The following is a 57457-nucleotide window of genomic DNA, read 5'->3' on the forward strand; positions in this document are numbered from 1 at the left end:
ACCCACTCTTTTTCTCTGGAAATACTTACTGATTGTTTACGGATCACTGGCAAAGTGAAAAAAATTTGACGGAGAACCCGATGACAACCACCCCAGTGTTACCTGCCCCCCGCTCAGCGCCGACCTTGCCTGACTACATACAAAACGATGCGAAACTGCGTGAGGCCGCGCAGCAACTTGAGGTATCGTTTTTGGCAGAAATGCTAAAGTCCACTGGGCTTGGCACCCAAGTCAGCGCGTTCGGAGGCGGTGCTGGAGAGGAACACTTTGGATCGTTCCTGCGCGAATCTCAGGCGAATGAGATGGTGAAATCAGGGGGAATCGGCCTTGCCGAGGCTCTATTCGAGGCAATGAAAGCAAAATGGCATGCATGACTCTGTTGTCACATCACTTTTTACGACACTTGAGGCGGAACGTTCCGCGCTCCTATCAGGAAAATTCCACCTGCTCCTTGCGCTCGAAGAAACAAAATCAGCGCAGTTTCAAGACCTCGAAAACCGGAAGCCCACGACAGAAAACCTGCAAGCGATTCGCCTCGGGCTCACTGAAAATCAGCGTTTGTTTGCTGCTGCAATTGCTGGGATTAAATCTGCGCGAAACCGCATTGACGCGCTGCAGAACGTGCGTACAGGGCTGCATGTCTATGATGAATTCGGGGCAATGGCGATCGTTGCAGTGCAACAACCTGCAATCGAAAAGAAGGCTTAAATTGGATCAAATTTTCAGCTTTTGAACAACTGGCGTTAACGCATTGTTTATAGAAGTTTGGTCACTTAGCGACACCGCCAAAACGGCTAACTGCCCACCCAATACGGCGCAGCAAATATCGTCAGAATGACGTTTCATTCCGTGGAATATCCGCGGTTTCCTGAACAAACCCGGCGCAAAAGCGCCCATCAAATAGGACCATGAAACATGGCTACTTTCCACGCCCCGCCGTGGTGGCCACCACCACCAACAACCTTTTTGCGTTTAATAATCACCGGAGCATTTGAATTTGCACCCATTTCGCCACCTCATAGTTCACCCAATACCATCGATAGCGGTAGGGGTATGAAGGCAGGTTTAACGATTGGCTTTATGACAAATTGAGCGGGTTTAGTGATCAGCGACCTCTTGTTCGAACAGAACACTGCCTTTGGGGACAAACGGCGCACCAAGATGCGTATCTATCTCAGCACGAATGGCATCTAACGCATCCCGCGCGGCCAAAAACGCACGTGTCAGCGCAACAAAGGGGACACCAAATTCGCCACGTTCATCGCAGGCGCGCAAATCCTCTTCAAGCGCTTGCAGATCTCGCCGCGCCGCATAGAGCCGCCCCCAGATACGCCCAAGTTCGTCATCGCGCGGCAATATCCGGTCGGCCAAGCGATCAAGCAGCGCTTTTTGCCTTGCGGTCACAGAGTGGTGCTGTTCATGCGCCCCAGTTTCTAGGCGCAATTGCAGCACCACGATCCGATCAAGCAGATCGGCGGCCGCCAAAGGGACAAGTATATCGTTCATGCCAAACTTTCTCATTCGCCTCAACGCTACGGTGAAAACCTTTCCGGAATGTGTTCAAAAGCCCGCTCAATGGCCAAAGCCCACCGGTGAAACCAACCTTGGATGCGAATAAAAGTCAAAAGAGGCACCGTACGGTGCCCCAATTAAACCGCTTGATCGCGCGCGTGGTCTGTGTCTGAACACACGGCGCGGTCCAAAACGCGCTGTAGTGCTGCGCCGCGCGCAAAGTCAGGGCTTACCTGCGTTTGGGATCGGATTGCATCAATAAAACGGGTGTAATTGGACGCAACTGCGCGCAATGACACATCAGTCCAAGCTGCAGTGAGCATGTCGCCACCGATGCAGGACCGCAATGTGCTAATCTCATTTTCGAACTGCACCTCAAGCCCGCCATCGGTCCCAAACAAGCGCAACCGCAGGTCGTTGATATGACCGCTGGCAAACCGGCTGGCGTGGATCACGCCGATTGCGCCGTTTTCAAGCGCGACTTGCATTGTCATACTGTCGTTGGCATCAAGCGGGTACGCGCCAATCTGATTGCTCGCAGCCTTTTCAAATGTCTTGAGCCGACAGGACACGCGCGCCGTATCTGACCCGGCGGCAAATGTCGCGAAATCCAAAATATGTACACCAACATCACCCAAGACGCCCATCGACCCGTGCTGCATGGACAGCCGCCAGAGCCATTGGTCCTCGACCCGCCAGTCGCCCCATGCGGGTTGGGTCAGCCAGCTTTGTAGATAAGAGGCCTCAAAATGACGCACAGCCCCGATTTTACCCGCTGCGACCATTTCTGCCGCCTGCATCAGCGCGGGCACATTACGGTAGGTGAGATTGACCATATTCACCACGCCGGCAGCCTGTGCCGCGCGCGCCATTTCTTCGGCATCACCGGCGTTTACCGCTAGCGGTTTCTCGCAAAGTACATGTTTTCCTGCGGCAAGGAACGGCATGGTCGTGACGTGGTGAATGGCATCGGGCGTGACGTTTGACACCGCATCAAATTCACTCCATGCGAGCGCCTCTTGGATATCATCAAACGCATGGGTAATCCCATGTTTAGCGTTAAATGCATGCAGGTTTTGCGCATTCGGATCAACACCCGCGACGACCTCTACCCCATCCATCGCGGCATAGCTTTCGGCATGCTGGTTCGCCATGCCACCAGTGCCAATGATCAATACACGGATCACTTGAAACCCTCTTCGCCGTCTTGATGCAAACGCGGTCCGCGTTCGGTGATCGGTTCCAGCGCTTGATCAACAGGCACGTTGGGGGCGTCATTCACTTGGGCAATGCGCGGGGCCGGATTATGTGCCCAGCGCACGGCATTGTGCAAAACGCGCTGCACATTTGGGTCGTGATAGGTGGGGTAGGTTTCATGCCCCGGACGGAAATAGAAAACATTCCCCGCGCCACGCTTGTAGGTCAGCCCCGAACGGAACACCTCGCCGCCTTGGAACCAACTGATAAACACGGTTTCAAGCGGTTCAGGCACGCCAAAAGGTTCGCCGTACATTTCTTCGTTCTCAAGCTCGAAATGATCGGGTAGCCCCGCTGCAATCGGATGATTGCGCGAGGTCACCCATAGCCGTTCACGTTCGCCCGCCTCACGCCACGTCAGGTTGCAGGGCGTGCCCATAAGGCGTTTAAAAATCTTGGCAAAATGCGCGGAATGCAACAAAATAAGCCCCATACCCGCATTCACATGGTCAGCGACACGTTCGACAACCTCGTCAGACACATCACCATGCGCGGCGTGGCCCCACCAAAGCAACACATCCGTTTGGCCAAGCCTTTCTTCGTGCAGCCCATGTTCAGGGTCTTGTAGCGTCGCGGTTTCAGCCTGAACCCCATCGCCGTTTAGCGCGGCAGCAATCGCACTGTGCATCCCGTCGGGATAGATGTCGGACACCACTTTATTGGTTTTCTCATGGACGTTCTCGCCCCATACTACCACACGAATTGTCATCGGCGTCTCCTCCTCTCAAAGCGCTTTGGGAGACGTTGCGCCAGAGATACGCTGAACGCAAGATGCCGTACGCGGATGGGGTGCAATTTCACCAGTCCACCGTTATAGCTGAGCGCACACATCGGGGCAGTGGTTATGTCAAAGCAAATGATTCCAGCGTGGGTAGATGGCGGTCTTACTCCCGTTGAAAAGCTAGAGGTCCACCAAAAGGGCCTGAAACATAAGGCCGTCAGCGTCTTTTTGATGCAAGGCGAGCGTGTGCTCATCCAGCAGCGCGCGCTAGAGAAATACCATACACCGGGGATGTGGGCGAACACCTGCTGCACCCATCCGCTGTGGAATGAGACCGACGACCACTGCGCCACGCGCCGCTTAGCACAAGAGCTAGGCATCACCGGTATTCCCCTGACCTACCGCGACACGATTGAATACCGCGCCGACGTTGGCGATGCGTTGATTGAACATGAGGTTGTCGCTATTTTCACAGGTCAGACGCCCGCGGGTCTGACGTTCACCCCCAACCCAGAGGAGGTCATGGGGACGCGGTGGGTTAGTTTTGATGATCTTGCGACGGATATGGCCCGCACCCCTGAAAACTATACTCCGTGGCTGCACATCTATCTTCGTGACCACGCTGCGACGATTTTGGGCGGCGAGCGCTAAGGGGTTTTCGTCCAGCCCAATCCGGTGTTTATGGGCTATATAAGAAGGAATGCATCATGTCGCTTTGGGTTTTTGGATACGGATCATTGCTCTGGAATCCCGGTTTTGTCCCGGCACAAACGGTCAAAGCCTGCTTACACGACTATCACCGCAGCTTTTGCATGCTTTCAATCCACCATCGTGGGTCCGAAGAAGAACCGGGGCTTGTGCTTGCGCTTGACGCGGCACCGGGCGGGCGCTGCACAGGGGTAGCGTTTCAGGTTAAACCCGATGAGGAAGACAAGGTTTTGGGCGAATTGCGCGCACGCGAGCTCGTGTCCTCAGCTTATTTTGAGCAGCACGTCGATTTACGCACAGATAACGGTGAAACGATCCGCGCCTTGGCCTATGTCATCGACCCCGACCACGAACAGTATTGCCAATTCGCACTTGAAAAACAGGCGCAAATGATTGCGACAGCCGTCGGTGGACGCGGGCCAAATACTGAATACCTCTACAATACCGCCGCCCATTTAGACCAAATGAATATCCGCGACACCGAAATGGCTTGGCTTGTCGCTCGCGTGCGTGCCTTGACGGCAACATGAATTCACCGCCATTATATTTTATATACGCCGCAACCAGCCGATAATGGTATGAGGCGATAGGGTAATTCAGGAATAAGGACTCCCATCTTGTCTGACAAACGGGAAGCCAAAGCGCCGCCGCAATTTTCACAGCCAATTCGGCAGATCATTTTCATGCTCGTCGTTCTTGGACTGGTTGGGGCTGGGTTTTACCTTGGGCTTAGCCAGCTGATGGCGATCTACAATTCCAACCCCTATTTGAACGCCGTGATCCTGACAGTGTTTGCGCTTGGGGTTTTGTCCTGCGTCAATCAGGTGTTTCAACTGATGAAATCAGTCGGCTGGATCGAACATTTCGCCAAGGAGACGGGCGGACACAACTTTACGAAAGCGCCGTCATTGCTTGCGCCTTTGGCGACATTGCTGCGGTCGCGTGGGGCGCGCACGCAAGTATCATCCAGCTCAGGACGCTCTATCCTTGATTCCGTCGCGCAGCGGATAGACGAAGACCGTGAAATCACCCGCTATATCGGGAATGTACTGATCTTTCTTGGTCTTTTGGGGACATTCTATGGGCTAGCGACAACCGTTCCAGCCTTGGTCGATACCATCAGGTCACTTAATCCCGGAGAAGGCGAAAGCGGCGCTGACATTTTTAACCGTCTGCAAGCCGGGCTTGAGGCACAATTAGGCGGCATGGGCACCGCATTTTCCAGCTCCCTTTTAGGTCTTGCTGGATCATTGATTGTCGGGTTGCTTGAACTGTTTGCTGGCCACGGACAAAACCGGTTTTATCGCGAACTCGAAGAATGGCTATCGACCATCACCCGCGTCGGTATCGACGGTGAAGAAGGCGGCGGTATTGGTGGGCTCGATGCATTTGCTGATCAACTGAGCGAATTGATGGACACAATGCAAATGACCATCGGTCAGAACGACGCGGATCGCGAACAAACTGATCAACGCTTTGCCAAGCTTGCTGCCGCAGTTGAACAGCTTGCACACATCACGACGGCCAGCAGCAATAACAACGTCTTTGAACGGATCGCAGAAGGCCAAGAAAAGCTGATCAAAAAACTTGATGATAGCGGCATGGAGGGCATCGACGCCGAAAGCCGCATGCGTCTGCGGTCGATCGACGTGCAAATGTTGCGCATCCTCGAAGAAATGTCCGCTGGACGCCAAGAAGCGATCGGCGATCTACGTATGGATCTGGCCAATCTGGCCAGTGCGATCCGGGAACGGGGCTAACCCATGGCGCTGAGCCGCAGAAAATCCAACCGTTTCCAAAACGCCATCTGGCCGGGCTTTGTTGACGCGATGACTGGGCTCTTGCTGGTGTTGATGTTCGTACTGACCATTTTCATGGTGATCCAATTTGTGCTGCGCCAAACGATTACCGGCCAAGAAAGCGAACTTGAAGCGCTCAACATTGAGGTCGCGGCGCTGGCCAGCACCCTTGGGCTCGCGCAAGATCGCAACACTGCATTGTCAGCCGATCTTGATGCCGCCAACGCTGAAGCCACCCGACAAGCCAATCGGATTGTATCGCTTTTAGCCGACCGGGACGCACAGGACGCGGCTTTAGCGCAAGCGCAAACCGACATCACAGCGTTCGAAGCGCAAGTTGCGGGGCTGTTATCGGACCGAGAGGCCGCGCTTGTAAATATTACCGCGCTCGAGGCTGAGAAATCACAACTATTGACCGATCAGGCCGCGTTAATATCACAACAAGAGGCACTGAACCTCGCGTTGGCCCAAGCCCGCGAAGAAATCGACAGTGGTACCGAAGCAGCGCGCCTTGCCGCCGCGCGCCGCGAAGCACTTGAATCAATGGTTGCTGATCTGGAATCCGTGGCATCAGAACAGGCAGCGGAACTATCAGATCTAGAAATCGCACAGCTAGCCGATGCCGCCGCCGCTCAGGCTCTGCGCGAACGGCTCGCCAACGCCGACACCGAATTGACGGCGATGACACTGAACCTAGAACAACAACGCCGCGAAGCCGAAGAAACGCTGACGTTACTGGCCGCTGCCCGCGCCGCGCAATCTGAATTGGACGCGCTACGCAATCAAGCGGCAGGGGAAAACGACGCGTTGCAACGCGAATTGGCCGAAGCACGCGCCGCATTGGCTCAGGTGCAAGGCGATCAGGATGTGCAAACGTCAGAGGCCGCACGCCAAGCCGAGCTTCTTGCCATGGCAAACGACGCCCTTGCCGCTGAAGAAGCGCTTTCCGCAGAAAGCCAGCGCCAAGTCGCATTGATGAACGAACAGATCGCAGAAATGCGTGCGCAAGTCGCCAACTTGCAAAGCCTGCTCAACCTTGCGGAAGAATCCGACCGCGAGGCGCAGGTCCAGATCGAAACGCTTGGGTCACAGCTAAATACCGCGTTGGCGCGTGTCGTCTCCGAAGAACGCCAGCGCCGCGCCCTCGAAGAGGCCGAACGCGTCCGGCTTGAAGCCGAAGCAGCGCGGCTCGCTGAAGAGGCCGAGCGTCTGCAGGCCGAAGCGCAGAACCTCGAACAGTTTAAATCCGATTTCTTTGGCGAACTGCGCCAAATCCTTGAAGGGCAAGACCGCGTGCGGATCGAAGGCGACCGGTTTGTGTTTTCTTCTGAAGTTCTTTTTGAACCCGGCAGTGCGCGGCTATCTGCGCTGGGCGAGGCTGAAATCGCAAATATCGCGGGCATCTTGCGTAGCATCGCCGATGATATTCCCGCTGGCATTGATTGGGTCATCCGCGTTGACGGGCATACCGACAACATCCCCGTGAGCGGCGGTGGTCGCTACCGTGACAATTGGGAACTCAGCCAAGCACGCGCACTTTCTGTGGTGCGCTTTATGTCAGAGGATTTGGATATCGACCCGCGCCGATTGGCGGCCAATGGGTTTGGTGAGTTCCAGCCCATCAACCCCGAAGACACGCCCGAAGCACGCGCGCAGAACCGGCGGATTGAGCTCAAGCTTACTGAACGTTAAAGCGACACAAGCCCTTGCATAGCAAGGGTATTTGATGCTTGGATTGCGCAGTCCATTTGCGCAGGGCAAGCATCATGACAGACCTATCAACCGATACCCTATCTTCAGTTCAACGACTGCATAGTAGTCCCGACTGGCTATATCTGCTGCGCGAGATTGACGCGCTTTACCGGTTTGGCTCCGACGGCGGCAGTGGCCCCATTCGTAGCCACCGCAAACGTGTCCGCGATCGGCTTTCAGCGGCCATGACGCAGAACCCTGAATTACGTCACCGCTCTGCGTTAACAAAGCCAGTGACAGCCCATTTCCCACGCGCATTGGATTTAGGGGAACGCAGCACGATGCAGGGGCTTGCCCGCGCGTTGCGTGAAGTCAAAGACGCGCTGACGTGGGAATACGGCTATGAAAAAGTCACAAAATCCCTGAGCCAAAAATACGCATACTGCGAAATCCTTGGGCCCCAAGGCCCTGTGCAATGCGATACGCTTATTTTGGGGTTCGTCTTATTCGCGCCCAACACGACTTATCCACAGCACAGCCATCAAGACATCGAAGAAAGCTATGTGTCGGTGGCTGGCGCTTGGTCAGAAAACAATAGTGCGGTCTATGCGCCGGGGTCGCTCATTTACAATCGCGCGGGCGACGAGCACCGCATTACCACAGGCGACCGCGATCCATGCCTATTAGCCTACGCCTGGGTTGGCCCTGCAGAACGTCTTGCAGCTCCGCAAATGAAGCTTACAGCCCCGCGCAAGGCAAAGTAGGTGCCAAAGAAAATGCCCGCCAAATTGGCGGGCATGTCTTAGGTTATTCGGCCGTCAGCAGCGGAGGTTTATCGCCACCATCGGTGAGCTTACCCTGTTCAGGTGCTTCGTAGCGCAGCACAAGCTCGCCTTTTTTCACGCCAACTTTCACGATCCCGCCTTTGACCAGTTTGCCAAACAACAATTCTTCGGCCAGCGGTTTTTTGATGTGCTCTTGGATCACACGGCCAAGTGGTCGTGCGCCCATTTTGGCGTCATAACCTTTGTCCGCCAGCCATTCTGCAGCCGCTGGTGACAGTTCAATATGCACATTGCGATCGATCAATTGTGCCTCGAGCTGGAGCACGAATTTTTCGACGACCTGCATGATCACAGGTTTTGGCAACGCGCCAAAGCTGATGATTGCGTCCAAACGGTTACGGAATTCAGGCGTAAACGCCCGTTCAATCGCGGCTGTGTCTTCGCCTTCGCGCGATTCACGACCAAAGCCCAGCGCGTTTTTCGACATTTCAGCAGCGCCCGCATTGGAGGTCATGATCAAGATCACATTACGGAAATCAGTCGTGCGCCCGTTGTGATCCGTCAGTTTCCCGTGGTCCATAACCTGCAGCAAGATATTATAAACATCTGGGTGCGCTTTTTCCATTTCATCTAGCAAAAGCACACAATGCGGATTTTGATCCACGCCGTCAGTCAGCATGCCACCTTGGTCAAACCCAACATAGCCCGGAGGCGCACCAATCAGACGCGATACGGCGTGTTTTTCCATATATTCGGACATATCAAACCGCAGCAATTCAACACCCAGCGTGTCAGCCAATTGTTTCGCAACCTCGGTTTTACCGACGCCTGTTGGCCCTGCAAACAGATAGTTGCCGATGGGTTTTTCAGGTTCACGCAGACCGGCGCGCGCCAGTTTGATCGCGGATGACAAAGCCTCAATCGCCGTATCTTGGCCAAAGACCACGCGTTTCAGTGATTTCTCAAGGTCTTTAAGAACCTCTGCATCATCCTTCGATACATTTTTGGCTGGGATACGCGCGATTTTCGCGATGACGGCCTCAATATCCTTGGCGCCGATGGTTTTGCGGCGTTTCGATTCAGACAGCAAATGCTGGGCCGCGCCCGCCTCGTCGATCACATCAATCGCTTTGTCGGGCAACTTGCGGTCGTTGATATAGCGCGCAGAAAGCTCCACCGCGGTTTTGATCGCATCTGCCGTATATTTAATGCTGTGGTGTTCTTCGAAATAAGGTTTGAGCCCCTGCAAGATTTTCACCGCATCTGGCACCGATGGTTCGGTCACATCAATCTTTTGGAACCGACGTGCAAGCGCGCGGTCTTTCTCAAAATGCTGACGGAATTCTTTATAAGTCGTCGATCCCATGCAGCGCAATTTCCCGCCCTGCAAAGCAGGTTTCAACAGATTCGACGCATCCATCGCACCACCTGACGTCGCACCAGCGCCGATGATCGTGTGGATTTCATCAATAAAGAGCACCGCATCAGGGTGATCTTCAAGTTCCGTCATCACGGCCTTAAGCCGCTCTTCGAAATCGCCGCGGTAACGTGTGCCCGCCAAAAGCGCGCCCATATCAAGTGAATAGATCGTGGCTTCGGCCAAGACGTCTGGCACTTCTTTATTCACGATCTTATGCGCAAGACCTTCAGCAATTGCCGTTTTCCCAACGCCGGGATCGCCCACAAGCAGCGGGTTATTTTTGCGACGGCGGCAGAGCACTTGAATGCAGCGTTCCACCTCGTGATTGCGACCAATCAACGGATCAACGTCCCCTTTAGTCGATTTGGCATTTAGATCGACGCAGTATTTTGCCAGCGCACTCTCTTTTGCCTCGCCTTCGCCCGCCGAGATGGTTTCACCTTCGTCAGGGGACCCCGATACCGGGCGTTGTTCGCCAAATGCAGGGTCTTTGGCCACTCCATGCGCGATGAAATTCACCGCGTCATAGCGGGTCATTTCCTGTTCCTGAAGAAAATAGGCGGCGTTGCTTTCGCGTTCCGCAAAGATCGCGACCAGCACATTTGCACCAGTCACTTCGCTGCGGCCGGATGACTGCACATGGATTGCCGCGCGTTGGATAACGCGTTGGAATGCGGCTGTTGGCACCGCTTCGGAGCCTTCCACATCGGTGATCAGCGTCGATAGATCATCATCAATGAAATCTTCTAAATCTTTGCGCAAATCATCAAGGTTCACCGAACACGCGCGCATCACGCGCGCCGCGTCGGGTTCATCAATCAACGAGAGCAAAAGATGCTCTAGCGTGGCAAGTTCATGCTTGCGATCATTGGCAAGGGCCAAGGCCCCATGAATGGCTTGCTCGAGTGTCGTTGAAAATGATGGCACGTGTGTGCTCCTTCATATCGGGGTCAGCGGGTGCCGTGGCACCAACCAACGTGGCCTCTTATCCTTAAGGTTTGGTTTTATGACGGAACCTTCAAGGACTTTTTTTAAATTTGGCTTCACAAAACGCGTGAAACCTCATTTTTTATGCGATTTTCAGCAGGTACGCTTTCGATCACCGGTCAAAACTTGTCTTTTTGCGCGCGAATATAGGCAAAAACATCCGCGTCGCTTGCAGAATCCATCCCCAAAACAGCCCTAAGCGCCGGGTCATCAGCGCGCAAAAACGGGTTTGTCCGCTTTTCATCGCCTAATAGGGACGGAACTGTAGACTCTTTTGCCGCACGCGCAGCAGTAATTTGCATCCCTCTTGAGATAAGCGCCGTGTTCTCAGGATCAAGGGCCAGCGCAAATCGCGCGTTCGCTTCGGTGTATTCGTGTCCCGAACATACAAGCGTATCATCAGGCAGCGCGCGCAGTTTTTGCAAGCTGTCCCACATTTGCGCGGGTGTTCCTTCGAACAGCCGCCCACAGCCAAGCGCCATCAAACTATCGGCGGTAAACGCATAGCCCGGCTCAGCCAGATATATCGCGATATGCCCCAGCGTATGCCCTGACACATCAAACACTTGCGCCTTTGTGCCGCAAAGGGTCAGATCATCGCCCTCGGCAATCGCGAGATCCAAAGCGGGCAGCCTATGCACGTCCGCCTTGGCTCCAATCACGCGCGCTGTCCCGCGCAAAGCATCAACGCCATCGATATGGTCAGGGTGGTGATGGGTCAGCACGATATCGGTCAACACCCAACCGCGCGCATCCAATGCGGCTTGAATCGGGGCAGCCTCTGGCGCGTCGATCAGCGCGGTCTCGTTTGTTTGGCTATTGTGGACAATAAACGCGTAATTATCTGAAAGGCACGGCACAGTGACCAATTCCAGCCCGGTTGACATGTTTCTCATAGCAATGTGCCTTTCTGTTGGTATGGTTCACCGTAATCTTTGCCCAAGGAACTACAACCGCAATGCATCTCGATGTCTTGAATTTGCGCCAATTCTACTACCGCAGCGCGCTTGGGCGGGCCGCGCAAAAGGTGATCCGCGATGAGTTGACGCAAATCTGGCCCGAAGCACAGGGCCAAATGGTGGTTGGGTTTGGCTTTGCCGTTCCGCTCTTACGCCCATTCCTGAAAGACGCGCGCCGGGTGATCGGGTTAATGCCAGGACCGCAAGGTGTGATGCCATGGCCACCGGGCGAAAAAAACCAAAGCGTGCTGTGCGAAGATACGCAATGGCCGATTGAAACGGGTCACGTCGATAAACTGGTGATGATGCATGGGTTGGATACCACGGAACAGCCAACCGCCCTGCTGGAAGAAGCATTTCGTGTGCTAGGGCCCGGTGGCAAAGCCGTATTCGTCGTGCCTAATCGCGCCGGGCTTTGGTCGCGGTCTGACAAAACGCCGTTTGGCTATGGGCGGCCCTATTCACTTGGTCAGCTCGAGGCGCAGTTGCGACAGCATCAGTTTGTTATGGAGCGCTCGCTCTCAACCCTGTACCAACCCCCATCAAGCGGCCGCATCTGGCGCAAATCAGCTGGACTGATTGAGCGTGCCGGTCACGCAATGCCGCTGATCGCAGCTGGCGGGGTTTTGATGATAGAGGTCAGCAAACAAAAGGCAGCTTCTCCGCCAAGCGGGTTGACCGCAACCGTGCGTCGCCCGTTAAGAGTTCTTGAAGGCATCACAAAACCTGCACCAAAGCCGGAAACAGCCCGCAAACCAGCCTAATCCAGTGCTTGCATGCGGCTGCGTTTTCGGGTCATGCACATGGGATGGATCAATTCGAAATCTTTATGACCGGCACGCCAGGGCTAGAACCTGCGCTACACGCCGAGGCCATCGCAAACGGCTTTGCCGATGCCAAACTTGTTCAGGGGGGCGTGACCATCGTGGGCGGCTGGCCGGATGTCTGGCGCGCCAATCTGAAAATGCGCGGTGCCACGCGTGTTCTGGCGCGGGTGGGATCGTTCATGGCGTTTCACCTTGCACAGCTGGATAAGCGCGCGCGCAAATTCCCTTGGGGCAATTTATTAGACCCTAAACTGCCTGTTAGGGTCGAAGTTTCGACAAGTCGTAAGTCAAAGATTTACCATGCCGGCGCCGCGACACAACGGATTGAAACAGCATTGCGCGAAAGCCATGCAATGACCATCAGCGCAGATGCGACCATCGTGATTAAGGCCCGGATCGACGACAACCGGGTGACGATCAGCGTCGATACCTCGGGTGAAAGCCTGCACAAACGTGGCCACAAAGAAGCGGTGAACAAAGCACCTATGCGTGAAACGCTCGCGGCATTGTTTTTGCGTGAATGTGGGTATGACGGGACGATGCCCGTGTTAGACCCCATGTGCGGGTCCGGCACCTTCTTAATTGAAGCCGCTGAAATCGCGCGTGGGCTTGATCCGGGGCGCACCCGCAGTTTCGCGTTTGAACAATTGGCTAGTTTTGACCCAGACCAATGGGCGCAGATGCGCGCGCAATCCCCGACAGAGACAGAGCAGCGGTTTTTCGGCAGTGATCGCGATGCAGGCGCTATTCGAATGAGCCAAGCAAATGCAAAACGCGCCGGTGTGGATGAACTGATCACCTTTCAAAACCACCCCGTCACGGATTTACAGCGCCCTGATGGGCCGCCCGGATTGATCATCTGCAACCCGCCTTACGGCGGACGGATTGGCAACCCGAAATTACTATTCGGGCTTTATGGGAGTCTTGGGAAGACATTGAAAGAACGCTTTGCGGGCTGGCGCGTTGGGATTGTCACCAGCGATGCGGGTTTAGCCAAGGCAACAGCCCTGCCCTTTAAACCCAAAGGGCCACCCGTCCCGCATGGCGGGCTTAAGGTTTGGCTGTTCCAAACTGGTCCACTTTAGCGCTGCGCTTGTAGCGTAATGATCGGGCCGCCCGCGGCCTGCGCATCTTCAGCATCATGGGTCACCATCAGCACCGGCAAAGACCGCGCTTTGGCGCGTGCAAAGACCAATGCGCGCACCTGTGCACGCAAGGCGGCATCAAGTCGCGAAAAGGGTTCATCCAACAACAACGCACAGGGCTCTGATAGCAGCATACGCATCAAGGCAACGCGCGCCTTTTGACCACCAGACAGCGTGGCCGGGTCACGGCTCTCAAACCCTGCAAGATCGACCTCGGTCAAAGCCTCAGCAATCTTATCACGCCGCGCGGTCTTGGTACCACCGGACGCAAGCCCAAATGCCAAATTCGCGCCTACAGATAGGTGTGGAAAAAGAAGATCATCTTGGAACAAGATGCCAACCCGGCGCTTATGCGCGGGTAAATCCGTGATATTATGACCGTCTAACATCACGGTCCCTTGCGCAGAAAAATCCGCAGGCAAGGTTCCTGTGATAAACGCAAGCAAGGTTGACTTCCCAACACCCGACGGCCCCATAACGGATAGGACCGCACCCGGTGCAATGTCATGTGACACCGATAACAACCGCCCTTTCTGGCTAGAAATTTCGATATTCCGCAGGAATAGACCCTTATCCATCGCGTAATCCCTTCCTGTTGCGCCACAACATCGCCGGGATCGCAAGCGCCAACGCAAAAGGCAGTAATGCCGCCCCGGTTTGCATTAGTCCATAAACCCCAATCGCCCGACGATCCGCCCCTGACGCCAGCGCGACAGCTTCGGTTGTGAGCGTCGTGACCCGGCCACCGCCAATCAACAATGTTGGTAGATATTGCCCAACTGAAACGGCTAACCCGACCGCGAGCGCTGTTAAGATCGGGCGCAACAGCATCGGCAAACGTACCCGCCACAACACCGCATCCGGGCTTGCGCCAAGCGCCGCAGCAACAGTGCCCGTGCGCACATCCCACGCCCGAAACGGGGCCGAGAGTGACAAAAACACATAGGGAAGTACAAAAACCAAATGCGCCAGCATGACAGGAAAGCGCCCGTTTTCGGCACCGATGCCCAGCATGAGCGTCTGTAGCCCTGGCAAAAATGCCGTTTGCGGTATGAGCAGCGGCAGATAGAGCAACCAAATGCCGCGCTGCGTGACCCGCAAGCCGTAGCGGTATTCTGCTTCAAGGCAACCAATGGTCAACATAAGCGCCACAATAGAAACCGTCCCAGCAATCAAGGCTGTTTCAACTAGGGCCGCAAGCGCCCCCGGCCCGTGCCGCATCCAATTACGCAGCGTAAACCCGTCAGGGAAAGCATCAGGGAACCCCCAATAACCTGCAAACGACCAAATCGTGAGAACAACCAGTCCGAGGAAGATGGCCGCAGATGAAACTCCGCCCAGAAATAGTGCACTTTGGGCTAGAATAGGGTCGCATTTACCGCGCGCTCCCCTTGCCACCCAGCCCTGCCCGAGCTTGGCGATAACGCCTTCGGCCACCCGCCAAAGGACCAATACCCCAATCACCAGCCCAAGCTGCAACAGCGCTCCCGCCGCCGCCAAAAGCCGCATATCGAGATCGGGGTCCGACATCCATTTAACGATCTGCACCGATAGTGTTGGTGGCGTGTTCGGCCCCAAAATCACGGCCACGTCGACGACTGACATCGCATATGCCAACACAACATAGACCGGCAATCTGATCTGCGCATAGACCCTTGGAAATACAGTTTTCATCCAGCCCGTGACACGTCCGTAGCCCAAGGCTTGGGCAACTTTAATACTGCTTTGGCTTTGCGCCTGACCAAGGGCGGCAATGCTGATCAAAATCAAAAACGGGATTTCTTTGACGATAAGCCCTGCCATCATCGTCAGCCCCAAAGGGTCTTGGACGATCAAGACGTCAGGCGGGCGCTCCCACCCCGTGATCGCTGGCGACACCAACCGTGCAATCCAACCTGAGGGTGCGATCAAGAAAGCCAACCCAAACGCGGCGGCCGCATGTGGGACCGAGAGAAGCGGCGAAAGTAGCCGCTCGAGCGTCCGAAATGCGCGTGTGCCTGACCATCCAGCCAGCAATAACATCACCACGCAAAGCGAGATAACCGTCGCGCCAACCCCGGTTGTGATGGATAACAATGCCGCGCGCGGCAGGCCGGGCCAATCCAACACCGCGTGAAACGGATATAGCGACGGCCCCGTTAATCCAGCCGCAGGCAAATGCCCAAAGGCAGGAAGCAACGCGCCCCATAGCCCAGCAGCAACCGGGCCAAGCATCAGCAAAAGCGTCAATGCGGGAAGAACTGGCAAAACGGGACGCCGCATTAGGTCACACGCCCCGCATTCATGTTATTGTGCAACACCGTACCGCAGCGCCCAATCATCCGCGACGCGTGTCATCCAGCTTGGGTGTGGCTCTGCTTGAATAGAGCCTAATTCAGCAGGTGTGAGGGTCGCGACACCCAGCTCTAACCCGTCAAATACGGCACGGTCTTCTTCGGTCAATGCTTCCATATTTAGCACCGTACCATAGCCTAGTATCGCTGGGTCTTGGGCACGGGCTTGGGCCTCTGGGGACATCAGGAAATCTGCAACGATCATTGCGCCTTCTTTAGACCCTGAATTATAGGGAATCGCGACAAAGGACGCGTTACCAATTGTGCCATTGTCCAACACAAATGTGCGCACGCTATCGGGCAGTTCATAGTTCGCAATCGCGGTTGAGGCCGCACCGGGGCTGAACGAGATTGAAAGGTCAATTTCCCCATCGGCAATCAGCGGGAACATGGCCGTGCCCGTCGCAGGATAGGCTTTGCCTTCACGCCACAGATGCGGAGTTAATGCATCCAGATATGCCCAAAGCGGGGCTGTCACCGCATCGTAGTTTTCATCTGTTGCACGCACTTGCAACACGCTTGGGTCTTCTAAGATGTCGACCAATACCTGTTTTAGAAACGTCGTGCCCAAGAAATCTGGCGGCTGCGGATAGCTAAAACGACCGGGGTTGTCCTGCGCCCATGCGAGCAAGGCCTGCATTGATCCAAGAGTTTCGGGCATGTTTGCCCTGTCATGCACGAAAACGACCTGCGCCATGGCCCACGGGCTTTCAAACCCATCGGTTGGCACTGTGAAATCTGTTTGTACGGTCTTACCATCAACATCGACGAGCGCCCAGTTTGGCAGGCTTTCGGCATAAGGACCAAACAACAGGTCGGCCTCTTTCATCGCCGCAAAGTTCGACCCGTTAATCCAGATCATATCAATCGCGCCATCATCATCTTCGCCGGCCTGCTTTTCAGACAAAACACGGGTCACCGCATCGGCGGTATCCGTCAGCTTTACATGCTCAAGTGTGACCCCGTATTCAGCCTCAACCCGATCACCGACCCATGCGATGAATTCGTTGGTGGTGGTGGATCCGCCCCATGCGTTCCAGTAAACGGTTTGTCCATCGGCGGCTGCAATCACGGCATCCCAATCCGTTGGGTCAACATCGGCAAGTGCGGGTAGCGGTGCCAAAAGCGCTGCCAGAACAGAGAGATATTTCATCAAGACGTATCCTTTATACTGTGTAAATCTTTTGCGCGGCATAGATCCGCAAGCCCGCAGTCGCAAAACACAGCGCGCCAAATACCCACGACAGCAGGGCAAAATAGTGAGGAAAAAGACAAAGCAGCACAAAAAATACGATGGTTTCTGTGCCTTCTAGAATGCCATTGGAATAATAGAGCGACTTTTGTCCCTGCTTATCTGTTTTCATCCCATGTTTTTCGGCCAAGATTGCATAGCCCAGAAAGCTCGCGCCATTGAAGTAAAACGCCGTCAGCAAAAATGCCCCCGCCGCGCCATTGGCGATAGGTGACAACCACACAAAGCCCATGGGAATGGCCCCATAAAATAAAAAGTCGGCCGTGATATCGAGATAGCCACCGAAATCAGTCTTCTTCGTTGCTCTTGCCACTGCGCCATCCAGCCCATCGGCCAAGCGGCTTGCAAGTAGCGGGATAAGCGCCAACATTGGCGCGCCAAGCGCAATGACAAGCGCTGCCAACAGCCCTAGCCCTAAACCGATCAACGTCACACTATTCGCAGTCATGCCTTTCGCAGCGATACCGCGACCCAGCCTGTTCAACGGCGGGTTAATTATTTGGCGTGCATAGCGGTCGAGCATTGTTCTATCCCTTAAGTCCACATCTTGTCGCCGATGCAGCCAAGCGGTGCAATCAGGCTGACACGAATGTGAGACAATCACCGCTTTTTGACACATTAGCCGGTTGCGATGCGCGGACGTCCAGATGCGGTGACCCGAAAAACGGCTTCTATGAACATGTGTTTGTCCGCTATTTTGGCTTGCTTTATATCGCGATCCACGCTGATCCGAGGGGTATCCACACCGGCGGCTTGGGCCTTGGCCGTAACATGTGCAGATAGGCATGTTTCAAGTACGGCCAATCCGACCTCTTGATTATCAAAGTGCTGCGGCCCGTCGGGAAGATGGGCCGTGAAACCGCCGTTGTCAGACGCAACCAATGATCCAGTCACCGAAACCCGCACCTGCCCAACGACGGCCCCGATCGCATTGGCCACTTCCCCATGTTTGGGCAAAATCATCTGCGCGCCAAGCCGATCACCGACTGCGCCGTAATATGTCGCAGCCGACGCTCCAAGCCCAACAACAGGCACGCCAAGGCGCAACTGCATCTGCAAAATTCCCTGATGCCTGTTGAGCCCCGCGCGCGTGAGCGCATGCTGGGTCAGCGCGGCTGGATCATCCGCAAAACCATCCTGGGCAAAGCTGGCTTGCAATAAACAGTCAACGGTTTGCGCAACCAATTGGTCGACAATCATCTGCCCCAGCATCGCGGGGTCAGCAGCTATACGCTGCCCGCTGCCATTGCGGCGACGCGCAAACAAAGTCGCAGCCTTGACTGCCGCAGACTTGTCCCAATTCTGCGCGAGATCCAATACATGTGCCGCATCCGAGGGGGTAAGCCCCGCGAGGATCACAAAGCCACGTTTGATCATACGCCCAAGCGCCGGGTTCTCATTACGTGTCTGAACGGCTTCGCCTAATCGCAACGGTCCCGCCGCTAACCGCTGGGCAATCGTTGTTTCGCGCGCATCCAACCCTTGCGGCATCGTTTCCCACACGGGAATGACAAGTTGTCCACCATCCGCAGGCGGAACATCATGTGCCAACGCCCGATCTAAGGCTGCATGAACCAATTCCGGAAACTGCACAGCCGCCAATGACAACGGCATTAATCGGCGCGGGCCCAAATATATTCCGCCATTCAGGCCGTCAATTATATGGACCTCGCTATCACCGCCCAAGCCCGTCGTGCGCATTGCAACGGCTTCGACCATGGTGCGGAACGGACCGACGCGCGCGCCTTGCGGATCAATTTGTGGGCGTCCATCTAGGAGCAGGCAAACATCTGTTGTGGTGCCGCCAATATCGCTGACCAGCGCGTTGTTTTCTCCAGTCAACCAACTTGCACCCGCAACCGACGCCGCTGGACCGCTTAAGATGGTTTCAATCGGTTTTTCGCGCGCCACATCTGCGGAAATCAGTGCCCCATCCCCGCGCACGACCATCAGCCGCGCATCAATACTACGCGCGCGCAGATGCGCTTCGCACGATGAAATCAGCCCATCAATAAGCCCAATCAGACGGGCATTTAACACTGCGGTCAATGCGCGTTTTGGACCACCCAACCCCTGTGACAGTTCGTGCGAGCACGTAACCGGCTTGCCGGAAAACCCGCGAATGGCGTCGCGGACCGCGATTTCATGCGCAGGATTGCGGGTTGCGAAACTTGCAGCGACTGCAAATGCGGTTACTCCGGGATCAAGCCCATCTAACGCTGTATTCAATGCAACCAAGTCAAGCGGAACTATTTCAACACCGCCGTGGTTATGGCCACCGTTTAACGCAATGACCGGATCACCACCCATTGCGTCATTCAACCCCGCACGCCGTAAATCGGCGTCATCAAACCCGATCGCGATCAAGGCAACACTGCCGCCGTGGCCTTCGACCAATGCGTTGGTGGCTAATGTTGTCGACAGGGAAACCATCGCAATGTCTGATGGGGTCACGTGCGCATCTGCAAGCACCCTATCAATTGCGGCTCCGACACCAATGGACAAATCGGGGCGTGTCGTCAGCGCCTTTGCGGTTGCCTGAACGGTGTCTGATGCCTCGTGCAAGACGACGGCATCTGTATAGGTCCCACCGGTATCAACCCCTAAAAGATATGCCATCGCCCTAGGCTACCGCAGAATTTCAAACAGCATCTGTTCGTCGTTTGACAGGGGAACTGGGCGCAACCAATCCACCGTTTCACCCATCGCTAAGCCGCGCACAAATGTGCTTTTGTAAGAATAGCCGCGACATAAAAGTAGATGGGTCGCCGACGTTTTTTGCGTATAGGCTTTCATCTCTTCTGCCTCCATTTGGAAGGGAACAATCCCATTCATAAAGGCGGCAGTGCTGCGATGATAAGGGGCAGAAATCGCCGCGTGATGCGTCGCCCACATCAAGGAGGTGCCATAATTGACATGCGATAGAACGACTGCCGGGGGAACATCGTTTAACACATTCAGGGATGTATATCTGCGACAATTGTCCTGTGTAGTGGCAGTCGTGCTGTTGCTAGACGGAAGGAGAGGCCACAATCCGCGAACAACCGTCACCGGCGACACAATCAATATGGCAATAACCAGTGCCAGCAATCCGTCCTTCAGGTCGCGGGTTGCGAAATAGCTGCGTCCGTATTGCGCAATCACCGCGCCGCCAATCATCGGCACCACGCTGGCCGCGATAATGACGGTCCGCATCTGCAAAAGCATCATCGGCAGCCCGATCAGACATAAAATCAGCAGCATAGCCAACGGCTTACCGATAGGATCGCGACGCGTTTGCACCCAAAGCATTCCGCCAAAAATCAACGCTGCAAAAATCGGGAGCACAAAGACCAGCGAAATCGCAGGTTTTGAAATAGCGTAAACGATCCCCGGTTTTGCCTCAGCAATTTGCGTGCTAATCAATTCCTGAAGCTCTGGTGGAATCTGCGCGTAGGGCCCCGCAAGACAATGCGCCAGCAGGGGCCATGCAAGCGCAAGCCCGCCCGCCGTGACAACCATCGCGACGCCAAGGCTGCGGATCGGTCGGACTTGCGCCCCAGCGACAGCGACGGAAAGAAGGCTTGCCGCCATCGCGATTGCCACTAGGCTCAACGTTGGTGGGGCCAGTTGATCACACATCAAATCCATGCGGATATCGGGCCCGGTTTGACCCAGCCAGAACAGGGTGCTTCCCGCCCCAAGCGACAGACAAAACGCGATCAACATATGCCGGGTCTGGCGAGTGGCCGCAAATGCAGCATGCACCAAAAGAACCATCCCGACGCCCACAATAAACACAAGGCTTTCAAGTCCAACGGCCAGCGAAAACGCACCCGCAAACCCACCGATTATACCGGCCGCAATCGGGCGGCTGGGCCAAATCACGGCAAAGGCCATGATCACCATCATCAGAAACTGAACGTTGTGATGATCGAGGTTGCCCGCGCTAGAATGTAAATCAGCTGTCAACGGCCAGATCACCGTGCACAACATCGCGAAACAGGCCGCAGCGACGCCAAAAACCCGCCGTGTGCCAAACCCGATGATCATCAATGTGAAAACCATGATCAGCGTCGGCCAAGCTGTCACGGCAATTAGCTCGGCTGTCTCGGGGCTAAAGAACCATGACATGGGCACGATAATGGCTGCAATTCCTGCATCAATGTAGCGCGACCAATGCAGTGACACACCTTCTGGCGGGATCAATCGGTATTGCCGGACGTCAAACCAACCTTGCCCACCAAGCCAGTCACGCACGGACAGCAGCCGCATAATGTCATCATTGCCTTTGGTCCCAAAATCTTCGCGCAGCGTCATCCCATCAACTGCGGCTTTACCGATAACCAGCGCCAAGGTCGCCAGACCCACAAGTAAAAAGGCGTTGTCACGCAGAACACGCAAGACGGGATTGTTCTTCATAGCGGCATCCTTTGTTGATTTGGCGCAGAGCCTATCATCTTAATCAATGTCACGAAACGCGATCTGGCGCGCGCCCCAAAAGTTGAGAAACATGCCCACAAGCGACCCCGCCATGAAAGCAATGACGATCATTTGCGCGCCCGTGCCAAATGTTCGAATTACGCTTGTATAGACACAGTAATTGGTCGCCACCCCCACCAATTGTACTGCCAGGTAGCGGTTGAACTGTCGGCGTTTTCCGGGCTTTCCGGCGCTTGCAAATGTCCACACACGGTTCAGGCTCCATGTGACGACAACAGCCGCGGGGAACGATAGCGCCCGCGCGATATATGGGTTCAGCTCGGCTGATAAGAAAATCCACAGCGCGCCGCCGTCGACGACAAAGCCTACCGCGCCAACGACTCCAAAACGCATGATTTGCCCAACAAGCCCCGTGCGCATCGCGATCTAGCCGTCACGCGGCGCTGGATGGTATAGATAGGCAAGGCGCTTCATCTCGCGGCGGCCACGGGTGACAGTATCCAAAATCAAGCCCGCCATGAATGACAGGGTTGCGATGATCATGATCGCAGAGGCCAAAATTGCCGAAGGAATACGTGGCACCAACCCGGTTGCAAAGAATTCGGTTAGGATCGGGTAACCGATGATCACGGACAAAAGTGCCAAAAGAACGGCAATACCACCAAAAAACGGCAAAGGCCGTTCTTCTTTGACCAATGAAACAATCACCCGTAAAATGCGCACCCCGTCACGAATTGTGTTCAATTTACTATCGGAGCCCGGCAAGCGGTCGATATAGACCGTGTCGTGATCTGCGATGGGCATCCGCAGTTCTAGCGCGTGCACGGTCAGCTCTGTTTCAATCTCGAACCCATGCGAAAGCGCCGGGAAGCTCTTGACAAAACGACGCGAAAAAATTCGGTATCCGGTCAGCATGTCGCTGGTACGACGGCCAAAAATCGTGGCAACCAAACCGGTCAGCATCCAGTTTCCAAGGCGATGGCCGGGGCGGTAGGCCTCTTGAATTTCAGTCACACGGCATCCGCTGACCATATCAAGCGATTCCTCTTTGAGCTTAGTGATCATATCGCGGGCTGCGCCTGCTTCGTAGGTGTTGTCGCCATCGACCAACACGTAAATATCCGCGTCTATATCGGCAAACATCCGGCGCACGACATTGCCTTTGCCCTGTTGCGGCTCTGACCGTACAATCGCACCCGCGGCCTTGGCCACGGCGGCCGTGTCATCCGATGAGTTGTTGTCATAGACGTAGATATCCGCGTCCGGCAACGCCTTTTTGAAGTCCGCTACGACAAGGCCAATTGGCTTGGCCTCATTATAGCAGGGGATCAGAACTACGACTTTTTCATCGGATTGAGGCACGTGATCAGCCCATCATTAGGTACACATTGAACTGCTTTATAAATGAGCAATCAAAACCTTAACAGTGATAAGTTCATGCTGCCATTCGTAGGTAGGAATGGGTGACAAAGGTGCCGCAGTCTAAACCGCGATATTGTCGATCAATCGCACCCCAGCCAACCACGCAGCGGCAAACAACCGTGCGCCGGGTTGGGTCTTGTTCAACAGCCCAAGATCAGTGCCATCGCGCAGTTCCAGATAGTCGATATCATTAAACCCTGCGGCAAAGATGCGTGCACGTGCTTCTGCACCGACCTCTGTCATTGCGGCGCCTGCAAGCAACTGATCACGCAAATCCTCCATCACCTCGGCAAGGATCGGGGCAAATACGCGTGAGCGATCCGACAACAACAGGTTGCGCGACGACATCGCGAGCCCGTCTTCTTCGCGGATGGTTGGGCAGCCGACGACCTCAATCGGGATATCCAAATCTTTGGCCAAACGGCGCACGATCTGCAGTTGTTGGTAGTCTTTTTCGCCAAAAAACGCTTTGTCCGCGCTTGATTGCAAGAACAGCTTGGGAACGACAGTTGCGACACCGTCAAAATGACCCGGGCGGGTCGCGCCGCACAGCATATCGGTCAATCGAGACACGGTGACCGTCGTCGCAAACCCGTCAGGATAAATCTGATCCGCGTCAGGCACATAGATCAAATCTACACCCGTAGATTCCAGTTTGCGCGCATCGTCATGTTCCGTGCGTGGGTAGTTTTCTAGATCATCTGGGTTGTTGAACTGCTTAGGGTTCACGAAAATCGTCACGATCACCCTGTCGCAGGTTTTGCGCGCAGCACGCGCCAGCGACAAATGCCCCTGATGCAATGCGCCCATGGTTGGCACAACACCGATAGATTCGCCAGCTTTGCGCCAAACAGCTGTTTGCACGCGCAAAGCGTTCAGGGTCCGTTCAATCGGTGCGATCATGTCTTGGGGGCCTTGTCTGCAAAAATATGCTCGGGTGCAGGAAAGCTACGCGCGCGAACTTCATCTGCATAGGCCGCGATCGCTTTCTCTGCATCATCGCCAAGATGCGCGTAGCGTTTCACGAACTTCGCTTTAAACGCGGTGAATAGGCCAAGCATGTCATCAACCACCAAGATTTGGCCGTCACATCCCGCGCTTGCGCCGATCCCGATGGTCGGGATTTCAATCGTCTCGGTGATTTCATTTGCAAGGTTTTCAGGCACTTTTTCGAGCACCACAGCAAAGGCACCCGCATCAGCGACGGCTTGGGCATCAGCGATCAGGGCGCTCGCACCGTCATTTCCACGGCCTTGAACCTTGTAACCACCCAGCGTGTTCACCGACTGCGGCGTTAGCCCGACATGCGCCATCACTGGGATGCCCCGTGCGACAAGAAACGCGATGGTTTCGGCCATTGCGACGCCACCTTCAAGCTTCACCGCGCCCGCACTTGTTTCACGCATCAAACGCGCGGCGTTGCGAAATGCTTGCTGAGGGCTTTCTTCATACGACCCGAACGGCATATCGATCACCATCATCGCGCTATTCAGCCCGCGCGCAACGGCCTGCCCATGCATGATCATCATTTCCATCGTTACGCCAAGCGTTGACGGCAGCCCATGCAAGACCATCCCAACGCTGTCGCCCACCAAAACAAAGTCGCAATGATCATCCATCATCTGCGCCATTGGCGTGGTGTATGCAGTCAGGCTGACCAAAGGCGTGCCGCCCTTTGCCGCCAGAATATCAACGGGCAAAGGGGCTCGTTTTTTTGCGGTTGCGCTCATCTGGTCCTCCACCGGATACGAAAGTTAACCGCCGTTACCAGCAAAACCACGCGCTTTCCAGCATCTAGCGATGCGACAAAGTTGATTTTACCTAACGTTGGGAAGAAATGCGAGAGCAGGGCAAGCAAACTTGGGGCTACAAGCCCAATGAACGCTATCATTCCAAACGATCGATGCTAATGCCTGCTACGCGGGCAAAGCGACCTTGGTTCAGTTTCGTTGTTCCTGCGAAACGGCTTACTACTCAAATGCCAATGCGTAGCAAAATTGCTGCGGCAACTGCGCAGCTAACACTAGCGAACATGAAGCTTTCAAAACTACGGCCAAAAATTAGCCCTGATTTATTGCCTGAAAACAGCATCAAGAGCCACACACCCGAACAAATCAGCGAACATAGCAAAGCAATCAATCCCAACATTTATTTTTCCTTTGGAAGCTACTGAATGTGAGTAAATTGCCGGTCGCCGCGTAACTTGCAGAATTTAGCTAAAAGAGCTTTGCAACACAATGAGCTCGAAGCGGACATGCGCTGCGATTAGCAAAGACGCCCTGATTATCGCTTTGTGTACAAAATCGTCCCAAAATTTGGTGAAAAAAACTTCCTATTTTTGAACTGCATGGGTGTGGCCCAGATCGCAAAGAAAACCCGCCCCGGATAAAATCCGCGGCGGGCGATCGTATCGCTTAGTTCAGCGCGGCATCCGTGATGACGCTTGTCCATGCACCTTCTGGCGCGGCAGAGATCACCGGATCAGAACCGCCAGCAAGCAGCGTATCAACGGTGCGCTGATAGTCAGCTGGGTCCAATGCGCCGTTTGACCCTGCGGTCAGCTTGGCGATTTCACCCATCATGCGGATTTGTGCGGCTTCGGTCTGCGCACCTGTTTCATCGTTATCAAGCACGATGCCAGCGGCTTCTTCTGGGTTTTCCTCGGCCCATTTCCAGCCTTCCATGGACGCGCGTACAAAGCGGACCATTTTGTCAACGAACACAGGATCTTCAAGGTTTTCTTCCAACGCATAGATGCCGTCTTCAAGCGTCGCAACACCCTGATCTTCATAGGTAAATGTGATCAGTTCGTCCGGGGAAACACCTGCATCAAGAACCTGACCATACTCATTGTAAGTCATTGTTGAAATACAATCAGCCTGACGCTGCAGCAGTGGGTCAACGTTAAAGCCCTGCTTAAGAACGGTGACACCGTCTTCACCGCCATCAGTGGAAATGCCTTCTTGGGCCATCCATGACAGGAACGGGTATTCGTTGCCAAAGAACCAAACGCCGATTGTTTTACCGGGGAAATCCGCAACGCTCTCAATGCCGGAATCTTTCCAGCAGGTCAGCATGAGGCCTGAAGTTTTGAACGGCTGCGCGATGTTCACAACGGGCAGACCCTTTTCACGGGCAGCCAGCGCAGAAGGCATCCAGTTCAGCATGACGTCAGCGCCGCCACCGGCCAGAACTTGGGGCGGGGCAATGTCTGGACCACCGGGCAGGATTGTCACGTCAAGCCCTTCGGCCTCGTAGAAACCTTGATCAAGTGCGACGTAATAGCCCGCAAACTGTGCCTGTGTGACCCACTGCAATTGCAGCGTCACATCATTTTCACCCGCAGTTGCCGGGCTGCCTAGGCCTGCGGCAAGCGCCGCCGCTGTCATAAGTTTTTTCATTTTGACCTCCAAGTCAGTTAGCGCCCATTTGCGGGCATCGTGTTATTTCCTTTGTGACGGGTGCCAGAACGTAACCCGCCCTTCGATCCACGCCATCAGCCCATAAAGTGAGCTGCCAGCAATCGCGGCTATGACAATTTCAGCCCAGACCATATCTAACGCAAGCTGCCCGACACTTGTTGAGATACGAAACCCCATCCCAACCGTCGGAGAGCCAAAAAATTCAGCAACAATCGCGCCAATTAGCGCTAGAGTTGTGGCAATTTTCAACCCATTAAAAATAAACGGCATTGCGGCAGGCAGTCGCAGTTTAAACAATGTCGGCCAATAGCCCGCGCCGTAAGTGCGCATCAGGTCGCGCTGCATGACGGTCGTGTCCCGCAATCCAGCAACCGTATTCACAAGAATAGGAAAAAACACCATGACGCCCACAACGGCGGCTTTGGATTCCCAATCGCTGCCCAGCCATTTCACAAAGATCGGCGCCGTGCCAACAATGGGCAGTGCGGCCATAAATCCACCCACGGGTAGAATGCCGCGCGTCAAAAAATCAGACCGGTCCGCAAGGATCGCCACCCCAAAGGCAGCGATGCCGCCGACAATGTAGCCAGTCATCGCACCTTTGATGACCGTCTGTTCAAAATCGGCCGAAAGTCGGGGGCCTTCTTGCATCAACCGTTCGCCAATGACCGAAGGCGCCGGCAGGATGACGGCCGAAATCTCAAGCATCCGTACCAGCCATTCCCACATCAACAGCAAAGTCACGCCAAAGATGACCGGCACCAAAAGCTGCACAAACCGGGTCTGCGACTGCGGCCCATTGGCCAGCCGCGTGTTGGCAAACCAACCCACGCCCCAAATGCCCAACGCACCAAGTATTCCAAGCCACATCATGCCTGCACCATCCCCATCCGACGCAAGGTCAGACGTTCTAACAAGCTAAACAACCCAACCAGAGATGCCGCAGTAATCGCGGCGGCGAATAATGCCGCCCATGTGACCAACGGCTGCCCGTATTGATCACCGACCAGCATCCGCGCGCCAAATCCTGCGCGGGCGCCTGTTGGCAGTTCGGCGACAATCGCGCCGACCAGCGCTGCTGAGATGCCAATTTTGAGTGATGTAAACAGATAGGGCACTGAGGCTGGCAAACGTAGCTTCCAAAAACCTTGCGACGCGCTGGCATGATAGGTGCGCAGCAAATCAAGCTGCATGCCATCCGGGCTACGCAGACCTTTGACCATGCCAACAACGACGGGGAAAAAGCTAAGGTATGCACTAATAATCGCTTTTGGGAACAATCCCTGAATACCAATAGACCCCAGCATCACGATGATCATCGGTGCAAGTGCCAAAATCGGAATGGTCTGGCTGGCAATGGCCCATGGCATCACGCTCATGTCCATCGCGCGATTATAGACGATCCCGACGGCCAAAAGAATACCAAGACCGGTCCCGATCCCAAATCCCAGCAAAGTCGCAGAAAGCGTGACCCAGCCGTGATAGACCAGTGACCGTTTTGATGTGATGTTTTTCAGAACAATCGTGTTCCACATCTCAACCGCGACCTGATGTGGCGATGGAAGACGCGGACGTTCTTGGACGAATGTTGCCGCGATCAGCCCCGGATTGCGTAGGGTGAGACCGAGCCCCGAGTATTCTTGACGGGCAGCGGGTGTTTCAGGTGAAACAACCAGCCCATCACGCTGCGCCTGATCCGCAGTCAAATGCATATTCATCGGTACAACGGCCAGCACCCAAAGCAACAGAATCGCGCCGACAACGGTCAGAACAGGAAGAATGGACTTCATCGGTTCCACTCCATCGTGATTTCGTCAATGCCATCATCACCCAACCAAGCATCCCCGATCTGAATAAATCCATGTCGGCGATAGAACTTATGTGCCCGATCATTTGCAGCATGGGTGTTAAGCTTGAGATAGTCGCGGTTTTCTTTGGCCCGGCTCAACAAAGCGGAGCCGGCCCCCTGCCCTGTGTTTTCAACGTAAAAACCCCCTATATGGCTTTCCGCGGGGTCAATCGACAAATACCCTTCGACAGGATCACCTAGTACATAGGCTTCGCGCATTGCGAGACCCTTGGTCAGCGCATCAACAATTGCATCCGGAGCAAGCGTGCGTGGCATCCAAGAGGTTCTATCGATCCAACCGTTCACTATGGCACCGCAGGGCGGACCATCAGCGGCAACCGCGCGCCGTATTTTTGCTTCAGTCATCCAAATGCCCCGCGCGCAGACCGTCACGCACCCGGTGCGCAATTTCGATGAATTCAGCACTATCGCGAATGTCCAAGGGACGTTCTTTCGGCAAGGGGCTTTCGATCACATCGGTGATCCGGCCCGGACGTGGGGACATCACAACGATCTTTGTCGATAGGTAAACCGCCTCGGGTATCGAATGTGTGACAAAGCCAATGGTTTTTTCAGTCCGCGCCCACAGCTGCAATAGCTGTTCGTTCAAGTGGTCACGCACGATTTCATCAAGCGCACCAAAGGGTTCATCCATCAGCAAAATATCAGCGTCAAACGCCAGCGCGCGCGCAATAGACGCGCGCTGCTGCATTCCGCCAGACAGCTGCCACGGGAATTTCTTTTCAAACCCAGCCAGATCAACCAGTTCTAGCACTCGTTCAACACGTTCGGCTTGGTCGGCTTTGCTAAAGCCCATGATCTCAAGCGGCAGGCGGATGTTTCCGCCGATTGTGCGCCAAGGATATAGCCCCGCCGCCTGAAACACATACCCATAGGCGCGTGCTTTACGGGCTTCTTCAGGGGGCATACCATTCACCGTGAGTGTACCAGCGGTCGGCGTTTCCAGCCCCGCCATACAGCGCAAAAACGTGGTTTTGCCACAGCCTGACGGGCCAATAAAACTGACGAAATCACCCTTATTGATCTCAAGGTTCACGTCCTTAAGTGCATGCACAGGCCCATCATTTGTTTTAAATGTAAGGTCGAGACCGCGTGCGGCTATGATCGGATCGTTCATATTATTTACCTGTCGCCATCTGCATAGAAGACACAAAAACCGCTATCAGCATTGCGATAACTCCTACCCAAGATGAAAATGTCCATAAGTTTCCGTCCAGTGTTAACCCCGGAGGAAAGAAGTCGATATTTATGACCAATGCAACGCTCGCGCTGAAAAAGGCGGAAACGGCAGAGCAAAGAACATAGGTCAGACGTCGCGCTAGAAACAGCGTCACAATTTTGTATGTCGGGAAAAATACGAGCGCAGCAACAATCACCGACTTTAAAACGGTCATAGCTGCTATAGCCGAACCGCCAATCAAAAAGACGACGAATGCACCGCCAGATATTTGTTCTTGACCGCCACCAGAAAGAAGAAGCGGAACAGCAATCAAAGTTAAAAAGAACGTTGCCCCAAATGTAACTCCGAATTGGTTTTCGTATTTGGACGGCAAAGTCGCATTCGCCGCCTGCATTCGCATGTTAAACCCCACTTGCTGGTATCCCTGTTCGCTGCACTGGACGTGGGTTGGTCACTTCTTTCCACGATGACAGTGCTTTGTTCACGGCCGTATTGGGTGCACGTTTAACGAATTTACCGTGGCCTTCTTGGGCACGCATTTCACCGTCATAAATCGCAACCTGACCGCGTGTGAGGGTAAAGCGCGGCAGGCCCTTGACCTCTTTGCCTTCAAACACGTTGTAATCAATCGCTGATACTTGCGTTTCAGCTGTGATCGTTTTGGATTTTTCGGGGTCCCAGACCACCAAATCCGCATCAGCGCCGACAAGAACCGCACCTTTTTTCGGGTAGCAGTTTAGGATTTTCGCAATGTTGGTGGATGTCACCGCGACAAATTCATTCATCGTCAGACGACCTGTTGCCACGCCATTTGTCCACAGCATTGGCATCCGGTCTTCCAACCCGCCCGTGCCATTCGGGATTTTCGTGAAATCACCCACGCCGTAGCGTTTTTGTTCCGTTGTAAACGCGCAGTGGTCGGTTGCAACCACCGACAATGATCCGCTTTGCAGACCGGCCCAAAGGCTGTCTTGGTGTTGCTTATTACGGAACGGCGGCGACATCACACGGCGCGCAGCGTGATCCCAATCTTGGTTGAAATATTCACTTTCGTCCAAGGTTAGGTGCTGGATCAGCGGCTCACCCCAAACGCGCTTGCCTTGCATCCGGGCACGGCGAATGGCCTCGTGACTGTCTTCGCAAGACGTGTGCACCACATAAAGCGGCACGCCTGCCATATCGGCGATCATGATGGCGCGGTTTGTGGCTTCGCCTTCGACCTGTGGGGGACGCGAATAGGCGTGCGCCTCGGGGCCTGTGTTGCCTTCGGCCAGCAATTTGGCAGACAGCTCTGCAACCACATCGCCGTTTTCAGCGTGGACCATCGCGATGCCGCCAAGTTCGCCAAGGCGTTTGAACGACGCATACATTTCATCATCGTTCACCATCAACGCGCCTTTGTAGGCCATGAAGTGTTTGAACGTGTTGATGCCGCGCTCTTTGATTACGCTTTCCATCTCGTTAAAGACTTGTTCGCCCCACCAAGTGACTGCCATGTGGAAAGAATAATCACAGGCCGCGCGGCCTGATTTATTATCCCACATTTGCAACGCATCATGCAAACCCTGACCAGGGGACGGCAGAGCAAAGTCGACAACCATCGTCGTGCCGCCAGCAAGTGCGGCCCGCGTGCCGCTTTCGAAATCATCTGTAGAATAGGTGCCCATAAATGGCATTTCGAGGTGCGTATGCGGGTCGATCCCGCCGGGCATGACATAGCAACCTGTGGCGTCCAGTTCGTCTGCGCCCGAAAGGTTCTGACCAATCTCAATGATCGTGCCATTGTCAATCAACACATCCGCCTTATAGGTCAGGTCGGCTGTGACAATGGTTCCGTTTTTGATCACTGTGGTCATGGCGTGTCTCCTTTTAGGCACTTAAATCTGGGTGGCAGATCGGGGTGCCGTTATCGTCTTCAACGGTAAACAGGCTGGCCCCGTAGGTATAAAAATAACACCCGTTCGTGTCGCGGTTCACTTCGGACATATCGATGTCTGGCGGGATGAAATCGGCAACATCTGAGGGTATCTCAATCGGATCAACGGTCGGCAAAGCACAAGCCGACAGCAGTGCAAGGACGGTAAAGACCGCCCCGCATTTTATCATATGGCGTTGCCAAATCCGCATGATTAGCTAACGATCTGCGCGGTTTCGACAACTGCGTGGAACAGCACGTCTGCCCCGGCTGCTGCCCATTCTGGGCTAATTTCTTCGGCTTCGTTATGGCTTAGGCCATCAACACAGGGGCACATCACCATCGCAGTCGGTGTCAATCGGTTGATCCAGCAGGCATCGTGGCCAGCGCCAGAAATGATATCGATATGGGAATAACCCAAACGATCTGCCGCATCGCGTACTGCTTTCACGCAGGTCGGATCAAACGTTACCGGGTCAAAGTGACCGACGGCTTCGATTTCCATTTTTAGACCCAATTCTTCAATAATTGGCACGGCTTCGGCCTCAAGCCGGGCTTTCATGCCATCCAACTTATCCTGATCAGGTGACCGGAAATCGATGGTGAACACCACCTTCCCGGGTATCACGTTGCGCGAATTGGGGTAAACATCACATTGCCCGATCGCACCAACAGCACCGGGCTGATTTTCCATCGCAATCGTGTGAACCAATTCCGTGATCCGCGCCATCCCAAGCCCCGCATTCACCCGCATATTCATCGGGGTCGATCCGGTATGGGCGTCCTTACCGGTCAAAGTGACCTGCAACCACCACAGCCCTTGGCCATGGGTGACAACGCCGATTTGCTTGTTTTCAGCCTCAAGAATCGGGCCTTGTTCGATGTGCAATTCAAAGAACGCATGCATCTTACGATCACCGACGGTTTCCTCGCCTTTCCAGCCGATCCGCGCCAGCTCATCGCCGAATTTCTTGCCTTCGGCATCGGTCCGATCATAGGCCCAATCTTGGGTGTGCATCCCTGCAAAAACGCCAGAGGCCAGCATCGCTGGGGCAAAACGCGTGCCTTCTTCGTTGGTCCAATTGGTCACTACGATGGGGTGTTTGGTCTTGATATCGAGATCATTCATCGTGCGCAGCAATTCCAAACCGCCCAACACACCAAGAATGCCATCATATTTACCGCCCGTTGGCTGCGTATCCAAATGCGATCCGACATAGACAGGCAGCGCATCGGGGTCAGTGCCTTCGCGACGCGCAAACATATTACCCATCTGATCAAGCCCCATCGTGCAACCTGCTTCGGTGCACCATTTTTGGAACAGGTGGCGGCCTTCGCTATCTTCGTCGGTCAAGGTCTGCCGATTGTTCCCACCAGCAACGCCGGGGCCGATTTTTGCCATCTCCATCAAGCTATCCCACAAACGTGCGCCGTTGATCTTTAAGTTTTGGCCTGGGGCTGTCATGAAGTGTCTCCGCATATGTTCGTCTTGATTTGACCAACTGGTCAAAGAGAGGCTATCAGAGACAAAGGCCCAGTCAAGTTTTCCGCGCAAAAGACACGCATATGCTGTAAAAGAAAACAGTTATACCGAGTAGTCAAAGTAGACGCCCAAAAAATGAGCAGTTACCCATCATGAACAAGCCTGAAACACGCATTCAACAACGCAATCGCGCGGCAATTATGTCTGCTGGGCTTGAAGTTTTTTCGCAGTATGGGCTGCGCGGTTCGACGCTCGATCAAATCGCCGAAGCCGCGGGGCTATCAAAGCCGAATCTGCTGTATTATTTTCGGTCGAAAGACGCGATTTATACGGCTCTTCTCGAAAAGCTTTTGGAGACGTGGCTTGACCCACTGCTTAAGTTGAATCCTCACGGCGACCCGATCCAAGAGATTTTGGGCTACGTGCATCGCAAGCTCACCATGAGCAAAGACTTCCCACGCGAAAGCCGTCTTTTTGCGAACGAAATTCTTCTTGGTGCGCCGCATATCGCGGAGCATTTGAGCAAAGATCTCCGCACGCTGGTCGGTGAGAAAGCCGTGGTCATTAAGGAATGGGAAGCTGCGGGCAAAATTGCACCTGTCGACCCTTACCATTTGATATTTTCAATCTGGTCAACAACGCAGCATTATGCCGATTTCGATGTGCAAGTGCGGGCTGTTTTGGGTGGGATTGATCCGTTCGGCGACGCGATGAATTATCTCGATACGCTGTTTCGCCGAATGTTGACGCCGCCTAAGACGTAAAAAGGGCCCTCGCAGATATCCTGCCAAGGCCCTTTTCAGGGACTATTCCGCCGCAAAGTTGCTCGGATTATTGGGGTGCGTTGTCCAATTCGCGTAGTCTTTTTTGACAATTTCCCCCGTGCGCGGGTCGATTTCACCGGGTGTCATTGCTTCCATTGTGATACAATTTGCGATCGGGCAGACGTCAACGCAAAGATTACAGGCGACGCATTCTTCATCTATAACGCTGAATGTGCGATCTTCTGACATGGCGATTGCTTGGTGGCTGGTGTCTTCGCAGGCCGCGTAGCAACGCCCGCATTTGATGCAATCATCTTGATTGATCTTAGCTTTAGCCACGTAGTTTAGGTTCAAATACTGCCAATCCGTCACGTTTGGCACGGCCATCCCGACAAAATCAGCAGTCGAGGTATAGCCCTTTTCATCCATCCATTGTGACAGCCCGCTGATCATTTCCTCAACGATCTTAAAGCCATAGGTCATCACGGCGGTACAAACCTGCACGTTACCACAGCCCAGCGCCATAAATTCAGCCGCGTCACGCCAAGTGGTCACACCGCCAATGCCGGAAATCGGCAAGCCATGGGTGCCGGGATCGCGCGCGATTTCGGAAACCATGCTCATCGCGATGGGTTTCACGGCTGGACCGCAATAACCACCGTGCGTGCCCTTGCCATCAATCGTCGGCTGCGGCGCCATCGCGTCAAGATCAACGCTGGTGATAGAATTGATCGTATTGATCAAGCTGACCGCATCCGCGCCACCATCTTTGGCAGCTTGCGCAGGTTTGCGGACATCCGTGATGTTTGGCGTCAGCTTAACGATAACAGGCTTGTCATAGTATTTCTTGCACCATTCCGTGACCATCTGAATGTATTCAGGTACTTGGCCGACAGCCGATCCCATACCCCGTTCGGCCATGCCATGCGGGCAACCAAAATTCAGCTCAATCCCATCAGCGCCGGTTGCCGCGACCTTTGGAAGGATCGCTTTCCAAGCGTCTTCTTCGCAAGGCACCATGATTGACACAATGATCGCGCGGTCAGGGTAATCCGCTTTGACGCGGGTGATTTCATCCAAGTTAGTTTGCAGATCGCGATCCGTGATCAATTCGATATTGTTCAGCCCGAGCAACCGCCGATCGGCACCGTAAATCGCGCCATAGCGTGGGCCGTTCACGTTCACCACTGGCGGCCCTTCGGCCCCAAGAGTTTTCCAAACGACACCGCCCCATCCTGCCTCGAACGCGCGGCGGACGTTGTATTCTTTATCCGTTGGCGGGGCCGAGGCCAGCCAGAAAGGATTCGGAGATTTGATGCCCAAAAATTCTGTTGTTAGATCAGCCATTTTAGTTGCTCCCCATCAAGGTTGCATGAATATCCATTGCCGCGTCGCGACCTTCGGCAACGGCAGTGACCGTCAAATCATCGCCACCGCTAGCGCAATCACCGCCGGCCCAAACACCTGCAACGCTGGTGCACCCGGTTTCGGTTACCGCGATTTTGCGGCCTGACAATTCAAGCCCAGCGTCGGTTTCAAGCGTCTGGCCAATTGCCTTAAACACTTGATCGGCCTGCAACCGGATCATTTCACCGGTACCTTTCAGACCGTTGCCATCATCAGTGGTGTATTCCAGTTCAATCTCGTGCACTGTGCCATTGCCGTGCAGGGCGACAGGTTGAACGTTAAACATCAACCGCACGCCCTTTGACGCGGCAAGATCTTGTTCATAGGGGCTTGCGCTCATACCTTCGCGGCCTCGGCGATAGGCGATTGTGACGTTCTGCGCGCCGAGCAGTTTAGACTGCACAGCCGCATCCACGGCGGTCATCCCGCCGCCGATCACGACAACGTCGCGACCCACCGGCAGTTTTGTCAGATCGCTGGATTGGCGCAACGCCTTGATAAAATCGACTGCATCTTCGACGCCGTTCTTATCTTCGCCGGATGCGCGCAACGCATTCACGCCACCAAGCCCAACGGCAAGGAAAACCGCATCATAATCGACCTGCAACTGATCCAGCGACAGATCCGCGCCCAACCGTCTGCCGTTTTCAACCGTGATCCCACCAATGCCCAGCAGCCAATCGACTTCGCGCGCAGCAAAGTCATCCGTCGTTTTATAGGCGGCGATTCCATATTCGTTCAGACCACCAGATTTTGGCAGCGCATCAAACATCACAACACCATGGCCAAGCATCGCAAGACGGTGCGCGCATGCCAGCCCGGCAGGTCCGGCACCAACAACGGCGACGGTTTTACCAGTGGAGTCAGCGCGTGTGTACGGATGGCTTTGTTTTGCCATCAGCTTATCCGTCGCGTGGCGTTGCAGGCGGCCAATCTCAACCGGTTTACCTTCAGCGGCTTCGCGCACGCAGGCTTGTTCACAAAGTTCTTCTGTGGGACAAACGCGGGCGCACATGCCGCCAAGGATGTTCTGGTCAAAGATTGTTTTCGCTGCCGCTTCGGCAGTACCAGTGCTGATCTGACGAATGAACAATGGAATATCAATCGACGTCGGGCAGGCCGTCATGCAGGGTGCATCATGACAAAAATAGCAGCGATCTGCGGCGACGGAGGCCTCGTGCGGGGCAAGTGGAGCGTGCAAATCCGCGAAGTGAGTCTCGACGGTTTCAGAAGGTAATCGCGCTGCGGCGATACCCGGAGTCATTTGGCTGGACATTTGATCTTCCTGTCGTGGCTTCTGCTGGTACCTTGGCACAGGTCTATTTTTTATCAAATGGTAAATTTTTGAAATTTGGAAAATTATTTGGGAGCGACGGGTTACACACCTTCTAGAATAAGGTATTTTATGCATACACTTCGAATACCTAAAGAATATTTTTTGGACTCGCGCCCGCTAGTTAACGCGACCCAAGTCCGGTATTGCAAAGCAAAATTGCCAAAATATTCATCAGCCCACCGGCCAATCTACGGAAATTTTAGGTCGCATTGTGCCCGCTGGACTTGCGAACGCCTAACCACTCCGGCACCTAAGACACATGAAATATTCAGTTCTGACATTTGGATACGGCTATAGCGCCCAAGCACTCGGGCGGGTTTTGCGGTCACAAGGCCACAGCATCTTGGGCACAACCCGCGGTGAGCCGACACCGGAAGACGGCGCGCAAATCGTGCAATGGCCGGGCACGGATATGACGGCAGCACTGGATGCGGCGACACATCTTTTGATCTCCATCGCCCCAGATGCGGCTGGCGATCCGGTTTTGGCCGCACTGCAAGCCGAAATTACCGCCCGTGCCGCGCAATTCAAATGGGTGGGATACCTATCAACCACCGGTGTTTACGGTGACCATAACGGCGGCTGGGTCGATGAAACGACCCCGTTAACCCCTGCAACCAAACGCGGCATCGCGCGGGTCAAGGCAGAGGCCGCATGGGCCGCGATCCCCGATCTGCCCCTTCATATCTTCCGCCTTGCTGGCATCTACGGCCCCGGTCGCGGGCCGTTCGCAAAGGTCCGCAATGGCACGGCACGGCGCATCATCAAAGAAAACCAAGTTTTCAGTCGCACCCACGTTGGCGACATCGCGCAAGTGCTTGCTGCTTCGATGGCCCGTCCAAATCCGGGCGCAGTTTACAATGTTTGCGATGACGACCCCGCCCCGCCACAAGATGTGATTGGCTACGCGGCTGTGCTACTGGGGCGCCCCCTGCCGCCGGCGATGGATTTCGAAACTGCTGACATGACCCCGATGGCCCGCAGTTTTTATGCCGAAAGCAAGATGGTCCGAAATGATCGAATTAAATCCGAGCTGGGGGTGCAATTGCTTTACCCGGACTATCGCACGGGCCTTAAAGCGCTGCTGGCGCAGGAAAAGCCCGCCTAACGCCCCATGCGATTGTCGCGAACAACAGCAATAACACAATCGCAATGGCGACGTTCGCGCCATAGAACACCATGCGCTGCGGCAATTCGAGATCATTTAAGAAACGATAGGGCAAGCCGTTCGTCACGGTGCCAACGGGCGTCGCATTCATCGGACCGACGGCAAATTCGGCCCAAAACACATAGCTACCGATCACTCCAGCCATCCATGCAAATGCCGGGACAAGGCGGCGATAACTGCGGTGAATAAAGATCGTATCAAAAAGCTGCAGCAATGGCCCGAACAAATGCAAATAGAGCTCAAGGTGCCATGCCATCAATTGGCCGTCGCTGGTCACCGAAGTTGGATCACCAAAATACAGGCGCCAAAACAAGAATACGACCATCGCGTTGATGACCGATGTCATGCAAACGAAGCCGTCCCAACGCTTGTCAGAGCGTCCCTCTTGGATAGCCATCATACGGCTTGCTGCAAAGAACGATGCAAACAGCGCCCAGATCGTCAAGTAACGCGCGGGCCCTCCAAAACCATCATAGCCACCAAAGACCAGCGTCCGCAGAACATAGCCCCCCGCCAGCAAGAATACCGCCCAGCGGTAGATATGAATAAAGCGCGCCATATGAATTCCTCCTCGTGCAGGGAGGGTGCGTGGAATTTCGCGAGGCGTCTATGATGACGCAGCGTCTGCTGCAAAATCCATCGCTAGCAAATTCGCAGGCATCAATCTGCCCATGCAGGCCGACGTAACTCTTGCCGATCACAGCCAAAGACCGCATATCGATCCTGTTTTTGCACCTAAGGGACACGACATGACTTTGCGCCAAAAAACTGCAACGCTGCTGAACACGCCTCTGTTTGTTAACCTGATCATCGGCGTGATTGTGTTTAATGCCATTATCCTTGGGCTAGAAACTTCAAAACCATTAATGGCGAAGGTCGGCGGGTTGATCACCTTCTTGGACCAGCTGTGTTTGACCATTTTTGTGATCGAATTGCTGGCCAAGTTTTTTGCTTCTGGGCCGCGATTTTTTCGTAGCGGCTGGAACATCTTTGACTTTGTGATTGTCGGCGTATCGCTGTTGCCCGGCGGCGGCGGCTTGTCGGTGCTGCGTGCGTTGCGTATCTTTCGCGTGATGCGCGTTATTTCTGTGGTGCCGTCTTTGCGGCGTGTCGTCGAAGGGTTCATTACCGCTCTTCCCGGCATGGGATCCGTATTCCTGCTGATGGGCATCGTCTTTTACATCGGGTCCGTCATGGCGACAAAACTATTCGGCGATAGCTTCCCAGAATGGTTTGGCAGTCTGGGCCAATCTGGGTATTCGCTGTTTCAGATCATGACGCTCGAAAGCTGGTCGATGGGAATCGTCCGCCCCATCATGGAAGTCTACCCATATGCATGGGCATTCTTTGTGCCCTTCATCTTGGTAACAACATTCGCCGTTGTGAACCTGCTGGTCGGTTTGATCGTGAATTCGATGCAAGACGCCCATGCCGAAGAAGATAACGCCGCGACAGATGCTTACCGTGACGAAGTGATGGCCAAGCTAGATGCGATTGAAAAGCGGTTAACCGGTCTGGATAAATAGCTACGATTAAGCCCGTTGTTCCAAACTCGCCACCCCGAGGACATCCAAGACTTTCGCTTCGATATCTGATGCATTTAGCCCGGCGGTGTCATACATCGCGCGGGGGCTAGCCTGATCGATGAACGAATCAGGCAAAACCATGGAACGGAATTTCAGGCCTTGATCAAACACGCCCGCGTCAGAAAGCAATTGCGCAACATGCGATCCAAAACCGCCGACGCTGCCTTCTTCGATGCAGATCAGCGCCTCGTGGTCAGCGGCAAGTTTGAGGATCATGTCCTTATCCAACGGCTTGGCAAAACGCGCATCTGCGACCGTTGGGGTGATCCCTTTGGCGGACAATGCTTCACACGCGGCGGTAACTTCTTGTAGGCGTGTCCCGAATGACAGGATCGCAACCCGCGATCCTTGCGTGATCATGCGGCCTTTGCCGATTTCCAACAGGTCGGGGTTTTGTGGCATCTCGACACCAACGCCTTCGCCGCGCGGGAAACGAAATGCAATCGGGCCATCATCATAGGCGGCGGCTGTTGCGACCATACGCACTAACTCAGCTTCATCCGCAGCGGCCATAACGACCATTCCGGGCAAGTTCGCCAAAAACGCCACATCAAAAGCGCCAGCATGGGTCGCGCCATCGGCCCCGACAAGCCCAGCGCGATCAATCGCAAAACGGACCGGCAAGCGCTGGATAGCCACATCATGTACAACCTGATCGTAACCACGTTGCAAGAACGTCGAATAAAGCGCGCAAAACGGACGCATCCCGCCAGCCGCAAGCCCCGCGCAGAATGTTACCGCGTGCTGTTCGGCAATGCCCACGTCAAAACACCGGCTAGCATAGCGTGTCATAAAGCGGTCCAGCCCAGTCCCATCGGGCATCGCTGCCGTCACCGCGCAAATCTTAGGATCATCAGCTGCCAGTTTGATCAGCGTATCCGAAAAAACAGATGTATATGACGGCGCGTTGCTCGGCGCTTTTTTCTGTTCGCCAGTAATCACATCGAATTTGCCGCGCGCGTGACCTTTGTCATCCGCGCCCTCGGCAGGGGCATAGCCTTTGCCCTTTTTGGTCATCGCATGGATCAGGATTGGCCCGTCTGCGCGTTCTTTCACGGTGCGCAAAACGGACAAAAGCTGTTCCATATCGTGACCATCAATCGGACCAAGATAGGAAAAGCCAAGCTCTTCGAACAAGGTGCCGCCAACAGTCATATGCTTGAGCATATCTTTGGCGCGTTTCGCACCTTCGCGAAACGGTTCGGGCAGTAGCGACACCGCCCCTTTAGCGGCCGCTTTGAATTCTTGGAATGGCTCGCCAGCATAAAGCCGCGACAGATAGGAAGACATCGCGCCAGTCGGCGGTGCAATCGACATTTCATTGTCGTTCAGGATCACGATCAAGCGCTTGCCCAGATGACCTGCGTTGTTCAGCGCCTCATAGGCCATGCCCGCTGACATCGCGCCATCGCCAATCACCGCAATCGCATCGCCACCTTCACCGCCCAAATCGCGCGCCACTGCAAAGCCAAGCGCCGCAGAAATCGACGTGCTCGAATGGGCCGCGCCAAAGGGATCATATCGGCTCTCGGATCGTTTCGTGAACCCAGATAGCCCGCCTTCGGTCCGTAGCGTGCGGATACGATCGCGCCGCCCGGTCAGGATTTTATGCGGATAACATTGGTGGGACACATCCCAGATAATCTTGTCTTTGGGCGCATCAAACACAGCATGCATCGCGACCGTCATTTCGACAACGCCAAGGCCCGCGCCAAGGTGACCACCAGTGACCGACACCGCAGCAATCGTTTCGGCCCGTAGATCATCGGCCAGATGACGCAATTCGGCATCCGTCAATTGCTTCATATCCGCTGGTGTGTTCACACGGTCCAAAACGGGTGTATGTGGCTGGCTGGTCATCGTCGCTACCCTTTAGTGCGTCCGCGCAATCACAAAACGCGCGGCTTCTTTTAACGTATCGGCGTCGTCACCATAGACAGATAGCGCATCGCAAGCCTCTTGCACCAGATCACTTGCGCGACGTTTCGCCCCATCAAGACCCAGCAGCGATACAAATGTCGCCTTGCCCGCATCCGCATCTTTGCCAACGGCCTTGCCGACCTGATCCGCATCGCCGATCACATCCAACACATCATCCCAAATCTGAAACGCAAGGCCCAGCGCATCGCCATAGCGTTGTAACGCACATGCATCTGCTTGGGCCAACCGCGCGCCAGACATTGCCGACCAATTGATCAACGCCCCGGTTTTACCAGCCTGCAACGCAGTGATTTCGTCCAAGCTCAACGGTATATGCGCGGTTTCCGCAGCAATATCAGCCGCCTGACCGCCCACCATGCCGCGCACGCCAGATGCTTGGGCCAGAGTCTGTGCAAGCAAAATACGTGCATCAGCGGCAGCATCCACCTGCAGCACGCACTCAAATGCCATCGCCTGCAAAGCATCACCGACAAGCACAGCCGTCGCCTCATCCCATTTCACATGTACCGTCGGCAGGCCGCGCCGCAAGTTGTCATCATCCATGCAGGGCAGATCATCATGCACCAAAGAATAGGCGTGCATACATTCAATCGCTGCCGCTGCGGGCAGGGCTGTCGTCACACCGTGCAATTTGGCGGATTCTAGCACCAGAAAGGCGCGCAACGCTTTGCCGCCCTGGGTCGCATAAGTCATGCCCTGCGCAATCGCCCCCGGCTGGCCGGCCAAAACCGCTGCGATATAGGATTGCGTCAGCGCTGCGGCTTCGCCCAGCGCAGATCGAAACGTATCAGCCATCAAGCGGCGCGGTCCCTTTGGGGGTACCGTTTTCATCAAAGGCAATCTTGGCGACTTTTTCTTCGGCAGCTTTCAGCTGCGCCTCGCAACGCGCCTTCAATGCAGCGCCGCGTTCGTATAGGGCAATCGATTGATCAAGCGCCACATCCCCGCGTTCCAGCTGACCGACAACGGCCTCCAGCTCTTTCATCGCGTCTTCAAAGCTCATTTCTTCGACTGGCGTGGTCATCGGCCTCTTTCCTCTAATACGCTGATATGGGCACGCGCCGCGTCACCCAATGCCTGTAGGTCATAGCCACCTTCCAGCATAGACACAACGCGCCCCGCACAATGTTCATCCGCCAAATCACACAGACGCTTTGTCACCCATGCAAAATCTGCGGTGCGCAGTTTCATCCCCGCCAATGGATCATCCTCATGTGCATCAAACCCTGCGGAAATCAGCAGAAGTTGCGGAGAAAAGGCAGCGACCCTTGGGAACACTTGGTTTTCCATCGCCGCGCGGAACGCATCTGTTCCGGCGCCTTCGGGTAAAGGGACATTCACCACGTTGCCGACACCTGTTTCGTGCGCGGCACCCGTGCCGGGGTATAGCGGCGATTGATGAGTCGAACAAAACAAGATGCGCGGGTCATCTTCGACCAAATCTTGGGTGCCATTGCCATGATGCACGTCGAAATCCACAATCGCGACACGGTCCAAGCCGTGATGATCGAGCGCATATTTTGCAGCAATCGCAATATTGCCAAAGAAACAAAACCCCATCGCCGTTTCACGTTCTGCGTGATGGCCCGGTGGACGGGTCGCAACAAAAACATTTGCAACCTCACCCGCCATCACCAAATCAATGGCACGCACACCCCCGCCCGCCGCACGATAGGCCGCTTGCAACGTACCAACAGACATATGGGTGTCCGCATCCAGCGACACCCAGCCGTTTTCGGGGGCTGCATCTTTGATACTATCAATATGCGCTTTCGGATGGGCGCGCAGTAGATCATCTTCGGCGACCAAAGGCGCTTTGATCCGGATCAGATCCAGATCTTTTACGGCAGCTAAAACTGCGTCCAACCGAGCCACTTGCTCTGGATGACCGGGCGGGGTGACGTGATCATAGCATGCGTCGTGGGTAATCAATGCGGTGGTCATAAACGCCCCTATTTCCCTAATCTACGCAAACCTAACGCATGGTTATTCCGGGGCAAGCATATATCCAGCGCCGCGCACCGTTTGCAGATAGCGCGGTTGTTTCGGATCTACCTCGATTTTACGGCGGAGCCGTGTGATTTGCACGTCTACAGCCCGCTCTTGGGTCTGCCCGCCAGACCGGCTGAGCTCTTCAACCAACTGCGCCCGCGAGATTGGCGCGCCAGGGCTTGCCGAGAAAATCCGCATCAATTGGCTTTCAGTCGCGGTCAAACGCACAAGGTCTTCGCCCTGCCACATTTCACCACGTTCGATATCATAGCGGACCGGGCCCATATGCATGAGCTTTGGCGCCACGGTTGCTGGCTCTGCCTCTGGAACGCGGCGCAAGATAGCATTGAGGCGCAGCAAAAGCTCTTTGGGTTCAAACGGTTTGGCAAGATAATCATCCGCCCCCGCCTCAAGCCCCGAAATCCGATCACCGGTTTCGGCTTTGGCGGTCAAAAGCATAATCGGTGTGGTGATCGTTTGGCGCAGGTCGCGGCACAGTGAAACACCGTCTTCGCCCGGCATCATCACGTCCAGAACGATCAGATCAAATTCAAGCCCAGACAAGATGCGTCGCGCGTGTGCTGCATCACGTGCGGTCGTCACTAAGAAACCGTTACGGACCAAAAACTTACGCAAGAGGCTGCGAATGCGTTCGTCGTCATCGACAATGAGTAGGTGTGCATCGTCAGCCTTCATTCTGTTCTTTCCTTCATCGCTTCAAAATGGTGACGTGTTTGATCGTCCATCATCGCCTCCAACACCTGCCGAAACCCGGCCACGGCATCCGGCCCAACCTTGCGGTAGGCGGCCCGCATCCGGTCGCGCTGGGCGTCCGACAATGCGCGTTCCAATTCCGCCCCCTTAGCTGTTAAGTGCAAATGCCGTTCGCGTTTGTCCTTTTGGCCGACAGTGCTGGCCACCAAACCGTCTTCTATCAATGTACGCAACACACGATTCAGCGATTGCTTTGTAACACCAAGAATAGAAAGGAGATTATTTACCGTCGTTCCGGGGCTACGATGAATAAAATGGATCGCGCGGTGATGCGCACGCCCATAAGATTTTTCCGCTAAGATACGATCTGGATCAGCGGTAAAGCCGCGGTAGGCAAAAAACATCGCCTCGATCCCTTTGCGCAATTGTTCATCAGTCAGGAACAATAGGCTTTGCCCCGTCTGTGCCTGCGGTCCATCACTCATGCGTTTTCCCCCTCGCGTTCAGGCCATAATACGTCAGCTTTATTGACTTTCCAAGAATCAACTGCTAGCGAATCCGCGAAAACACGCAATATAATGTCCAATTCGGACCTATTGTCGTAATAAATGCAAATTCTAGAGGAGGCAACGATGGGCGCTGCATATGATGATCGTGACGGTAAAATCTGGATGGACGGCCAATTGGTCGAATGGCGCGATGCCAATGTCCACATCCTCACACATGCCATGCACTATGCGTCTTCCGTCTTTGAAGGCGAACGTTGCTACGAGGGCAAGATCTTCAAATCAGTGGAGCATTCAGAGCGCCTGATCAAATCTGGTGAATTGCTAGATATGGAAATCCCTTATTCCGTCGCTGAAATCGAAAAGGCTAAATATGACGTGCTCAAGGCCAACGGCTGGACCGACGCCTATGTGCGCGTTGTTGCATGGCGTGGCGCTGGCGAAGACATGGGTGTCGCATCCAACAAAAACCCGGTGCGCATGGCCGTTGCCGCATGGGAATGGGGAGCCTATTACGGCGACGCAAAGATGAAGGGCGCCAAGCTCGACATCGCGAAATGGAAACGCCCATCTCCCGAAACAATCCCAACTGCCGCCAAGGCCGCCGGTCTTTATATGATCTGCACCATGTCCAAACACGCAGCCGAGGCCAAAGGCTGTTCGGATGCGCTGTTCATGGATTATCGCGGCTATGTCGCCGAAGCGACCGGCGCGAACATCTTTTTTGTCAAAGACGGCGAGGTCCACACACCCGATCCGGATGCGATTCTAAACGGGATCACCCGCCAGACCGTCATCGACATGCTCGAAGCCAAAGGCATCAAGGTGCATGTCCGCCGTATCATGCCCGAAGAGCTAGCTGATTTTGAGCAATGCTGGCTAACAGGCACAGCCGCCGAAGTTACCCCCGTTGGGCAAATCGGTGATTACACATTCGAGGTCGGCACGCTCACCCGTGAAATCGCGCAAGAATACGAACAGCTCGTCCGTAACTAGGGACGCGCAGGGGTTGGCGCGCGGTATCCCTGCGTCAGCCCGTCACCAAAACGCTGCCGCGCCCGCCGTTGCAAAGCCAAGCTTTGCGGGCGTGGAAGTTCATTTTTGACCACTGCAAATAACCGCCTTATGGTCGTTTTGGTGGGTTGATTAGACTTATCAAGCAGATGCTTCATCGTTGAGTCCTCCGTCGTGGATCGCCAGTATAGCACACTTCGTGCCCTACGCGGCCGAAACAACGTTTCTTTGACTGGTTCCAACGATCGCATTTTAGGATTTTTTACGTTATCAGTGCCGAGTAGTCTGTGTACTGCAAAATCATACGTAAATTTGCACGCCATTAACTTCCGACGTTGCCCGTCGCTTTGCGTTGCTGTGCCCGTTTTAGTCCCAAATGTTGCTCACGCCAAATAATCAAGACACCCGCCAGAATAACGACGGCTGCGCCTAAGATCATTGTGTGGGTCGGAACCTCGTCAAAGACAAAGTAACCGATTCCCAAAGCAAGAATCATTGAGCTGTAGTCAAAAGGCGCGACAAGCGACGCATCCGCGAAACGGTAGCTTGAGGTCAAAAATATCTGCCCCATGCCGCCCAAAAGACCCGCAAAAACCAGCATCGACGCGGCAGCGGCAGATGGCAGCACCCACCCCCATGGAATCGTCAAAAGCGAGAGCAGCGCCGAGGTAATACTAAACCAAAATACGATCGCAGCAGTGCCTTCGGTCGCGACCAGTTTGCGCACAAACACCTGCGCCAAAGCCGCCATAACAGCCCCCATGAGCACGACAACCGCGCCCAATGTTTCCGATGTCCCCATTGACGCGCCCACTGACAGCCGTGGCGAAAGTACGATCAACACGCCAACCATCCCCAATGCCACCGCCGACAATCGAAAAATGCCAACCTGTTCGTTCAAAAACATTGCAGCGAAAACAACCACGAGCAGCGGGGCCGCATATCCAATGGCCGTCACTTCAGGCAAAGGAAGAAGACCAAGCCCCGTGAACCCGAGGCCCATGGCTGTTGTGCCGATCAATCCACGCCAAAAATGCCCCATTGGGTTGGCAGTCTTCCAGCCGTTTTTCAGCTCTCCTCGCAGGGCAAGCCAACCCAATATAATTGGGATCGCAAAAAATGACCGAAAGAACACCGCTTCGCCCGGCGGCACCTCAGATGACGCAGCTTTGATCAGGCTCGCCATGGCCATAAACATGCATACCGACAGTACCTTAAGAAGAATTCCGCGCAGTGGCTGCATGTTTGTATCCTTTTGGGCACCTTAGTGCGACACACCAACACAATGAAGCCTTTATTGCTTGCTATCGCTCGGCGTTAAGCTATCCGATACAAAGTCACAATAAGAAGCACCTCATGCCCAAAGATAACACCGTTCTTCCCACTTCAAATGCCCGCGATTGGGTGCGTATTTTGGCCGGCTACCGCGAGCCAAACAGCCTGCGCAGCAGCCTTGAACTCGCAATTAGCTTTGTTCCATTTGTCGGGCTTTGGGTGCTTGCTTGTTGGGTCGCCCAATACAGCTATTTCGGGGCATTCCTGATCTCGGCCCTGAACGGATGTTTTCTGCTGCGTCTGTTTTGTATTCAACACGACTGCGGGCACGGATCATTCTATGGCAACCGCACAGTCAGCGACTGGGTTGGACGCGTTTTGGGTGTGGTTACACTTACCCCATATGACGTTTGGCGGCGCACACACTCGATTCATCACAGTCATGCCGGCGATCTTGATCACCGCGGTATTGGCGACGTTATGACGTTGACGGTTGAGGAATACCACCAGCGTACGCCCTTTGGTCGCTTTATGTACCGCGCGTATCGGCATCCGCTTGTCATGTTTGGGCTGGGGCCGACATATCTCTTTATTTTACAGAACCGTTTACCGCTTGGTCTAATGGACCAAGGCAAAAAATATTGGATCAGCGCCATGGGCACCAATGCAGCCATTGTCGCTGCACTCAGCATCATCGTATATTTCGGTGGATTTCAGGCATTGTTCCTCGTTTTCCTGCCGACAACGTTGATCGCCGCCTCTGTCGGGGTTTGGCTGTTTTACGTCCAGCACCAGTTCGAAACGACCCATTGGGAACATGAAGAAGACTGGCAACTGCACGAGGCCGCGCTGCACGGCAGTTCGCACTATGATTTGCCGCCGATTCTGCGCTGGTTCACCGCCAATATCGGCATCCACCATGTGCACCATCTGTATAGCCGCATTCCATTCTACCGCCTGACAGAAGTTCTGCGCGACCACGAAGAATTGGTCGAGGTTAGCCGCATGACCATTCTAGAAAGCATGAAATGCGCGAGCCTTGATCTTTGGGACGAAAAGAAACGTCGCTTGGTGTCATTCGCCGCCGTGCGCCGCAACGCTGCCTAGGCGCTCTAACGCCCAACGCGCCGCATCAGCGACGGCCGGGTCTGGATCTTCAATGAGTTGGGCGACTGCATCCGCAAGGCTGGGGTCACCCGAATTACCAATGGCATAAGCCACGTTACGTACAAACCGATCCCGCCCAATCCGTTTGATCGGGGATCCCGAAAACCGTGCGCGAAATGCGGTATCATCCAATCTCGCAAGCTCTGCCAACGGCGGGGCAATCAGATCTTCACGCGCCGCATAACGGGCATCGCGTCCTTCGCGGGCGAATTTGTTCCAAGGGCACACTCCCAAACAATCATCACAACCGTAAATCCGGTTTCCCATGAGACCTCGCAATTCCGCGTCAACAGGCCCCCTATGTTCAATCGTCAGATATGAAATACAGCGCCGCGGATCGAGCTGATATGGCGCTGGAAAAGCCGAAGTCGGGCAAACATCCAGACAGGCGGTACAACTGCCGCAATGGCTGACCTCTGGCGTGTCCGGCTCCAGTGCAACCGTCGTAAATATCGCGCCCAAAAAGAACCACGACCCCAAGTCGCGCCCCAGGACATTGGTGTGTTTTCCCTGCCAGCCAAGCCCCGCGGCCTGTGCCAATGGTTTTTCCATCACCGGGGCGGTGTCAACAAAGACCTTAATTTGCGCGTCCGGCACCTGTTCGATCAGCCAGCGCCCCACCCGTTTGAGCCGTTTTTTGACGATATCATGATAGTCGCGCCCCTGCGCATAAACGCTGATCGCTGCGCGATCAGGTTGCTCAAGCACCGCAAGCGGGTCGTGTTCTGGCGTATATGGTTCGGCGAGCATGATCACCGATTTAGCTTCGGGCCAAAGCGCGGCGGGGTTACCGCGCCACTGCATGCGTTCGGCCATCCATGCCATTTGTCCATGCATGTCGGCAGCAACAAATTCTGCCAAACGTTCCGCCATTTCGGGCACCGCATCGGGGCGGCAGATACCAACCTTGGCGAACCCGGCCTCTTGGGCATAGGTGATCAGGCGTTCTTTCACACCTGACTAAAAATCAAGATCAGCGTAATGTGCCGCCGGTTGGAAACCCGGCACCTCATCGGCTAGTAGCGATCGGAATGCCGGGCGCGATTTTATTTTTGCGTACCAGTCTTTAACGACTTCATGCCGGTTCCAATCGACGTCGCTAGTATAATCCAAGCACGATAAGTGTGCTGCCGCGGCGAAATCTGCGATTGTCATTTCGTTGCCAGCCAACCAGCGACGATCTTCGAGCAGATAAGCCATGTAATCGAGATGGTATTTGATCGCACGCGCGCCTGATTTGACGTTCGCACTATCGGGATACCCGGTGCCCATCACCTTGCGGTAGACCCGTTCGCCGATCAGCTTGCTGGTGACCTCGTGGTAGAACTTATCGTCAAACCAGCCGACAATCCGACGCGCTTCGTAACGCGCATCAAGGTCTTTGGGCAAAAGCGCGGGGGTCGGGAACTTTTCTTCGAGATATTCGCAAATCGCCGCGCTATCGGCCATCGTCCGGCCATCCATTTTGAGAACGGGGATTTTTCCCGCCGGATTGCGGCGCAAGAAATCAGCGTCCTGTTCCCAATAGCGTTCTTCGACAAGACCGACTTCGATCTTCTTTTCAGCAAGACAAAGCCGCACTTTGCGCGAAAACGGGGACAATGGGTAATGGTACAGGGTGTTCATGACGGGCTCACAAATCGGTTTTCCTCTCAATGCAGCATGGGACGCCCCGATTCAATGGTTGGATCAGTTTTCGAAACAATCCGCGCGGCCATCCGCCGCGATTGTGCGCGCCCCGCTGATAATTGCAGAGGTACGTTGGCGCACATAAGGGCTGGGGTTCGAAGCCGAGCGCGATTTGGGGGCGGGCAAGATCGCAGCAAGCCGCGCAGCTTGTGTTGCGCTCAAGTCAGCGGCATCAACCCCGAAATAATGCCGCGCGGCCGCTTGCACGCCAAACACGCCTTCGTCGAATTCAGCGATATTCAGGTAGATTTCAAGGATGCGGCGTTTGGTCCAGACGGCTTCGGACAAAGGGGTCCAGAGAGCCTCCATCGCTTTGCGCAGCCAGCTACGCCCATGCCACAGATACGCGTTCTTGATCACTTGCTGCGAAATCGTCGACGCGCCGCCGCGGCCGCGGTCCATCGCGTCACGAATAGCATCCACATCAAGCCCCCAATGCAGACAGAAATTAGCGTCCTCTGCTGCCACGGCTGACCGAGCCATCACTGGCGCGATCTGTTCCATTGGGGTCCATTCGTATTTAACGGACCCAACCCGCGATCGCTCATTTAACATGTAAGGTGTTATCGGCGGTGGCACGACCGCGTAAATCAACGTGGCCAAAAGCACTAAACCAAGCGCCGCAAAGCATGCACCCCAAACAACACGGCACAGCTTACGCCAAGCCTGCGCAATTTTGCTCCGCTGCGTTTTGCGGGGACTGCGTTTTTTTGGTGCAGCTTTCTTTTTGGGTGTCTTTTTACGCTCTGCCATCGGGACCATAAGCCACAGCCACGGTTGCATGGTCAAGATGTAGGTCGCTCCTGCGCATATTTCTGCGCAGGAGCGTGATTTTATTCAGCAGGGATTGCCGCGTTTTCGATGCTGAGCGGGTGCTTAAGATGCACGAGCATTTCTTTGGGGCAAATCTGAACAAAATTGTCCTTTTCCAATTCCCAATGCTGCAAGATTTCAGCGGCTTTGCGACTGCCCGTTTCTGCGCCATGACGTTCGATCAGGGATTTCAACTGATCCACCCAATGGTCCACAGTGACGGGGTTCGTCACCAATGTTTCCATGTTGATCAGATCAGTGGCCTCGCCTTTTGGATCGTACAGATAGGCCATACCGCCTGTCATACCGGCCCCAAAGTTGGCCCCGATAGATCCGAGGATCACAGCCAGACCACCCGTCATGTATTCACACCCGTTAGTGCCGCAGCCCTCAATCACAACTGTTGCACCAGAGTTCCGCACGGCGAACCGTTCACCCGCGCGCCCAGCGGCGAACAGATAGCCATCAGTCGCCCCATAAAGAACCGTGTTCCCGATGATCGTGTTTTCGGCCGCAACCAGTGGGCTGGCCATAGGTGGGCGCACAACAATTGTACCGCCTGACAAGCCCTTACCGACATAGTCATTGGCATCACCTGATACTTCAAGCTTAAGCCCCGGTGCTGCGAAAGCCCCCAACGATTGCCCGGCAGAGCCGCGCAGTTTCACCGTCAAGTGATCAGGTTGCAGGTCGTTACGCATGCCAAAGTTTTTGACGATATGGCTAGATGTGCGCGTGCCGATGGTCCGCAGTGTGTTTTGCACTGCATAATCCAACTGCATCTTTTCGCCTTCTTCCAAGAAGCGCGCAGCATCCTGCACGATTTGCGCATCAAGCGTATCATCGACTGGGTTACGTGGTTTGTTGCGGTCATAGGTGATCTTTTCTGCGCCATCGACCGTGATCAGCAATGGGTTCAAGTCAAGGTCATCCAAATGCGCTGACCCACGGCTGACCTGCGTCAGCAGATCGGCGCGTCCAATGACATCATCAAGCGACCGTGCGCCAATGCTGGCAAGGATTTCACGCACTTCGGTCGCGTAGAACGTGATTAGGTTCACGACCTTATCGGCGTTGCCTGTGAACTTGTCACGTAGGGCTTGGTCTTGGGTGCAGACGCCAACCGGACATGTGTTCGACTGACACTGGCGGACCATGATACAGCCCATCGCGATCAGCGCGGCTGTGCCGATACCGTATTCTTCGGCACCCAGCATCGCGGCCATGACAATGTCACGACCGGTTCGCAGCCCACCATCGGTCCGCAGCGTGATCCGTTCGCGCAGGTTGTTCATAGCAAGCACTTGGTGGGCTTCGGTCAGGCCCATTTCCCATGGCAAGCCCGCATATTTGATCGATGTGCCCGGTGACGCACCAGTCCCACCGTTGTGACCAGAAATCAGGATTACATCGGCCTTGGCCTTGGCCACACCAGCGGCAATCGTGCCAACACCGGATGCCGCAACCAGTTTCACTGTCACCTTACAGATCGGGTTAATCTGTTTGAGGTCATAGATCAGCTGCGCGAGATCCTCGATTGAATAGATATCGTGGTGAGGTGGCGGTGAAATCAAGGTCACGCCTTTGGTTGAATGGCGCAGCTTGGCGATCAGGTCTGTGACCTTCATGCCGGGTAGCTGGCCGCCCTCGCCGGGCTTGGCGCCTTGGGCGACTTTGATTTCAAGCTCTTCGCAGGCCAGCAGATATTCTGCGGTCACGCCAAAGCGCCCCGAAGCAACCTGTTTGATCTTCGCGGATGCGTTGTCGCCGTTTGGTTCTGGTGTGAAATCATCTGGGCTTTCGCCACCTTCACCTGAATCCGACTTCGCGCCAATGCGGTTCATCGCGATGGACAGGGTCCGGTGCGATTCAGGGCTGAGCGCCCCAAGGGACATACCCGGTGTCACGAAACGCTTACGGATCGCAGTGATGCTTTCAACCTCTTCAATTGGCACTGGCTTGGCCATTGGCTTAATCGCCAAAAGGTCACGTAGATGGATTGGCGGGTTGGCTTGCATGGATTTGCTGTATTGCTGCCAAAGCGCATAAGATGCGTTGTTACAAGCCGCTTGCAGCATATGCATTGTCTGGGCTTCCCAAGCATGCTTTTCGCCTGAACGGCGCGCCTTGTAGAACCCGCCGATTGGCAAAATATCCGACGGATTCTTCCAACCACGTGCGTGCACTTCTTCGACCTTGGTTTGGATACCACTTGTGCCGATGCCCGAAATGCGGCTTTGCATACCGGGGAAGAATTCAGCGACCATCGCGCGCGACAGGCCCACGGCCTCAAAGTTCAGACCACCACGGTAAGACGACAGAACCGAAATCCCCATCTTCGCCATGATTTTCAGAAGACCTGCGTCGACCGCCTTGCGGTAACGGCCCACAGCCTCGGCCAAGGTGCCATCAACCAGCCCACGCTCAACGCGGTTGGCAATCGAATCTTGGGCCAAATAGGCGTTGACAGTGGTTGCGCCACAGCCGATCAGAACTGCAAAGTAATGCGGATCGATACATTCGGCGGACCGCACGTTGATTGAACAGAATGTCCGCAACCCTTTGCCAGTCAGCCCCGAATGCACTGCGGATGTCGCAAGGATCATCGGCATTGGCACACGGTCGACGTCTTGGTGTTGATCCGTCAGTACCAGGTGCCCCGCGCCAGAGCGCACCGCATCTTCGGCCTCTTCACGGATACGCTGAAGCCCCGCAGATAGTGCGCCACGCCCTTTTGAAAACGTACAATCGATAAAGGCCACGTTGCCACCAAAGCGGCTCACCATTTCGTCGAATTCGCCGTTGGACACAAATGGGCTTTCAAGCACCAAAATTTCGGCCTGGGACGAATTTTCATCCAGCACGTTTTTCAAGTTCCCAAACCTGGTTTTCAACGACATCACGCGTGTTTCACGCAAACTGTCGATCGGCGGGTTAGTGACCTGGCTAAAGTTCTGACGGAAGAAATGCGACAACGGGCGATAAACGCTCGAAAGCACGGCAGACGGGGTGTCATCCCCCATGGACGCGATCATTTCTTTGCCATCTTCGGCCATCGGCGCAAGCACCTGTTCAAGGTCCTCAATAGAATAGCCCGCGGCGACCTGCCGTTGACGCAAATCAGCACCGTCAAACAGCGTGGTTTCAGGCACGTCACCCATGACGTCTGTCAGATCGACAACTTTTTCAATCCAATCACCAAAAGACTGCGCGCCAGACAGCACGTCTTTCATTTCGGTGTCGTGGTAAAGTTTGCCTGCGACCATATCCACAGCAATCATTTGACCGGGTCCAAGCGCACCTTTTTCGACAACAGTTGCTTCGTCAATCGGAACCATCCCAACCTCGGAACCCGCAATCAGCAGCCCATCACCTGTCACGACATAGCGCAGCGGACGCAAACCGTTGCGGTCAAGACCGCCACACACCCAGCGCCCATCCGTCATCGCCAGCGCAGCCGGGCCATCCCATGGCTCCATCACAGCATTGCAGTAGGCGTACATATCTTGCCAAGCCTGCGGCATATCTGACGCCTGCTGTGCCCATGCTTCGGGAACGAGCATTGTTTTTGCCATTGGCGCATTGCGGCCCGCACGCACAAGCACCTCAAAAACAGAGTCTAACGCTGATGAATCCGATGCACCCGATGGAATGATTGGTTTGATGTCTTCGGCTTTGTCACCGAATGCACCGGATGCCATCCGGATCTCATGGGACTTCATCCAGTTGACGTTGCCCTTGAGCGTGTTGATTTCACCGTTGTGCGCGAGCATGCGGAATGGCTGGGCCAATGACCACTGCGGGAACGTGTTTGTCGAATAACGCTGATGGTAAATAGCAAAGGCGGATTCAAACCGTTCGTCCATCAGGTCCGGATAGAAATCCGCAACCTGTTCAGCCAACATCATGCCCTTATAGATGATCGAACGGCACGACAGCGAACAAATGTAGACGCCATTGATTTGGGCCGCGGCCGCGGCTTTTTCGATGCGGCGACGGATAATGTAGAGTTCGCGTTCGAACTGTTCATCATCGATATCCTTTTCGCAACGGATCAGGATTTGTTCAATTTCGGGGCGGGTCGCATTCGCCTTTTCACCCAAGCATTCGGTATTCACCGGCACATGGCGCCAGCCATAGATATAGTGACCAAGGCGCAGCACCTCAGATTCAACAATCGTGCGGCAGCGCTCTTGAGCACCGAAATCTGTGCGTGGCAAAAACACCTGCCCGACAGCGATTTTTTCGCCGTCTTTGGGTTCGTGCCCGGTACGCCGGATTTGGTCCTGAAAGAACGGTCCGGGGATTTGGACGTGGATACCCGCGCCGTCACCGGTTTTACCGTCCGCGTCAACGGCACCGCGGTGCCAAATCGCCTTAAGCGCATCAATACCATTTTCAACCACACCACGCGAAGCGGTCCCGTCGATAGACACCACAAGGCCAACGCCACATGACGAATGTTCGTCCTCGTCAGCGTAAAGACCGTTTTCGGTCATCCATTTGCGCTTTGCTTCTTCAGCCGCGACCCAAGCTTGATCATAGGTGGTCATAGGTAGTCTCCTCAGAAAGTGGTGCGGATGAGATCGCAACCCCACAGCCGTGTTTTGGCCGTGTGCTTAAAAAACCCGGCTCGCCGGGAAAGATGAATTCGATAGGGCGTTCGTCGTAAGATTCTTCGCCATGCGAAAATGAACGCACGCCGGTACCGCCGAAAAACCGTTGCCAATCAGGGCTGACATATTCGCTGCCGCGCGCAGACCATTCGATGGTGCCATCAGGGGCGCTTGCGGTGATTTCATAGCTGGTTTCCAGCAACGTAACGCCGTCAATGGTGACTTCACGCCCAGTCAACCGATCGGCTCCTACATAGTGGACAGGGCCGATTGGGTCGCGGTCGCTGTAAAAGTCGTAGTGATCGACGCCAGTTGTGATCAATTCAGAAACCGACGCAGGGTCCGCCGCATCTGGTAACAGCCGTTCGTTGATGCCGGATGCGGGGCTATAGCTTTTTATCCACTGGGCCTCGGCGTCAATTACCGCAAGAAACGTCATGCCACGTTCATCTAAACTCGCGCGCTGTTGGTACCCAGCAGGATCGGATTCACAAATAAAGTGATGTTCCACCTCGCAGTTTGCGTTTTGCGTGGTCAAATACGCGGTGCATCCGACGGGCAAGCTAAACGTCGCCGGACCAGTTTGTGCCGCTGCCGGGCTGGCAGCGATAAATGCCAGAAACACGACTCTCATGGCTGGTAGCTCGTTTCGATCTCATTGCATTCATAGATGGGCTGATCGGCGAAAAAGCCGGGTTCGCCGGGGTAGATGAATTCGAGCGGAGACATGTCGCTGACTTGGTCAAGATCGTCTTCTAGCCAAGATTGACCGAAAAAGAACAACCGATGTTCTTTGCTCACGAATTGGCGGCCACCGCTGGCATCCAAGACATTGCCGTCAGCATCCGAAGTTTGTCCATGAAATTCGGTTACCAACAATGTTTCACCGTCGATCACGACACTTTCGCCGATCAACATATCAAAGCCGACGTTACGTTCCGGGCCGTCTTGTGTCTCGATTGTGAAATCCCACGTATCGACATCGTATTCAAACAGTTCTGTCAGCGATGATGGGTCCGCGACGGGTTGTTGCAGAACCTCATCACCCATAACCGAATAGGTTTCCATCCACTGGAATTCACTATCGACACGCTGCACGCTGAACACGCCGCCTTGGCCGATCAGTGCGATCCATTGGTCGCCGGGATTGTCGGCTTCGCAGGTCCAAACATTCACCATGACGCAGCCCTTTTGCTGCACAGTCAGTTTCGCTTCGCAGCCTTCAGGCGCGGCAAAGCTTTGTTGTGCGGCGGCAGGTGTTGCCAGTGCAAGCGCGGAAAAGATCATCAGTGGTTTCATCATGTCATAACCTTTCAGGTCAGTATGGTGATTATTCTGCGGCGACCGCGGCAGCCTCGTTCAGATAGTCCAAAATCGCGGCAGCGCTATCGCGTCCGTCGCGAATCGCCCATACGACAAGCGACGCACCGCGCACGATATCACCAGCAGCGAAAACGCCATCCAAGCTGGTTGCACCGGTTTCGTATTCGGCCTTCACCGTACCCCAGCGGGTCACTTCAAGCCCATCGACGCCCCAAAGCTTTGGCAGATCCTCGGGCGAGAAACCAAGCGCCTTGATCACGAGGTCAGCAGGTTCTACATAATCGGCGCCCTCGATCACTTCAGGGGCCTGACGGCCAGTGGCGTCCGGCGCGCCAAGACGCATCTTTTGCACCTTCACACCCGTGACAGCGTCGCCTTCAAACCCATCGGGTGCGGCAAGCCAGACAAATTCAACACCTTCTTCTTCGGCGTTTTGAACTTCGCGTTGCGATCCGGGCATATTGGCGCGGTCACGACGGTAAAGGCATTTCACGCTTTCAGCGCCTTGGCGGATGGATGTGCGCACGCAGTCCATCGCGGTGTCGCCACCACCAATCACAACCACGCGCTTGCCCGCAGCGTTCAGCTCACCGCTTTCGAACTCGGGAACCACATCACCGAACCCGGTACGGTTGCTGACGGTCAAGAAATCAATCGCGTTGACGATGCCATCAGCATCAGAATCGGGCAGATCGCGGGTCTTATAAACACCTGTCGCGATCAGAACCGCATCATGCTTGCCACGGATTGCGTCAAACGACAGATCTTCGCCAACGTTGCAATTCAAAACGAATTCAACACCGCCATCTTCGAGCTGCACCATGCGTTTCATGACAACATCTTTTTCCAGCTTAAAGCCGGGAATGCCGTAGGTCAGCAAACCGCCACCGCGGTCATAGCGATCATAAACAGTGACCTGCACGCCCTGACGGCGCAGCATATCAGCGGCGGCCAAACCACCGGGGCCAGCACCGATGATTCCTACGCTATCTGCGCGTTCCATATTCGGGCGGATCGGCTTGACCCAGCCTTCTT

The 57457-nt window shown here is 54.8% G+C and carries 56 protein-coding genes and 1 pseudogene (1 of these 57 running past the window's edge); 15 read left to right on the forward strand and 42 right to left on the reverse strand.

Annotated elements, in window-relative coordinates:
• Positions 1-80 precede the first annotated feature (80 nt).
• The gene (locus tag DS901_RS09935) at positions 81-374 is read left to right on the forward strand and encodes a rod-binding protein (RefSeq protein ID WP_113776790.1); all 294 of its coding nucleotides are present in this window, start codon (positions 81-83) and stop codon (positions 372-374) included.
• Positions 367-708, forward strand: coding sequence for a flagellar protein FlgN (locus DS901_RS09940; protein ID WP_113776791.1), 342 nt, complete (start codon positions 367-369; stop codon positions 706-708). The genes DS901_RS09935 and DS901_RS09940 overlap by 8 nt, the downstream gene beginning before the upstream one ends.
• A gap of 209 nt (positions 709-917) precedes the next feature.
• Here the strand turns inward: DS901_RS09940 and DS901_RS18980 are convergent.
• The 4 genes and pseudogenes from DS901_RS18980 to DS901_RS09960 all read right to left on the reverse strand — a co-directional run.
• Positions 918-1007, reverse strand: a pseudogene (locus tag DS901_RS18980) (chemotaxis protein MotB); the annotation flags it as partial.
• 91 nt (positions 1008-1098) lie between these two features.
• A complete protein-coding gene (locus DS901_RS09950; RefSeq protein ID WP_113776792.1) occupies positions 1099-1506 on the reverse strand; it encodes a hypothetical protein in 408 nt (135 codons plus the stop codon).
• A gap of 143 nt (positions 1507-1649) precedes the next feature.
• Positions 1650-2699, reverse strand: a complete 1050-nt coding sequence (locus tag DS901_RS09955) for a Gfo/Idh/MocA family protein (protein ID WP_220150230.1) — start codon at positions 2697-2699, stop codon at positions 1650-1652.
• A complete protein-coding gene (locus tag DS901_RS09960; protein ID WP_113776793.1) occupies positions 2696-3478 on the reverse strand; it encodes a ThuA domain-containing protein in 783 nt (260 codons plus the stop codon). Before DS901_RS09960 ends, DS901_RS09955 begins: the two co-directional genes overlap by 4 nt.
• Positions 3479-3613: 135 nt before the next feature.
• Between DS901_RS09960 and idi the strand changes: the two genes are divergently transcribed.
• The 5 genes from idi to DS901_RS09985 all read left to right on the forward strand — a co-directional run bounded on the left by idi (position 3614) and on the right by DS901_RS09985 (position 8453).
• Positions 3614-4141, forward strand: a complete 528-nt coding sequence (idi, locus tag DS901_RS09965; RefSeq protein WP_113776794.1) for an isopentenyl-diphosphate delta-isomerase — start codon at positions 3614-3616, stop codon at positions 4139-4141.
• A gap of 56 nt (positions 4142-4197) precedes the next feature.
• Positions 4198-4728 (forward strand): gamma-glutamylcyclotransferase, encoded by a 531-nt coding sequence (locus DS901_RS09970; protein WP_113776795.1) that lies wholly within the window; start codon positions 4198-4200, stop codon positions 4726-4728.
• A 153-nt stretch (positions 4729-4881) separates the two neighbouring features.
• Positions 4882-5958 carry a biopolymer transporter ExbB gene (locus DS901_RS09975; RefSeq protein ID WP_113776849.1) on the forward strand — a complete coding sequence of 359 codons (1077 nt, stop codon included), beginning with the start codon at positions 4882-4884 and terminating at the stop codon, positions 5956-5958.
• A 3-nt stretch (positions 5959-5961) separates the two neighbouring features.
• Entirely contained in the window at positions 5962-7689 is a 1728-nt protein-coding gene (locus DS901_RS09980) for a peptidoglycan -binding protein (RefSeq protein WP_113776796.1), read from the forward strand.
• Between the two features lie 74 nt (positions 7690-7763).
• The gene (locus tag DS901_RS09985; protein ID WP_113776797.1) at positions 7764-8453 is read left to right on the forward strand and encodes a dimethylsulfonioproprionate lyase family protein; all 690 of its coding nucleotides are present in this window, start codon (positions 7764-7766) and stop codon (positions 8451-8453) included.
• A 43-nt stretch (positions 8454-8496) separates the two neighbouring features.
• On the opposite strand, the gene clpA is transcribed toward DS901_RS09985, so the two are convergent.
• A complete protein-coding gene (gene clpA / locus DS901_RS09990) occupies positions 8497-10821 on the reverse strand; it encodes an ATP-dependent Clp protease ATP-binding subunit ClpA (RefSeq protein ID WP_113776798.1) in 2325 nt (774 codons plus the stop codon).
• Positions 10822-11000: 179 nt separating this feature from the next.
• Positions 11001-11777 (reverse strand): hydroxyacylglutathione hydrolase, encoded by a 777-nt coding sequence (gene gloB, locus DS901_RS09995; protein ID WP_113776799.1) that lies wholly within the window; start codon positions 11775-11777, stop codon positions 11001-11003.
• 62 nt (positions 11778-11839) lie between these two features.
• Between gloB and DS901_RS10000 the strand changes: the two genes are divergently transcribed.
• Positions 11840-12604: a methyltransferase domain-containing protein gene (locus tag DS901_RS10000; protein WP_113776800.1), complete on the forward strand. Its 765-nt coding sequence runs from the start codon at positions 11840-11842 to the stop codon at positions 12602-12604.
• A 65-nt stretch (positions 12605-12669) separates the two neighbouring features.
• Entirely contained in the window at positions 12670-13752 is a 1083-nt protein-coding gene (locus tag DS901_RS10005) for a THUMP domain-containing class I SAM-dependent RNA methyltransferase (protein ID WP_404932349.1), read from the forward strand.
• Here the strand turns inward: DS901_RS10005 and DS901_RS10010 are convergent.
• The 10 genes from DS901_RS10010 to panB all read right to left on the reverse strand — a co-directional run bounded on the left by DS901_RS10010 (position 13749) and on the right by panB (position 24971).
• Positions 13749-14390: an ATP-binding cassette domain-containing protein gene (locus tag DS901_RS10010; protein ID WP_113776802.1), complete on the reverse strand. Its 642-nt coding sequence runs from the start codon at positions 14388-14390 to the stop codon at positions 13749-13751. The two genes, DS901_RS10005 and DS901_RS10010, sit on opposite strands and share 4 nt — an antisense overlap.
• The gene (locus DS901_RS10015) at positions 14383-16074 is read right to left on the reverse strand and encodes an ABC transporter permease (protein WP_113776803.1); all 1692 of its coding nucleotides are present in this window, start codon (positions 16072-16074) and stop codon (positions 14383-14385) included. Before DS901_RS10015 ends, DS901_RS10010 begins: the two co-directional genes overlap by 8 nt.
• Positions 16075-16098: 24 nt before the next feature.
• Entirely contained in the window at positions 16099-17298 is a 1200-nt protein-coding gene (locus DS901_RS10020) for an ABC transporter substrate-binding protein (RefSeq protein WP_113776804.1), read from the reverse strand.
• 13 nt (positions 17299-17311) lie between these two features.
• On the reverse strand, positions 17312-17920 hold the full coding sequence (locus tag DS901_RS10025; protein ID WP_113776805.1) for a CDP-alcohol phosphatidyltransferase family protein: 609 nt from the start codon (positions 17918-17920) through the stop codon (positions 17312-17314).
• Between the two features lie 95 nt (positions 17921-18015).
• Positions 18016-20016 carry a hydantoinase/oxoprolinase N-terminal domain-containing protein gene (locus DS901_RS10030; RefSeq protein WP_113776806.1) on the reverse strand — a complete coding sequence of 667 codons (2001 nt, stop codon included), beginning with the start codon at positions 20014-20016 and terminating at the stop codon, positions 18016-18018.
• Between the two features lie 9 nt (positions 20017-20025).
• Positions 20026-21798, reverse strand: coding sequence for a hypothetical protein (locus DS901_RS10035; protein WP_113776807.1), 1773 nt, complete (start codon positions 21796-21798; stop codon positions 20026-20028).
• 39 nt (positions 21799-21837) lie between these two features.
• Positions 21838-22239: a GtrA family protein gene (locus DS901_RS10040; protein ID WP_113776808.1), complete on the reverse strand. Its 402-nt coding sequence runs from the start codon at positions 22237-22239 to the stop codon at positions 21838-21840.
• A 6-nt stretch (positions 22240-22245) separates the two neighbouring features.
• Positions 22246-23181: a glycosyltransferase family 2 protein gene (locus tag DS901_RS10045; RefSeq protein WP_113776809.1), complete on the reverse strand. Its 936-nt coding sequence runs from the start codon at positions 23179-23181 to the stop codon at positions 22246-22248.
• A gap of 120 nt (positions 23182-23301) precedes the next feature.
• On the reverse strand, positions 23302-24144 hold the full coding sequence (gene panC / locus DS901_RS10050) for a pantoate--beta-alanine ligase (protein WP_113776810.1): 843 nt from the start codon (positions 24142-24144) through the stop codon (positions 23302-23304).
• Positions 24141-24971 (reverse strand): 3-methyl-2-oxobutanoate hydroxymethyltransferase, encoded by an 831-nt coding sequence (gene panB / locus DS901_RS10055; RefSeq protein WP_113776811.1) that lies wholly within the window; start codon positions 24969-24971, stop codon positions 24141-24143. The genes panC and panB overlap by 4 nt, the downstream gene beginning before the upstream one ends.
• A 107-nt stretch (positions 24972-25078) precedes the next feature.
• Between panB and DS901_RS18575 the strand changes: the two genes are divergently transcribed.
• A complete protein-coding gene (locus DS901_RS18575) occupies positions 25079-25414 on the forward strand; it encodes a hypothetical protein (protein WP_147249900.1) in 336 nt (111 codons plus the stop codon).
• A 241-nt stretch (positions 25415-25655) separates the two neighbouring features.
• Here DS901_RS18575 and DS901_RS10060 read toward each other — a convergent pair whose 3' ends face one another.
• The 9 genes from DS901_RS10060 to DS901_RS10100 are packed head-to-tail and all read right to left on the reverse strand — an operon-like array spanning position 25656 to position 33093.
• Complete coding sequence (locus DS901_RS10060; RefSeq protein ID WP_113776812.1) at positions 25656-26642, reverse strand: ABC transporter substrate-binding protein; 987 nt, start codon at positions 26640-26642, stop codon at positions 25656-25658.
• Positions 26643-26684: 42 nt separating this feature from the next.
• Positions 26685-27536 (reverse strand): ABC transporter permease, encoded by an 852-nt coding sequence (locus DS901_RS10065; RefSeq protein WP_113776813.1) that lies wholly within the window; start codon positions 27534-27536, stop codon positions 26685-26687.
• The gene (locus DS901_RS10070; RefSeq protein ID WP_113776814.1) at positions 27533-28453 is read right to left on the reverse strand and encodes an ABC transporter permease; all 921 of its coding nucleotides are present in this window, start codon (positions 28451-28453) and stop codon (positions 27533-27535) included. The genes DS901_RS10065 and DS901_RS10070 overlap by 4 nt, the downstream gene beginning before the upstream one ends.
• On the reverse strand, positions 28450-28878 hold the full coding sequence (locus DS901_RS10075; RefSeq protein WP_113776815.1) for a GNAT family N-acetyltransferase: 429 nt from the start codon (positions 28876-28878) through the stop codon (positions 28450-28452). Before DS901_RS10075 ends, DS901_RS10070 begins: the two co-directional genes overlap by 4 nt.
• Positions 28871-29650, reverse strand: coding sequence for an ABC transporter ATP-binding protein (locus DS901_RS10080; RefSeq protein ID WP_113776816.1), 780 nt, complete (start codon positions 29648-29650; stop codon positions 28871-28873). Before DS901_RS10080 ends, DS901_RS10075 begins: the two co-directional genes overlap by 8 nt.
• Before the next feature lies 1 nt (position 29651).
• Positions 29652-30107 carry a hypothetical protein gene (locus tag DS901_RS10085; protein ID WP_181820832.1) on the reverse strand — a complete coding sequence of 152 codons (456 nt, stop codon included), beginning with the start codon at positions 30105-30107 and terminating at the stop codon, positions 29652-29654.
• Between the two features lie 7 nt (positions 30108-30114).
• A complete protein-coding gene (hydA, locus tag DS901_RS10090) occupies positions 30115-31569 on the reverse strand; it encodes a dihydropyrimidinase (protein WP_113776818.1) in 1455 nt (484 codons plus the stop codon).
• 13 nt (positions 31570-31582) lie between these two features.
• Positions 31583-31819 (reverse strand): hypothetical protein, encoded by a 237-nt coding sequence (locus DS901_RS10095; RefSeq protein ID WP_147249901.1) that lies wholly within the window; start codon positions 31817-31819, stop codon positions 31583-31585.
• A gap of 23 nt (positions 31820-31842) precedes the next feature.
• Positions 31843-33093 carry a Zn-dependent hydrolase gene (locus DS901_RS10100; RefSeq protein WP_113776820.1) on the reverse strand — a complete coding sequence of 417 codons (1251 nt, stop codon included), beginning with the start codon at positions 33091-33093 and terminating at the stop codon, positions 31843-31845.
• Positions 33094-33263: 170 nt separating this feature from the next.
• Between DS901_RS10100 and DS901_RS10105 the strand changes: the two genes are divergently transcribed.
• Positions 33264-33875: a TetR family transcriptional regulator C-terminal domain-containing protein gene (locus DS901_RS10105; RefSeq protein WP_113776821.1), complete on the forward strand. Its 612-nt coding sequence runs from the start codon at positions 33264-33266 to the stop codon at positions 33873-33875.
• Positions 33876-33917: 42 nt separating this feature from the next.
• Here DS901_RS10105 and preA read toward each other — a convergent pair whose 3' ends face one another.
• Positions 33918-35222, reverse strand: a complete 1305-nt coding sequence (gene preA, locus DS901_RS10110) for an NAD-dependent dihydropyrimidine dehydrogenase subunit PreA (RefSeq protein ID WP_113776822.1) — start codon at positions 35220-35222, stop codon at positions 33918-33920.
• Position 35223: 1 nt separating this feature from the next.
• Positions 35224-36558, reverse strand: a complete 1335-nt coding sequence (locus DS901_RS10115) for an NAD(P)-dependent oxidoreductase (RefSeq protein ID WP_113776823.1) — start codon at positions 36556-36558, stop codon at positions 35224-35226.
• 319 nt (positions 36559-36877) lie between these two features.
• Between DS901_RS10115 and DS901_RS10120 the strand changes: the two genes are divergently transcribed.
• Complete coding sequence (locus DS901_RS10120; RefSeq protein ID WP_113776824.1) at positions 36878-37726, forward strand: SDR family oxidoreductase; 849 nt, start codon at positions 36878-36880, stop codon at positions 37724-37726.
• Here DS901_RS10120 and DS901_RS10125 read toward each other — a convergent pair.
• The gene (locus DS901_RS10125) at positions 37692-38345 is read right to left on the reverse strand and encodes a hypothetical protein (protein ID WP_113776825.1); all 654 of its coding nucleotides are present in this window, start codon (positions 38343-38345) and stop codon (positions 37692-37694) included. The two genes, DS901_RS10120 and DS901_RS10125, sit on opposite strands and share 35 nt — an antisense overlap.
• Positions 38346-38535: 190 nt before the next feature.
• Here DS901_RS10125 and DS901_RS10130 point away from each other — a divergent pair, with 190 nt between their 5' ends.
• Positions 38536-39312, forward strand: a complete 777-nt coding sequence (locus tag DS901_RS10130; RefSeq protein WP_113776850.1) for an ion transporter — start codon at positions 38536-38538, stop codon at positions 39310-39312.
• A 6-nt stretch (positions 39313-39318) separates the two neighbouring features.
• Here the strand turns inward: DS901_RS10130 and dxs are convergent, their stop codons facing one another.
• The 6 genes from dxs to DS901_RS10160 are packed head-to-tail and all read right to left on the reverse strand — an operon-like array spanning position 39319 to position 44504.
• Positions 39319-41232, reverse strand: a complete 1914-nt coding sequence (gene dxs, locus DS901_RS10135) for a 1-deoxy-D-xylulose-5-phosphate synthase (RefSeq protein ID WP_113776826.1) — start codon at positions 41230-41232, stop codon at positions 39319-39321.
• A 12-nt stretch (positions 41233-41244) separates the two neighbouring features.
• Positions 41245-42108, reverse strand: coding sequence for a polyprenyl synthetase family protein (locus DS901_RS10140; RefSeq protein WP_113776827.1), 864 nt, complete (start codon positions 42106-42108; stop codon positions 41245-41247).
• Positions 42101-42337, reverse strand: a complete 237-nt coding sequence (locus DS901_RS10145; protein WP_113776828.1) for an exodeoxyribonuclease VII small subunit — start codon at positions 42335-42337, stop codon at positions 42101-42103. Before DS901_RS10145 ends, DS901_RS10140 begins: the two co-directional genes overlap by 8 nt.
• Positions 42334-43257, reverse strand: coding sequence for a histone deacetylase family protein (locus DS901_RS10150; RefSeq protein ID WP_113776829.1), 924 nt, complete (start codon positions 43255-43257; stop codon positions 42334-42336). Before DS901_RS10150 ends, DS901_RS10145 begins: the two co-directional genes overlap by 4 nt.
• A gap of 42 nt (positions 43258-43299) precedes the next feature.
• On the reverse strand, positions 43300-44001 hold the full coding sequence (locus DS901_RS10155) for a response regulator (protein ID WP_113776830.1): 702 nt from the start codon (positions 43999-44001) through the stop codon (positions 43300-43302).
• Positions 43998-44504 (reverse strand): MarR family winged helix-turn-helix transcriptional regulator, encoded by a 507-nt coding sequence (locus DS901_RS10160; protein WP_113776831.1) that lies wholly within the window; start codon positions 44502-44504, stop codon positions 43998-44000. Before DS901_RS10160 ends, DS901_RS10155 begins: the two co-directional genes overlap by 4 nt.
• 147 nt (positions 44505-44651) lie before the next feature.
• Here DS901_RS10160 and DS901_RS10165 point away from each other — a divergent pair, with 147 nt between their 5' ends.
• Positions 44652-45521 carry a branched-chain amino acid aminotransferase gene (locus DS901_RS10165; protein WP_113776851.1) on the forward strand — a complete coding sequence of 290 codons (870 nt, stop codon included), beginning with the start codon at positions 44652-44654 and terminating at the stop codon, positions 45519-45521.
• Positions 45522-45861: 340 nt separating this feature from the next.
• On the opposite strand, the gene DS901_RS10175 is transcribed toward DS901_RS10165, so the two are convergent.
• Positions 45862-46782, reverse strand: a complete 921-nt coding sequence (locus tag DS901_RS10175; RefSeq protein ID WP_113776833.1) for a DMT family transporter — start codon at positions 46780-46782, stop codon at positions 45862-45864.
• A 113-nt stretch (positions 46783-46895) separates the two neighbouring features.
• Here DS901_RS10175 and DS901_RS10180 point away from each other — a divergent pair, with 113 nt between their 5' ends.
• Positions 46896-47921, forward strand: a complete 1026-nt coding sequence (locus DS901_RS10180; RefSeq protein WP_113776834.1) for a fatty acid desaturase — start codon at positions 46896-46898, stop codon at positions 47919-47921.
• On the opposite strand, the gene queG is transcribed toward DS901_RS10180, so the two are convergent.
• From queG to DS901_RS10215, 7 genes are all read right to left on the reverse strand, one after another.
• On the reverse strand, positions 47889-48935 hold the full coding sequence (gene queG / locus DS901_RS10185) for a tRNA epoxyqueuosine(34) reductase QueG (protein WP_113776835.1): 1047 nt from the start codon (positions 48933-48935) through the stop codon (positions 47889-47891). The two genes, DS901_RS10180 and queG, sit on opposite strands and share 33 nt — an antisense overlap.
• A 6-nt stretch (positions 48936-48941) precedes the next feature.
• Positions 48942-49607, reverse strand: a complete 666-nt coding sequence (gene fzlA / locus DS901_RS10190) for an FtsZ-binding protein FzlA (RefSeq protein ID WP_113776836.1) — start codon at positions 49605-49607, stop codon at positions 48942-48944.
• 63 nt (positions 49608-49670) lie between these two features.
• A complete protein-coding gene (gene mtgA / locus DS901_RS10195) occupies positions 49671-50453 on the reverse strand; it encodes a monofunctional biosynthetic peptidoglycan transglycosylase (protein WP_258546696.1) in 783 nt (260 codons plus the stop codon).
• A 50-nt stretch (positions 50454-50503) separates the two neighbouring features.
• The gene (gene gltB / locus DS901_RS10200; protein ID WP_113776837.1) at positions 50504-55036 is read right to left on the reverse strand and encodes a glutamate synthase large subunit; all 4533 of its coding nucleotides are present in this window, start codon (positions 55034-55036) and stop codon (positions 50504-50506) included.
• On the reverse strand, positions 55023-55733 hold the full coding sequence (locus tag DS901_RS10205) for a hypothetical protein (protein ID WP_113776838.1): 711 nt from the start codon (positions 55731-55733) through the stop codon (positions 55023-55025). The genes gltB and DS901_RS10205 overlap by 14 nt, the downstream gene beginning before the upstream one ends.
• Positions 55730-56401: a hypothetical protein gene (locus DS901_RS10210; protein WP_113776839.1), complete on the reverse strand. Its 672-nt coding sequence runs from the start codon at positions 56399-56401 to the stop codon at positions 55730-55732. Before DS901_RS10210 ends, DS901_RS10205 begins: the two co-directional genes overlap by 4 nt.
• Before the next feature lie 28 nt (positions 56402-56429).
• Positions 56430-57457, reverse strand: partial view of an NAD(P)-dependent oxidoreductase gene (locus tag DS901_RS10215; protein WP_113776840.1) — the 3' portion only. It continues 400 nt past the right edge of the window; only the last 1028 of its 1428 coding nucleotides appear in the window; its start codon lies off the right edge, out of view; it ends in the stop codon at positions 56430-56432.

This window comes from Loktanella sp. D2R18 (assembly GCF_003318235.1).
Classification (GTDB): Bacteria; Pseudomonadota; Alphaproteobacteria; order Rhodobacterales; family Rhodobacteraceae; genus Yoonia.

Coding starts and splice junctions, on each gene's coding strand:
- DS901_RS10105 (WP_113776821.1), top strand. CDS start 33,264: ATGAACAAGCCTGAAACACGCATTCAACAACGCAATCGCGCGGCAATT.
- DS901_RS09985 (WP_113776797.1), top strand. CDS start 7,764: ATGACAGACCTATCAACCGATACCCTATCTTCAGTTCAACGACTGCAT.
- gloB (WP_113776799.1), bottom strand. CDS start 11,777: ATGAGAAACATGTCAACCGGGCTGGAATTGGTCACTGTGCCGTGCCTT.
- DS901_RS10005 (WP_404932349.1), top strand. CDS start 12,670: ATGACCGGCACGCCAGGGCTAGAACCTGCGCTACACGCCGAGGCCATC.
- DS901_RS10060 (WP_113776812.1), bottom strand. CDS start 26,642: ATGAAAAAACTTATGACAGCGGCGGCGCTTGCCGCAGGCCTAGGCAGC.
- DS901_RS09935 (WP_113776790.1), top strand. CDS start 81: ATGACAACCACCCCAGTGTTACCTGCCCCCCGCTCAGCGCCGACCTTG.
- fzlA (WP_113776836.1), bottom strand. CDS start 49,607: ATGAACACCCTGTACCATTACCCATTGTCCCCGTTTTCGCGCAAAGTG.
- DS901_RS10120 (WP_113776824.1), top strand. CDS start 36,878: ATGAAATATTCAGTTCTGACATTTGGATACGGCTATAGCGCCCAAGCA.
- panB (WP_113776811.1), bottom strand. CDS start 24,971: ATGAGCGCAACCGCAAAAAAACGAGCCCCTTTGCCCGTTGATATTCTG.
- DS901_RS09960 (WP_113776793.1), bottom strand. CDS start 3,478: ATGACAATTCGTGTGGTAGTATGGGGCGAGAACGTCCATGAGAAAACC.
- DS901_RS10100 (WP_113776820.1), bottom strand. CDS start 33,093: ATGACAGCCCCAGGCCAAAACTTAAAGATCAACGGCGCACGTTTGTGG.
- DS901_RS10130 (WP_113776850.1), top strand. CDS start 38,536: ATGACTTTGCGCCAAAAAACTGCAACGCTGCTGAACACGCCTCTGTTT.
- DS901_RS09970 (WP_113776795.1), top strand. CDS start 4,198: ATGTCGCTTTGGGTTTTTGGATACGGATCATTGCTCTGGAATCCCGGT.
- DS901_RS10040 (WP_113776808.1), bottom strand. CDS start 22,239: ATGCGCACGGGGCTTGTTGGGCAAATCATGCGTTTTGGAGTCGTTGGC.
- DS901_RS10155 (WP_113776830.1), bottom strand. CDS start 44,001: ATGAAGGCTGACGATGCACACCTACTCATTGTCGATGACGACGAACGC.
- DS901_RS09975 (WP_113776849.1), top strand. CDS start 4,882: ATGCTCGTCGTTCTTGGACTGGTTGGGGCTGGGTTTTACCTTGGGCTT.
- DS901_RS10035 (WP_113776807.1), bottom strand. CDS start 21,798: ATGAAGAACAATCCCGTCTTGCGTGTTCTGCGTGACAACGCCTTTTTA.
- DS901_RS10180 (WP_113776834.1), top strand. CDS start 46,896: ATGCCCAAAGATAACACCGTTCTTCCCACTTCAAATGCCCGCGATTGG.
- DS901_RS10165 (WP_113776851.1), top strand. CDS start 44,652: ATGGGCGCTGCATATGATGATCGTGACGGTAAAATCTGGATGGACGGC.
- DS901_RS10085 (WP_181820832.1), bottom strand. CDS start 30,107: ATGCAGGCGGCGAATGCGACTTTGCCGTCCAAATACGAAAACCAATTC.
- mtgA (WP_258546696.1), bottom strand. CDS start 50,453: ATGCAACCGTGGCTGTGGCTTATGGTCCCGATGGCAGAGCGTAAAAAG.
- DS901_RS10115 (WP_113776823.1), bottom strand. CDS start 36,558: ATGTCCAGCCAAATGACTCCGGGTATCGCCGCAGCGCGATTACCTTCT.
- DS901_RS10080 (WP_113776816.1), bottom strand. CDS start 29,650: ATGAACGATCCGATCATAGCCGCACGCGGTCTCGACCTTACATTTAAA.
- DS901_RS10030 (WP_113776806.1), bottom strand. CDS start 20,016: ATGGCATATCTTTTAGGGGTTGATACCGGTGGGACCTATACAGATGCC.
- DS901_RS10000 (WP_113776800.1), top strand. CDS start 11,840: ATGCATCTCGATGTCTTGAATTTGCGCCAATTCTACTACCGCAGCGCG.
- DS901_RS09980 (WP_113776796.1), top strand. CDS start 5,962: ATGGCGCTGAGCCGCAGAAAATCCAACCGTTTCCAAAACGCCATCTGG.
- DS901_RS10020 (WP_113776804.1), bottom strand. CDS start 17,298: ATGAAATATCTCTCTGTTCTGGCAGCGCTTTTGGCACCGCTACCCGCA.
- DS901_RS10150 (WP_113776829.1), bottom strand. CDS start 43,257: ATGACCACCGCATTGATTACCCACGACGCATGCTATGATCACGTCACC.
- DS901_RS10175 (WP_113776833.1), bottom strand. CDS start 46,782: ATGCAGCCACTGCGCGGAATTCTTCTTAAGGTACTGTCGGTATGCATG.
- gltB (WP_113776837.1), bottom strand. CDS start 55,036: ATGACCACCTATGATCAAGCTTGGGTCGCGGCTGAAGAAGCAAAGCGC.
- DS901_RS10125 (WP_113776825.1), bottom strand. CDS start 38,345: ATGGCGCGCTTTATTCATATCTACCGCTGGGCGGTATTCTTGCTGGCG.
- DS901_RS10160 (WP_113776831.1), bottom strand. CDS start 44,504: ATGAGTGATGGACCGCAGGCACAGACGGGGCAAAGCCTATTGTTCCTG.
- DS901_RS09950 (WP_113776792.1), bottom strand. CDS start 1,506: ATGAACGATATACTTGTCCCTTTGGCGGCCGCCGATCTGCTTGATCGG.
- DS901_RS10025 (WP_113776805.1), bottom strand. CDS start 17,920: ATGCTCGACCGCTATGCACGCCAAATAATTAACCCGCCGTTGAACAGG.
- DS901_RS10075 (WP_113776815.1), bottom strand. CDS start 28,878: ATGACTGAAGCAAAAATACGGCGCGCGGTTGCCGCTGATGGTCCGCCC.
- DS901_RS10070 (WP_113776814.1), bottom strand. CDS start 28,453: ATGAAGTCCATTCTTCCTGTTCTGACCGTTGTCGGCGCGATTCTGTTG.
- DS901_RS10065 (WP_113776813.1), bottom strand. CDS start 27,536: ATGATGTGGCTTGGAATACTTGGTGCGTTGGGCATTTGGGGCGTGGGT.
- dxs (WP_113776826.1), bottom strand. CDS start 41,232: ATGACCAGCCAGCCACATACACCCGTTTTGGACCGTGTGAACACACCA.
- DS901_RS10210 (WP_113776839.1), bottom strand. CDS start 56,401: ATGATGAAACCACTGATGATCTTTTCCGCGCTTGCACTGGCAACACCT.
- DS901_RS10140 (WP_113776827.1), bottom strand. CDS start 42,108: ATGGCTGATACGTTTCGATCTGCGCTGGGCGAAGCCGCAGCGCTGACG.
- panC (WP_113776810.1), bottom strand. CDS start 24,144: ATGATCGCACCGATTGAACGGACCCTGAACGCTTTGCGCGTGCAAACA.
- DS901_RS10205 (WP_113776838.1), bottom strand. CDS start 55,733: ATGAGAGTCGTGTTTCTGGCATTTATCGCTGCCAGCCCGGCAGCGGCA.
- DS901_RS10010 (WP_113776802.1), bottom strand. CDS start 14,390: ATGGATAAGGGTCTATTCCTGCGGAATATCGAAATTTCTAGCCAGAAA.
- DS901_RS10015 (WP_113776803.1), bottom strand. CDS start 16,074: ATGCGGCGTCCCGTTTTGCCAGTTCTTCCCGCATTGACGCTTTTGCTG.
- hydA (WP_113776818.1), bottom strand. CDS start 31,569: ATGACCACAGTGATCAAAAACGGAACCATTGTCACAGCCGACCTGACC.
- DS901_RS09940 (WP_113776791.1), top strand. CDS start 367: ATGCATGACTCTGTTGTCACATCACTTTTTACGACACTTGAGGCGGAA.
- DS901_RS10145 (WP_113776828.1), bottom strand. CDS start 42,337: ATGACCACGCCAGTCGAAGAAATGAGCTTTGAAGACGCGATGAAAGAG.
- preA (WP_113776822.1), bottom strand. CDS start 35,222: ATGGCTGATCTAACAACAGAATTTTTGGGCATCAAATCTCCGAATCCT.
- idi (WP_113776794.1), top strand. CDS start 3,614: ATGTCAAAGCAAATGATTCCAGCGTGGGTAGATGGCGGTCTTACTCCC.
- DS901_RS18575 (WP_147249900.1), top strand. CDS start 25,079: ATGCGAGAGCAGGGCAAGCAAACTTGGGGCTACAAGCCCAATGAACGC.
- DS901_RS10095 (WP_147249901.1), bottom strand. CDS start 31,819: ATGATAAAATGCGGGGCGGTCTTTACCGTCCTTGCACTGCTGTCGGCT.